Source organism: Rhodovulum sp. DZ06, assembly GCF_050586345.1.
Classification (GTDB): domain Bacteria; phylum Pseudomonadota; class Alphaproteobacteria; order Rhodobacterales; family Rhodobacteraceae; genus JBOCEF01.
Genome location: NZ_JBOCEF010000009.1, coordinates 53,060 through 108,287, shown reverse-complemented (window position 1 = coordinate 108,287; position 55,228 = coordinate 53,060). Strand labels below are relative to the sequence as shown.

Sequence of the window (55,228 nt, the reverse complement as noted above, 5' to 3'; positions counted from 1 at the left end):
GGCGCTGGCGGCGCGGACGGGGGCCTTCTGGCTGCGGATCGACAGCATCGAGGACGCGCTGCGGAGCTGTTCGCTGAAGCTGACCCGGATCGAGGACGCGGGCTATGCCGCGGCGATGGCGGCGGCGCGCGACAACCTCTCCCTCGGGCGCATCGTCATCGCCGACATGGTCAACCCGTGGGAGCTGACCCGCGACGCCTGGCGCGGCGTCGCCGCCGAGGCCGGGGCGCGGGCGCTGGACGTGGAGATCCTCTGCTCGGATGAGGCCGAGCATCGCCGCCGGGTCGAGACCCGCCGCGCGGCGACAGGCGGGGGCCCGGACTGGCACGCCGTGCTGGCGCGGGACTATCGCCCCCATGCCCGCCCCGTGCTGCGGATCGACGCCGCCGCGCTGACGCCGCACCAGGCCGCCGCGCGGATCGCGGCGGCCCTTACGCCCCCATCTTCTTCCACGCCTTGAACTTCCAACGGTTCGGCAGCGCGTTCAGCGCCCGCAGGAACCAGGCGAAGCGGCGGGGGAACACGATCTCGAAGCCCGGGCGCTCCAGCCCCGCGACGATCCGGTCCGCGGCCTCCCCGGGCTGCATCAGGAACGGCATCTCGAAGTCGTTGACCTTCGTCGCCTCGGTCTCCACGAAGCCGGGGTTCACGACCGAGATCCGCACCCCGAGCTCCACCAGGTCCAGCGCCAGCGATTCCGCCATCGCGATCAGCCCCGCCTTGGTGGCCGAGTAGGCGCAGGCCTCGGGCAGCCCGCCATAGCCCGCCACCGAGGCGGTCAGCGCGACGTGCCCCTTGCCGCGCGCGATCATCGCCTTGAGCACGGGGTCGAGCCCGTTGGCAACGCCGCCGAGGTTCACGTCGAACATCAGCCGCGCTACCGCCGCGTCGAACTCCTGCGCCTTCATCGGCTTGTAGACCCCGGCGTTGAGCAGCACGAGCGCCAGCGGGGCCTCGGCCTCGATCTGCTCCACGATCTCGGCCATCCGGGCGCGGTCGGTCACGTCGCCCGGGCGGGGGATGATCCTGCCGGGACGCTCGGCGGCGAGCGCCTCCAGCGCCTCGGGGTCGCGGGCGGTGACATGGACGGTCCAGCCGCGATCCACCAGCCGCAGGGTCACGGCCCGGCCGATCCCGGCCGAGCCGCCGGTGATCCAGGCGTGGCCGTCCGCGGGGCGGGCGATCTGGTCGAACACGGACATGAAACCTCCTTGGTTCGGCGCCGCGATGGGGCGGCGCGCGCTGCGGTCGGCCCCACGAGGTGGGGCGATGGCGCGCGAATTCGAGACGGGCGGGCAGGGTGGGGGGCGTGCGGGCCGCGGCGCGCCCCCCACCCCCCCCGCGTCGGGGCGTCAGGTTTCGCCCAGCCGCGGCAGCTCTCCCGCCAGGACGCGCGGCGCGATGGCGGCCTGCTCGCCGCCCGCCTCGAAGGCGCTGCCGACCCACTCGTCCCCGGCGTAGTACAGCTCCAGCTCCAGCTCGCCGGTCACCAGCCAGCGCTCGGCGGCGATCGGCCCGCGCGGGCCGTCCACCTGGACCGCGCCGGTGGTGGCGCAGGCGACCTTCAGCGGGACGCCCGTCTGGGTGCTGATCCAGGTGCGCCGCCGGGTGAAGTCCTTGGACCAGTAGCTGGTGGGGACGCAGAACCGGTCGAGCGTCCCCTCGAACCCGCTGCCGTCGACCCGCAACCGCTCGCCCTCGGCCCGCGCGCGCACGAAGCCCGCCTCGCCGTCATCGTCGCTGGAGGCGTCGAGCGCGACCAGCCGCCCGCCCTGCCACAGCTCGGTCGAGGACAGGGTGTAGCGATAGGCGGCGATGCCGAGGAAGCGCACGGCGATGTCGATCTCGGTCCGCGCCTCGATCCCCTCCGGGGTCCGGCGCACGGACAGCCGCTGGGCGCCGACCTCGTCGCTGCCGCGCAGGATCGCGAAGCGGCGGTCGGACGCGGCGAGGGCGGCGGGCGGCGTCAGCGCGACGCAGCAGGTCCCCGCCAGGAAGGCGCGACGGTCGAGGATCATGGGATCGGCTCCGGCAACGGTCTGTCTGCGGGGAATACGCAGGGCCGGGCCGGGCGGATCATCGGGTCTCGCAAAACCGTGAAGGCGGCGTCAATCACACGTAAGACGTGCGGCCCGCCCGCGTCATTCCGCCAGGAGGTTGAGCGCGCGCGAGAACGGGCCGGTGAAGCGCAGCTTGCCGGTGTTGACCACGAAGCAGATGCACTGCCCCTCGTCCAGGATCCGCGGGCGGTGGTCGACCTCGGGGGTCGCCAGCGCGACGTCGCCGCGCCGGTAGACCTGGCCTCGTTCCTCGAGCGCGCCGGACAGGACCAGCGTCGCCTCCACCCCTTCATGGGTGTGCGAGAAGATCGGCGCCCCGGGGCGGGCGCGCAGCATCGACACTTCCTCTCCCTCGAACCCGTCGAACACGGCCTCCGAGAGGCCGGGCAGGCGGAACGACCAGGGCGCCGTGGTCTCGTCCACCCCCAGCGCCTCGCGCAGGCAGGCGGGCATGACGCTGTCGGCCGCCGCGCGGCGGCCCGGCGGGGGCAGGATGTCGTCGGGGGCCGCGGCGGCGGGAAGCTGCGCCGCGCCGTCGAGCATGGCCAGCGCCGCGTCCAGCGACGGCGGGGCGACGGTGAGCGGCGCCGCGTCTTCGAGCAGCGCGCCGCACACGCTTTCATAGGCCGCGACGCGGGCGCGTGCGGCGGGCGAGAAGGTCAGCTGGGCGGCCGCGAGCAGCGCCATGCCCGGGGGCAGGGCGCCGGAGGCGTATCCGGCCAGGATCTCGTCGTGCAGAACCGCGTGGTTCATGCGCGTCTCGTCGCTCCTCTCTCTTCTCCGGCGGCGCGCCGGGGCGCGCGCCGGATCCCGCCGGGGCGGGGCTTCGCGGGGCCGGGACGGGGCGCGGATGCGCCCGGATCCCCGGCGCCGGACGCGCTGCGCGCCCGGCGCCCCCATCCGCCTCCGCTTCGGGATGCGGCGGGGGGCAAGCTGCGCCTCGCTCCGACTTCTCGGCTGTGATACGCCGCGCGGACCTTCCCGGATCACCCGCGGGGAGTCGCTTTTCGACTTTTCGTGCGAAAAGCGATCCTGCGGGCGGGCCGCGCCAGTCCCATGGATTTCGTCATGCCACAGCCGCCTTTCTTCTTCTACGGGTCTTTGCAAGCGCCGGAACTGCTTTCCATTGTGGCCGGACGTCCCGCCGAGACGCTGGAGCTGACCCCCGCCACCCTGGACGGCTTCGCCGCGGTGCACGTGCTGGACGAGGCGTTCCCCTGCCTGGTGGAGCGCGAGGGCGCCGCCGCGCAGGGCGCGATCATGGCCGCGCGCGACGAGGCCGAGGCCGCCCGGCTGGTGTTCTTCGAGGACGAGGAGGAGTTCGAGCTGCGCCCCGTCGCCGTGCGCACCGCCGATGGCGCGGTGGAGGCGCAGGCCTTCTTCCCGCGCGCCAGGCTCGCCCCCGGCCCGGACTGGTCCTACGAGGACTGGCGCAACACCGACCGGCCGCTGATGCTTGAATGCGCGGCCGAGATCATGGCGCTCTACGAGCAGGGCGTGGACTGGTCCGACCTGTCGATGTGGCCCGGCATCAAGAACCGCGCCCGCGCCCGGGTGCGCGCGGGGCGCGAGAACGCCGCCCGCGCCGAGGGCGCGCCCCCCGTCGGCGCCGAAGCGGTGATGGAGAACCCGCCCAGGCGGGCGGTGACCGAGACGCTCACCCGCCCCTATGCCTCCTATTTCGGGATCGAGGCGATGGAGGTGCGGCACGAGACCTTCGGGGGCGGGTTGTCCGCCCCCCTGACGCGCGCCGCCTTCGTCTCCGGCGACGCCGTCACCGTGCTGCCCTACGACCCGGCGCGCGACGAGGTGCTGCTGATCGCCCAGTGGCGCGCCGGGCCGCACGCGCGCGGCGACGCCCATCCCTGGCCCCTGGAAGTGATCGCCGGGCGGCTCGACGCGGACGAATCCGCCGAGGCCGCGGCGCGGCGCGAGGCGCTGGAGGAGGCGGGGCTGGAGCTGGACGCGGTGGAGCCCGTCGGCGGCTACTACCCCTCGCCCGGCGTGATGGCCGAGCATATCACCTCCTACATCGCCGTCGCCGACCTGTCGGAGGCCGGGGGCGTGCACGGGCTCGAGGAAGAGGGCGAGGACATCGCCGCGATCCGCCTCGGCTTCGACGAGGCGATGGCGCTGCTGGACCGGGGCGCGGTGAACTCGGCCACTGCGATGATCTCGCTGCTGCAGCTGGCGCGTCGGCGCGAGGCGCTGCGGGAGGCGGCGGGCTGAGGCCCCTCTCCGCCCTGCGCGCCTGGCCCCCGGGGCGTCCGCCTGGTGAACGTGCGTCCTCGGGCGGCGGCCTGCTTGGTTCAACGCCGGAGAAATGGTCTTTGCGCCGCCGCACCGGCGGGAAAAACGCCCGCGACTCCCGCCGCGCGCGAAGCAGCGTCCCGCATCCGGCGGGGCCGCGATTGCCTCCGGGGCGCGGGGCGCCTATGACTCCATGCGACGGGGCCGCCGCGGCCCCCTCGCGCCAGGAAGGAGACCCGGGATGGCCGTGTACAAGGACCTCGCCGACGCGGTCGGCAAAACGCCGCTCATCAAGCTGCGCAAGGCGTCCGAGCTGACGGGCTGCGAGATCCTGGGCAAGGCGGAGTTCATGAACCCCGGCCAGTCCGTGAAGGACCGCGCCGCGCTGTGGATCATCCGCGACGCCGAGGCGAAGGGCCTGCTGCGGCCCGGCGGCACCATCGTCGAGGGCACCGCGGGCAATACCGGCATCGGCCTGGCGCTGGTGGGCGCGTCGCTCGGCTACAAGACCGTGATCGTGATCCCCGAGACCCAGAGCCAGGAGAAGAAGGACATGCTTCGCCTGGCCGGGGCGGAGCTGGTGGAGGTCCCCGCGGCCCCCTACCGCAACCCCAACAACTACGTGCGCTACTCGGGCCGCCTCGCGGCCGAGCTGGCGAAGACCGAACCGAACGGCGCCATCTGGGCGAACCAGTTCGACAACACCGCCAACCGCCAGGCCCATATCGACGCCACCGCGCCCGAGATCTGGGAGCAGACGAACGGCAAGGTCGACGGCTTCATCTGCGCCGTCGGCTCGGGCGGCACGCTGGCGGGCGTGGCCGCGGGGCTGCGCGCGAAGAACCCGAACATCGCCATCGGCCTCGCCGATCCGATGGGCGCCGCGCTCTACTCCTACTACACCACCGGGGAATTCGCCTCCGAGGGCGGCTCGATCACCGAGGGCATCGGCCAGGGCCGCATCACCGCCAACCTCGAGGGGCTGACCGTCGATCACCCGTTCCAGATCCCGGACGAGGAGGCGCTGCCGATCGTCTTCGACCTGCTGCAGGAAGAGGGGCTCTGCCTCGGCGGGTCCTCGGGCGTGAACGTGGCGGGCGCGATCCGGCTGGCGAAGGAACTTGGCCCGGGCAAGACCATCGTCACGGTGCTGTGCGATTACGGCAACCGCTACGCCTCCAAGCTCTTCAACCCCGCCTTCCTGCGCGAAAAGGGCCTGCCGACGCCCGACTGGCTGGAAGAGGCGGCGAAGCGCGCGGACATCCCGAAGGTGTTCGAGGAGGCCTGAGCGGCCCGCGCCCGGGGCGCGATGAATTGAGAAACGGGGGCGCGGCCTGCGAAGGCCGCGCCCCTTTTGCGTGCAGGGGCTGCGGCGGGCGCCCGCAGCACGGGTTTCCGGCGCGATCCGGGGTTTGACCCGGGCGCGAAACGCTTCATCCTTGGCACGGACACTTTGTTTGCAGGAACGAGCGACACAATGAGAATTCTTCGCGCATCGTCGACGGCGGCCCTGGCCCTCGTCGCGGCGCTGGGCGTCTGCGCCCCGTCCCTTATCGCCCCGTCGACCGGGGCCCTGGCCCAGACGGCCGAGACCGCGGCCCCGGCCCCCGCCGCGCCGGTGCGCGGCATCGCCACCGGGCAGGGCGGCGTCTCGGAGCTGCCCGCCGCCGCGCCGCTGGAGGCCATCGGCGCCGCGGTCGAGGAAGCCGCCCAGGCCGCCGCCGCCGAGGCCGCGTCGCCGACCGAGATCGTCGCGCCCGACGCCGACGCCGCCGCGGAAACCGACGCCGGGGCCGCTGCGTCCGACGCCGCCGCCACGCCCGCCGACGCCGCCCCGGCCGACGCGGCGACCGCCGAGGCCCCCTCGGGCGGCCAGGCCGGCACCCAGGAGGCCCGCGCCGCCGCCGCCGAGGAAGCCGCCGCCGAGGCTGAGGCCGCCGCGCAGGCCGCCGCCCCCACCGGTCCGCCAACCGAGGCCGAGCTGGCCGAGGTGCTCAGCATCGCCGCCGCCTCCAACCCGGCCCTGTCCGAGGAGCGCACCGCCGAGGTCCGCGCCCGGATCAAGGAGTGGGAGGCGAGCGCCGCCCGCGCCGCCGACGCGGTGAACGAGGGCCGCGCCTCGACCCCCGCCATGGAGCTTCTGCGCGAGCGGCTGACCGAGGACCGCGCCGCCGCGACCGAGCTCGCCCGCCAGGCCCGCGTCGCGGGCGACCCGCTGCGCGCCCAGCTCGAGGCCCTCGGCCCGGCGCCCGAAAACGGCGAGGAGCCGCGGGAGACCGCCGCCGAGCGCCAGACGCTCGAGACGCTGATCGCGCAGCTTGATTCGCGCGCGCGGCAGGGCGACCTCGCCGCCGCCCGCGCCGACGCCCTGATCAGCCAGATCGACGGGCTGATCCGAGACCGCTTCGCCGAACAGCTCGCCACCCGCGGGCCGACCCCGTTCAACCCCGCCGCCTGGACCGGCGCGCTCGAGGGGCCGCTCGACTTCGCGCACCACGTCGCGGGCGAGCTGACCGAGGCGCTGAACGATCCCGTCCGGCAGAAGGAGCGCGAGGCGCGCGTGCCGCTGTTCATCGCCGCGGTGCTGCTGGCGCTGGGCATCGGCGTCTTCGCCCGCCGCCGCGTGGTCGCGGCGCTGGAGCGCGCGGCCCCCGAGGATGCGGGCCGCGGCCGTCTCGTGGCCGTCGGCGCGCTGATCGCCGTCACCCGGCTGATCGCCCCCGCCGCGGCGCTGGCGCTGTGCTACTTCGGCCTGATCTATGGCGATTTCCTCGGCCGCCGGGGGATCGAGCTTCTGAACTACACCGCCATGGGCCTCGGCGTGCTGATCGCCGGGCACGCCATCGGGCGGGCCTATTACTCGCCCTCCGCCCCGCGCTTCCGTCACTCGGTGCTCGGCGACGCCGAGGCGAGCCGCGGCGCGATCTGCGCGCTGGGCCTCGGGACCGCCTATGCCGCCGACCAGATCCTGGTCGGCGCGGGCGAGGCCTTCGGCTACAGCCAGGAGGTGCTCGCGGTCCTGAACCTGTGCGTGCTGCTGTTCGGCGCGGTGTTCATGTGGGGCCTCGCGGGCCTCGTGGCGCCCAAGGGCGACGCGGCCAAGGCCGAGGCGGACAAGCCCGGCGAGGACGACATCGCCGCCTACCAGCGCCCGGCGGACGAGGACGAGGCCCCCGCGCTGGGCCGGCGCCTGCTGAAGCTCGGGTCCTTCTTCATGCGCGCCGTGGCGCTGGGGTCGGTCGCGGCCTCGCTGGCCGGGTACTTCGCCGCCTCGCGCTACGCCTTCTTCCCGACGGTGATGACCGTGGGGCTGCTGGCGGCGGGCGTGCTTCTGTTCACCATGATCCGCGACGGCGTCGAGGGCTATCTCTCGGACGGCGACGAGGGCGAGGCGGGCGGGGCCGAGGGCGCCCCCGCGGCGGGCGGCCTGCGGCTGATCCCGATCTTCGCGGGCTTCGTCATCATCCTCGCGCTGCTGCCGGAGCTGGCGCTGATCTGGGGCGCGCGGCCCGCGGATCTCGGGGAAGCCTGGGGGGTGATCTCGGGCGGGATCCAGATGGGCGAGTCCCGGATCGCGCCGGTGGACTTCCTGACCTTCGCGCTGGTGTTCCTGGCGGTCTACACGATCATGCGGCTGCTGCAGTCGGTGCTGCGCCGCTCGGTGCTGCCGAACACGCGGCTCGATTCCGGCGCGCGCAACGCGATCGCCAGCTTCGCGGGCTACGCCGGCTTCGCCATCGCCGCGCTCTCGGCGATCTCGGCCGCGGGGCTTGACCTCAGCTCGCTCGCCATCGTCGCCGGCGCCCTGTCGGTCGGCATCGGTTTCGGCCTGCAGAACGTGGTCAACAACTTCGTCTCGGGGATCATCCTGCTGGTCGAACGGCCCATCAAGGTCGGCGACTGGATCGTGGTGAACGGCACCCACGGCACGGTGAAGAAGATCTCGGTCCGCGCGACCGAGATCGAGACCTTCGACCGCGCCGCCTACATCGTGCCGAACGGCGACCTGATCTCCTCTCCGGTCATGAACATGACCCATGGCAACAATGTCGGCCGCCTGATGGTGCCCGTCGGCGTCGCCTATGGCGCGGACGTGGAGAAGGTGCGCGACATCCTCGAGGAGGTGTCGACCACGCATTCGGCGGTGCTGCGCTACCCGGCCCCTCAGATCCTGTTCCTGGAGTTCGGCGCCGACAGCCTGAACTTCGAGATCCGCTGCATCCTGCGCGACATCGGCCAGGTCCTGGCGGTGAAGTCGCACATGCATTTCGAGATCGAGCGCCGTTTCCGCGAGGCGGGGATCGAGATTCCCTTCGCGCAGCGCGACCTGCACGTGCGCAACCCCGAGGCGCTCGGCTCGGCCATCGGCAAGGGCGTGGTCGACGCGATGGAGACCGCGTTCTCGGCCGGCGCCGCGCCGGTCTCGGGCGGCGGGACGCAGGGCGGCGGCGGCGCGCCGCTGAGCCCGGCCCGCCCCGCCGCCCCGAAGCCGCCCGAGACCGATCCGCGCCCGGTCGGGGAGCGCGGCCCGGACCAGGACGGCGACGCCGACGGCGACGGCGAAGCGGGAGAGGCGCGATGACCGGGGAGACGACCGCGATGGCGACGCAGCCCCTGTTCCGCGAGGACGCCTACCTGAAGGAGGCCGCGGCGGTGGTGACCGCGCTGACGCCCGAGGGGGGGATCGTGCTCGACCGCTCGATCTTCTACCCGGCGGGCGGCGGCCAGCCCGGCGACCGCGGGCGGCTCGACTGGGAGGGCGGCGGCTGCGACGTCGCCACCACCGTGAAGGGCGGCGAGGTGGACGGCAACGTGCTGGTCCCGGCCGAGGGCTCGGCCCTGCCCGAGGTGGGGACGGCGGTGCGCCAGTCGCTGGACTGGGCGTTCCGCTGGGGCTGCATGAGGATCCACACCGGCCTGCACCTTCTGTCGGTGGCGATCCCGCTGCCCGTGACGGGCGGCCAGATCGGCCCGGAGAAGGGGCGGCTCGACTTCGACATGCCGGACGCCCCGGACAAGGAGGCGGTGCAGGCGGCGCTCGATGCGCTGGTCGCCGGGGACCACGTGGTGAGCGAGGAGTGGATCACGGACGAGGAGCTCGACGCCAATCCGGGGCTGGTGAAGACCATGTCGGTGCAGCCGCCGCGCGGCTCGGGGCGGATCCGGCTGGTGCGGATCGGGTCGGGGGACGCGACGGTGGACCTCCAGCCCTGCGGCGGCACCCATGTGCGCCGGACCGGGGAGATCGGCGCGCTGCGGGTCGGCAAGGTCGAGAAGAAGGGCAAGCAGAACCGGCGGGTGGCGATTCACCTCGGCTGAGGTCGGCGCCCGCCCGGGGCCCCTTCGGGGGCCCCGCGCCCTGCGCCTTCGCGCGCCGCTCCGGGCGTGGCGCGAGGTGGTCCGTGACGGGGAAACGAAAAAGGCCGACCCCGCGGGGTCGGCCTTTTCTTCTGCGGCTCTCGTCTCCCCCTCCGGGGGCGGCGGATCCATTCCTGGGAGGGGAATGGTGGGCGCGGCTGGGATTGAACCAGCGACCCCTTCGATGTCAACGAAGTGCTCTCCCACTGAGCTACGCGCCCGCCGGTGCAGCGGTGGATATAGGGGGCGGCGACCGGCGTCAAGCGCCCTTGCGCAGGTTTTTTCGCGCCGCCCCGAAGTTTTTTCCGCCGCCCGCGAACCCGCTTCCGGCACGGGTTTCCAGGGGCGTCCGAACGGCGTCAGAGACCGCCCAGGAACGCCTCGGTCAGCGCCGTGTTGGGGCGCGAAAACCCCTCGATCACGTCGAAATGGTTGCGCCCCGGCGCCTCGGCGAAGGCGGTGAGGGCGCCGAGCCCGCGCCACGCATTGGCCAGCAGCGCCGACTGGCGGCGGAACTCCGGCAGCTCGTCGCCGCCGACCCAGGCCAGCAGGCGGGTGTTCGGGGCGGGGCGCAGCAGCGCGGGCGATTCCGCGGCGGCCTCTGCCTCGGACAGGCGCAGCTCGGGGCCCACCCCCGCGGCCAGCAGCGGGCGCAGGTCATGCACCCCCGAGACGGTCACGCAGCGCGCGATCCGCTCGGCCACCCCCGGCGGGTGGCGCTGGTCGGCGCAGACCATGCGGGCGGCGAGGTGCCCGCCCGCGGAATGGCCCGCCAGCGCGATGCAGCCCTCGGGGACCGTGACCGCGGCGGCGGCGACGAAGCGGGCGGCGGCGCGGGTGATGGCGCTGACCGGCGTTCCGGGCGCGAGGGGATAGGAGGGCAGGGCGGCGGCCCAGCCGCGCGCCACGGCCCCGGCGGCGAGATGCGAGAACAGCGTGCGGTCGAACCGCATCCACCAGCCGCCATGGATGAACAGCGCCAGCCCCCGCGGCGCGCCCTCGGGCAGGAACAAATCGAACTTCTCGCGCGCGCCGTCGCCGTAGGGGCGGTCGAGCCGCGCGCGCCCGGCGGCGGCCATCTCGGCGCGGAAGGCGGGGGCGTCGCGCTCCCACTCCGCCAGGATGCCGTCGAATTCGGGCACCGCGCCGCGGTTGTCATAGGCCGCGTCCCAGTCGCCGACGCCCAGAAGGCGCCCGTCGAAGGACCCGGCCCCCGGAACGCAGGCCGCCGCCGACCCGGTTCGGGGCGCGGCGGCGGCGTGGATATGCGTTACGTTGGTCATCTCTCGCCGGTCTCCCGCGTGGCTGCGCCGGGTCCTGCGGACCGGGGGCGGCGTGCAGGATCCGGCTGTCGGAACCGGGCGCGTCCGGCGCGCCCGGTCCTCCGACTGTATCCCGGGTCGAAACCCGGAACCTTGCGCCAGATCAGATGTTGTCTTCGATCCACGATTTCAGCGCCGACTTCGGACGGGCGCCCGACAGGTTGGCGCTGACCTGGCCGTCCTTGAACAGCAGCAGCGTGGGGATGCCGCGGATGCCGTAGCGGGCGGCGGCGTTGGGGTTGTCGTCGACGTTGAGCTTGACGATCTTCACCTTGCCCGAGAGCTCTTCCGAGATTTCCTCGAGCGACGGGCCGATCTGTTTGCAGGGGCCGCACCACTCGGCCCAGAAATCCACGACGACGGGGGCGTCGGCGGAGATCACGTTTTCTTCGAAGCTGGAATCGGTGACGGGGGACGTGGCCATCTCGGCTCTCCTGTTCAGGGTGTCGGGGCCGCCGCGCGGGCCCCTGGGGGCGGGCGCGGCGGCTTGTTCCATGGGCGCCGCCTTGCAGCGGCCGGGCCGGTGCAGCCCGTTCGGGGCAAAAGTATGGACGGCAGGTATTGGGGTCAAGGTCGCCGGAAAGCGGCGCCCATTGTTGCAGGCCGCGACGGACAGGGTTTCGCGAAGCCGCGGCGGCGGCGAACGCATGGCCGCCGCCGCCGCCCCTGCACGGGCCTTCAGGCGCCCCTTTCCGCCCTGAGCCGGTCCAGCGCCGCCGCCAGCGCGGCGGAATCGGCGCGGTCGAGCCGCGGGGCTTCGGTCCACAGCACGTGCGCCTCGAGCGCCCGGCCCGGCAGCAGTTCCTCCAGCGCCAGCCCATAGGCGGCGAGCTGGCGCAGGTAGGGCTCGGGCATCGGCGCATCTTCCGCGGGCGGCCGCCCGGTCTTCCAGTCGAGCAGCAGGATCCGGTCCGCCGTCACCGCCAGCCGGTCGATCCGCCCGACCAGCCGCCCCAGCCCCGGAAGCTGCGCCGACAGCCCCGCCTCGGCCAGCGAGTCCGGCCCGAGGAAAGGCGCCAGTTCGGGCAGGGCGAGGGCGCGCAGGGCTTCCCCGGCGCAGCCGCTCCGCAGGTCCTCGGGCACGCCCTGCCCGTCGCTGCGTAGGATCGCCGCGGCGCGGGCCGGGCGGTCCTCGGGCGGGGTCTCGGCCAGCCGCTCGACCAGCGTGTGCACCAGCAGGCCGCGGGCCAGGGCCACTTGCCGCTCATGCCCGCCCGGGCCATGCGCGTCGTCCCCGCCGAGCGCCGAGGCGGCGAGGCGCGGGGCCGGCTCGGGCGGCTGCTCGGGGCGCGCCCGGTCGGCGGCGATCTGCGCCGCGGGCAGGGGCGGGGCGAGCGCATCGGGGCGCGGCGCGGGCGCCGCATCGGCCACCGAGACCGGCGCCCAGCCGGGGGCGTAGCGCAGCACCGCGCCCGGCGCGGCCTCCTGCGACAGGGCCTGCGGAGGGGCCTCCTGCTCGGCCCCGAGCCGCTCCATCGCCGCGCGGGCCATGCCCCACCAGCTGTCGTCCAGCGCCTTGCCGTCCTTCCCGGGATCGCCGCCGCCGGCGATCAGCAGCCGGTTCTCGGCCCGGGTCAGCGCGACATAGAGGAGCCGGTCCCGCTCCTGCCGGTCGCGGTCCTCCAGCGCCTCCAGCGCCGCCTGCATCGCCGAGGGGCGGCGGTCCTTCTTCACGCTCCAGGCCGCGACGCGCCCGCCGCCGGGGGCCTCGAGGCCGATCACGTCCGGGGCGGCGCGGGCCTTGCGCGGGCCGGTGTCGGGCAGGATCACGAAGGGCGCCTCGAGGCCCTTGGCCCCGTGCACCGTCATCACCCGCACCTCGTCGGCGCCGCCGCCCTGCTCGCGCTTGACCTCCAGATCGTCCGAGGCGGTCAGCCAGGCGAGGAACCCCGCGAGGGTCGGCGTCTCGGCCCGCTCATAGGCCAGCGCCTGGGTCAGCAGCTCGTCGATGGCCTCCTCGCTCTCGACCCCGAGGCGGGCGAGCAGCGCCGCCCGGCCGCCATGGTCCACCAGCGCGCGGGACAGGATCTCGTGCGGGCGCTGGTAATCGGCCGAGGCGATGGCCTCCTCGATCATCGCCAGCGCGTCCGGCGCCGCTTCGGGCGTCCCGCGCAGGGCGTCGAACAGGCGGGCGGGGCGGGCATGGGCCAGCGCGAACAGGCCGTCCTCGGTCAGCCCGCCGAGGGGCGAGCGCAGCAGGGCGGCGAGCGACAGGTCGTCGCCCGGGTCCTGCGCCACCTTCAGCAGCGCCAGCAGGTCCTTGGTCGCCAGCTCGTTGGCGAGGACCATGCGGTCGGCGCCGGCCACGTCCACGCCGCGGCCCTTCAGCCCGCGGATCAGCCCCGGCGCCAGCCCGGCGCGCGAGCGCACGAGGATCATCACGTCGCGCGGCCGCATCGCCCGCCAGCCGCCGTTCTTGCGGTCGGGGATCGGCGCGCCTTCCTGGAGAAGGGCCGCGACATGCTCGGACACCGCCTCGGCCAGCCGCGCCTTCGGGGCGCGCGGGGCGGGGGCGTCCACGGGGTCGTCCCAGGGCGGCTCCTCGGCCTCGGGCTCCTTCTCGAGGAACGGCCAGAGCTCCACCAGCCCCGGGGCTGCGTGGTGGAAGGCGATGTGGTTTGGGTCCCGCCCCTCGGCGGACAGCCCGTCGGCGCGGCCGCGGAACACCTCGTCGGTCAGGGTCAGGATCGCGGGGGCGGAGCGGAAGGAATGCGCCAGCTCGCCCTTGTGCAGCGGGCGCGGGGCGCTTTCGAGCCGCGCGGCGAAGCGGGCGCGGCGGGCGCCGAATTCCTCGGGCGCGGCGCCCTGGAAGGAATAGATCGACTGCTTCTCATCCCCCACCACGAAGAGGGTGCGCGGCTGGGCGCCGTCCCGCGCGCCCTCGCCCGCCGTCAGCTCATCGGCGATGGCGGTGATGACGTCCCATTGCTCGGGCGCCGTGTCCTGCGCCTCGTCGATCAGGATGTGATCCACCCCGCCGTCGAGCTTGAACAGCGCCCAGGCGGCGGCCTCGGAGGTCGAGAGCAGCGCCCGCGCCCGGCCCACCAGGTCGGCGAAATCGAGCGCGGCGCGGGCCTCCTTCTCGGTCTCGTAGGCCGCAAGGAAGGCCGAGGCATAGGCCGAGAGGTCGCGCGCCTTGGCCAGGGTTTCGATGGCCCGCACCCGTTCATTCGCCGCCGCGGCGCTTTCGGCGGCGTCGAGATACATGTCGACGAGGACCGCATCCTCCTCGGCCTGCTTCTTGCCCAGCAGCCAGGCGGGGCCGTAGGGCTCCGCCCCGTCGGCCTTCAGCAGCGCCTTCGCCGCCGCCGCCACCGCGTCGCGGGGGCGCATCTCGTTGAACGCCGTCACCGCCTCGTGCAGCAGGGGGATCTTGTCGCGCGCGCGCTTGCCCAGGGCGGCGAAGCGTTCGGCCAGGTTCGCCATCCCGTCCGGGTCCAGCGCCGCGGCGGCCTCGTCCCAGAGCTGGTCCTCGGGCGCGTCGGGCAGATCGAACAGCGCCGCCGCATCGCCCGCCCCCTCGAACAGCGCCCGGTCCGACAGGATCGCGCCGTCGAGCTTGTCGAGCGTGTATTCCCCCGTCCGCCGCGCCGCCGCGTCGAAGGCGCCGTCCTCGCCCGCCTCGGCCGCCGCGGCCATCCGCTCGCGGATCGTGGCGCGCACCTGGGCGGCGGCGCGGTCGTCCAGCACCTCGAAGCGCGGGCTGATCCCGGCCTCGAGCGGGAAGCGCCGCAGCAGCTTTTCGCAGAAGGCGTGGATGGTCTGGATCTTCAGCCCCCCCGGCGTCTCCAGCGCCGAGGCGAACAGGCGCCGCGCCGCGTCCAGCACCGGGGCCGAGAGGTCGAGCGCGGTCTCCGAGCGCGACTGCAATTCCTTCGCCAGCTTCGCGTCATCCATCATCGCCCACTGGCCGAGCAGGGCGAACAGCCGCTCCTGCATCTCGGCGGCGGCGGCGCGGGTATAGGTCAGGCACAGGATCTTCTCGGGGCGGGCGCCCGCGAGCAGCAGCCGCGCCACCCGGTCGGTCAGCACCCGGGTCTTGCCCGAGCCCGCGTTGGCCGAGACCCAGGCCGAACCGACAGGGTCGGCGGCCTGCGCCTGCGCGCGGCTGGCGTCGGACATCTGCGGCATGGCGGCGGCCCCTTCGGGAGTCGTGTCGGTCATTCCTCGCCCTCCTGCCCGTCGGACCATTCCCCGAGGCGGGAGAGGTGGTCGTAATCGGACGCATAGCCCAGCCGCTTGGGCCGCAGCCGGGCGGGGTAGGGGGCGGCGCCCGAGTCGTAATGGGCGACCAGGGTCTTCAGCCGGTCCCATTCGCTCTCGAGCTGTTCGGGGTCCGAGGCCGCGCGGACCGCGGCGCCGCCCTTCTCGGGGTCGCCGGTCAGGCCCAGGTACACCGCCTCGGCGACCTCGCCCGGCCCCGCGGCCTTGAAGCCCCCCGCCCGCGCGATGGAAGCCGACAGCGTGAGCTGCTTGGCGAAGGCGGTCTGTTCGCTGGGCGAGGGGGGCTTGCCGGACTTGTAGTCATAAAGCCCCAGCCGCCCGTCGGCGCGCAGGTCGATCCGGTCGGCCCGCGCGGTCAGGGTGAAGGGGCCGTGCGGCGCGTGCAGGCGCCGCGCGCCGCGGGTCTCGGCGATGATCCGCGGGACGCCGTCGCGGCGGCGGCCGGCTTCCTCGGCGGCGAACCAGTCGGCGGTGCGCGCGAGGCGCATGGACCAGATCCGGGCGAGGGCGGCGTTGGGCGCGGTCTCGGGCAGAATGTCGTCGGCGGCGGACAGGAGGGCGGCGCGCAGGGCGGGGGCGTCGTCCCCGATCCCCGCGGCCAGCGCCGCGAACCGCTCCATCACCTTGTGCAGCGCGTCGCCCATGTCCCGCGCGTCCGGCGCGCGGCCGATCGGCTCCAGCGCCCGCAGGTTCAGCACGTAGCGCGCATAGACGGCGTAGGGATCGCGGATCAGCGTCTCGATGGCGGTCACCGGAAGCTCCCGCGGGCGGGCCTCGGCGGCGGGGGCCGGGGCGGGGCGGGGCTCGGCCGGGACCGGCGCGGCCCAGTCCAGCGCCCGCGCCCGGGCCAGCGCCGCATCGCCGCGGGCGCGCATGGCCTTCAGGGCGTCTTCGTCGACGCCGAGCAGCAGGTTCTCCAGCCGGATCAGCCAGCGCGAGGCGACGGCGGGCGAGCCCTCGGTCTTGCGCGCCCGGGTCATCACCGCGCGCGGGGCGTTGACGGCCAGCAGGAAGTCATGCGCGGCCAGCCCGATCCGCGTCTCGCGCTTGGGCAGGCCCAGCGCGTCGCGCGCGTCGCGGGTCAGCCAGGGATCGGCCTCGGGCGGGGCGGGCCAGACGCCCTCGTTCAGCCCGCCGAGGATGGCGAGGTCGGGGCGCACGGCGCGGGCCTCGAGCGTGCCGAGGATCATGATCCGGTCATGCGCCCGCTGCGCCTCGGCCCGCGCATTGCGCTCGGCGGCGAGGCCGGACCAGAGCGCGGCATAGGCGGCCATGGGGCGGCTGGGGGCGCCCGCGGTCTCGTCATGGGCGGGGGCGGCGGCGGCAAGCGCCTCCATGAAGGCGCGCGCGTCGGCGCCCGCCGCCTTGCGCCAGATCGGAAGGAGGTCCGCGTCTTCCTCGGCGGGGCGGTCCTCGGGGGCGTCGCCCTTCTCCAGCAGCGCGGGACCGTCGCCGAGCGGCCCGTCCGCGGCGGTTCCGGGCAGGGCGCCGGAGAGGGTCTCGGCCGCGCCCATGTGCAGGGCTGCGGCGGCGCCGAGGCCGGGGGGCGGGGCCGACAGGGGCGCCAGCGCCCCGCGCACGGCGTCCAGCCAGGTGCAGGCGGCGACGTGCTGGGCGCGGATGGCGGCGATGCGGTCGGCCTTGGCCTCCTCGGTCCAGCCGCGGCGGGCGGCGAGCTTCTCGGCCTTGCGCTCGGCCTCCGCCTCCATCGCGGGGGCGAGGCGGTCCCAGTCGACCTCGGCCCCGCCGCCGCGCAGGGCGGCGCGTTCCAGCAGGCGCAGCGCGCGCAGGTGGCCCGGCCGCCGGTCCCCGTCCCCGCCGACCAGCGGGTGGCGCAGGATGGCGAAGAGGCGCGGGGCCGTCATCGGCCGGCCCATGCCGTCGGCGATCAGCCCCAGCAGCAGACCCGGCGGGGTCAGCGTCAGCGGCATCCCCGCGCTGTCATCGGGCAGCACGCCCCAGCGGCGCAGCTCGGCCGTCACCCGGCGCGCAAGGTTGCGGTCGGGGGTGATGAGGGCGGCGGTCTTGTCCCCGCGCGCCGCCTCGGCCAGCAGCAGGGCGACGGTGGCGGCCTCCTCGCGCTCGTTGGCGGCTTCGACCAGCGCGAGGTCTTCTGTGGCGGGGATCGCCTCGGGGCGCAGGACCGGCGCCGCCTCGCGCCAGCGGTCGGTGACCGGGGCGGGGCGCATGGCCTCGGACACCAGGCGCAGGCGGGCGGCGCAGGGGGCGGCGGCGCCCTCCACCCAGGGGCGCACCGCGCCCGGGGCGACGCCGATGCGGGCCAGAAGGGCGTGGAGCGCGGCCTGCGGGTGCTCGGGCGGGCGCGTCGCGGGATCGGCCAGCGCGGCGGCGACGTCCGCGGGGCAGTCGGGGTCGAAGCCCGGCAGCACCACGGCCCCCATCGGCGCATGGGCGATGGCCGAGAGCGCGGCGGCGGTGGCGGGGGTGGAGCCGGTGGAGCCCGCCCCGACCAGCAGCCCCGCCGGGGGCATGGCCTGCAGCGCCGCGTGCAGCGCCTCGGCCCCCGCAAGGCGGCGGGCCTGCGGGTCCATCGCGCCTTCATCCTCAAGCCAGGCGGGCCAGTGGGCGGTCAGCACCTCGAGGAACCGGCGCGTCTGCGCCCAGTGGGCGGCGTGGTCGCCCATCTCGAGCGCGGCGAGGTCCTCGGCGCTGCGGGCCGAGCCCTGCAGGTCGTCCAGCAGCCGCGCGAGCGAGGTCGCCAGCGCGGGCGCGGCGGAGAGGGGGCCGAAATCCGGCGCGGCCTCGAGCAGCGCCTCGACCAGCCGGAGGAGCGCGAGGCGGCGGCGCAGCGGGTCGGCGCCGGGGGGCAGGTCGGGCGGGCAGGCGGTCTCGCCGATATTGGCGATCAGCTCGAACCGCGGCAGCCAGGTGGCGGAGGCGCGCGCCTCGAACGCCGCCTCGATGGCGCGGGCGGTGCGGCGGGCGTTGGCCACCACCGTGGCGCGGGGCAGGGCGAGGGGGCCGAGCGCCTCGGCCCGCGCGGCCAGCCCCTCGGCGAAGGCGGCGGGGAAATCCGCGCCGGGGGGGAGGTAGAAGACGGAGGGGCCTGCGCCGAACGGGTCGTCGAGAGGATCGCTCATGCCTCGTCCTCCCGGACCAGCCGGTCTGCTTCCTGCAGCCCCTCGGGCGTGCCGACATCCACCCAGCCGCCCGCGTGGACGCAGGCGAAGAGGCGCCCGCGGCCCAGCGCCCGGTCCCAGATGGCGTTGGCCGAGAAGCGTTCTTCCTCAAATTCCGCGATCAGGGCGGGAGAGAGGATCTGCGCGCCGGTATAGACGTAAGGGGCCTCTGGCCGGTCCCCGCGCCGCTCGGGGCGCATGTCGGCGGTCAGGAAGAAGTCGCCTGCGCGGGTGTAGGCGCGGGCGTTCTCCTTCGCCACCATCAGCAGCAGCGCGTCCATGCGGGTCTCGTCCCACGCTTCGGCCAGCACCGGCAGCGGCGCGGGCCCGGTCCAGAGCGCGTCGGAATTCATCACATAGACCGGCGCATCCCCCAGCAGCGGCAGCGCGCGGACAAGGCCGCCGCCGGTCTCCAAGAGCGCGTCGGTCTCGTCCGAGATGGTGACGGCGGGGGCCTTGCGCCCCGAAAGATGCGCGCGGATCTGCTCGGCGAAGTAATGCACGTTGACCACCGCCCGCGCGGCGCCGCCCTCGGCCGCCCGGTCGAGCGCGTGGTCGAGGAGCGGCCGCCCCGCCACCGGCAGCATCGGCTTGGGGCGGTCCGCCGTCAGCTCCCGCATCCGGGTCCCGAGGCCGGCGGCGAGGATCATCGCGGTGGAGGGCGCGTTCATGCCGGGACCCCGGTTCCGGCCCTGGCCTTGAGGGCTTCGCGCGCCTCGGCGTCCGGGGGCGGCAGGTGACGCATGACGAAGGCCCTCAGATCGGCCAGCGCGGGGTGCGAGAGGTCGCGGCCGAGGTGCCCCCAGACCCGCGGGATCAGGTCCACGTATTTCGGCTTGCCGTCGCGCAGGCAGAGGCGGGCGAAGATGCCGACGATCTTCAGGTTGCGCTGGGCGGCGAGCAGGGCGCATTGCGTGCCGAACGCCTCGCGCGCCGCCGCATCCATGCCGCGCGCGGCGCAGTACCGGTCGGTCATGGCGTCTCGCAGCGCCGCCGACGTGTCCCGCCGCGCGTCTTCGAGCAGGGACACGAGGTCATAGGCCGGGCGCCCCACCAGCATGTCCTGGTGGTCGATCAACCCGACGCGGGCATGGCCGGTGCGTTCGGGCAGCCAGATCAGGTTCTCGGCATGGTAGTCGCGCAGCACCAGCTGGTCCTCGCCCTCCGCCGCCGGGGCGAAGGCGGCGCGGCAGAGGGCCTCGTATTCCGCGGCCAGGTCGGTGGACAAGGCGGGCAGCCGCCAGTCCACCGCCAGCCGCGCCTCGCGCAGCAGAACGGACATGTCATAGGGGGCGAATGTCGCGCGGTCCTCGGGCGTCGGCGCACCGCTTTCATGCAGGTGGGCGAGCGCGTCGACGGCGGCCGCGTAGAGCGGCGTCTCGGCGGCGGGATCCGCCGCGCACACCCGGGCGAAAAGCGCGTCGCCGAGGTCCTCGACCAGCAGGAACCCCGCGCCCTCGTCCGCCGCCAGCACTTCGGGCGCGTTCAGCAAGCGGGCGCGCAGCGCGGCGGTGGAGGCGATATAGGGCCGCACGTCCTCGCCCGCGCCCGGATCGGCGTCCATCAGCACCGCGCGCCGGGCCCCGTCCGACAGGCGCAGATACTTGCGGGCCGAGGCGTCGCCCGCCAGCGGCGCGGCCTGTTCGGGCGCCCAGCCATGGGCCTCCAGCAGCGCGTCGCGGGCGGCGAGACGGTCGGCAGGGGAAAGGGTCATCTTGCGTCCTTCAATGGCGTCGGCGGCGGTCATGCGAGGGGCCCCGCGGCGGCCATCGCGGCCAGCGCCGCGTCCCAGCCGCCGCCATGGGCGCGGACCTCCAGCAGGCGGCCCTCGGCGCCGCCGGGGGCCCAGTCCAGCGACAGCTCCAGCCGCCGCGCCGGGGTGCAGGCGCCGAGCCGGTCGGGCCATTCCACGAAGCAGATCGCGTCCTCGAACGCGTCCTCGAGGCCCAGCTCGATCACCCCGTCCTCGCCGCCCAGCCGGTGCAGGTCGGCATGCCAGGTCTCGCCCCGCGGCGGGTCATAGACCTGCACCAGGGTGAAGGAGGGGGAGGGGATGTCCTCGTCCCCCCGCCCGTCCTCGTCCAGCAGCGCGCGGATGGCGGCGCGGGCGAGGGCGGATTTCCCGGCCCCGAGATCGCCCGAGAGCAGCACGGCGTCCCCCGGCGCCAGGGTGGCGGCGAGGGCGGCGCCGAGCCGGTCGGTCGCCTCGGCGTCGGGCAGGAGCAGGCGCAGGGTCGGCGGGGTCGGCGCGGGGGGCGGGGAGGAGGCGGTCATGGGGGCGGCGTTCGGTCCGTGGCGGGCGGCGGGAGATGCGCGCGCGGGCGCCCCATGGTGGTAGCGGCTCCGGGCCCGCGGCGGAAGGGGGCGGAGACGCGATGCGGTGCGGGTCGGCGGAGGAGGGGCGGCGCCGCCGTGCGTCCCGGGGGGCAGGGCCTGCGCGGGAAGGAGGCGCCGGGGCGCGGCCCTGCAAGGGGGCGGCGGATTGCGCCCGGGCGGCGGCGCAGGTGAAGGGCGCGGGCCGGGCCGCCCGTCCGCCGGATCCGACGGGGAGGGGGCGCCGGTGCGGCCTGCCCGCCTCGCGCCGCGTCCGCCCCGGGCCCGCCCCGGGGGGACGGCCCGCGCCTCAGTCCTCGGCGCCCTCCGCGGCCTCGGCGCCGCGGGCGGCGGGGGCGCGCAGCGGCAACGCGCAGATCACCTCGACCCGCCGCCCCTCGGGGCCGACGATCTCCTCCTGCCGCATCCGGCCGCCATGCAGCTCGGCCAGGCGGCGGGCGAGGGCGTGGGCCAGCCCGCGCCGCGACCGCTCCGCCGGCTCGGGGGTCGAACTCCAGAGCTCCACCGCCGCCGTGCCGTCCATCGCCTCGCCCGCGCGCACGCCGCCCAGCACCACCCCGCCGCGCGGGGTCCGGTGCAGCGCGTCGGCCACGAGGTTGGTCAGGATCTGGCGCAGCCGCGCCTCGTCCCCCGGCATCCGGTCGACGCCCGGCGCGATGTCGAGCGCCAGCGCCACGCCGCGCTCGGCCGCCGTCTCCTCCATCCGCTCGCGCACGAAATCGAGCGCGGCGACCAGGTCCACGTCCCCGTCATGCAGCGCCAGCGCGCCGGTCTGGGCGTTGGCGAGGTCGGACATCCCCTCGATCGCGTCGTGCAGCTCCTGCGCGCGGTTCAGGATGGCGGCCGCGCGCTCGCCCGCCTGGCCGGGCAGGGCGGCGTCGCGCAGGGCCTGGGCATGACCGCCGATGGCGTTGAGCGGCGTGCGGATGCGGCGCGAGGTCTGCTCGACCAGCGCGGTGCGCATCTCGTCCGCCGCCTCAAGGGCCTTGTTGCGTTCCTCGAGCGCGGCGGCGGCCTGCTCGGCGCCGGTGACGTCCGAGAAGGCGGTCAGGATGGCGCCGTCGGGCAGGGTGGCGATGCGGGCGCGCAGCACCCGCCCGTCGACCAGGTGGACCCGCTCGGACCAGGCGGTGCGGCGCGCGCCCTCGGCGGCGAAGGCGGCGAGGCGGGTCCAGATGTCGCCCTCCGGTTCGGTGCGCGGCACGATCACCGGCTCGTCCCGCCGGGGGGCGTCGGAGGCGGGGGCCGGGGCGGGGCCGGCGGTCTGCGGCTGGGTCCGGGGGCGCCCCGGCGGCGCGCGGCGCGCGGCGGCGCCCGCAGGCGGCGGGGGCGCGGCCTCGGCGGTCAGCGGGCGGCAGCGCCGGATCACCGCGCCCAGGGTCGCGGGCGCGCCCTGGCCGCCGGGCAGGAAGCCCCAGATCCGGGCGAAGGCGGGGTTGGCGAACTGCGCGCCGCCATCGGGCCCGAAGGCGGCCACCCCCTCTTCCAGCCGGTCGATCACGGCGCGGCGGATCTCCATCTCGGTGGCGAAGCGGCGCTCGAGCTGGGCGGTCTCGGACACGTCCTCGAACAGGAAGGCGAGCGAGCCCTGCGGGTGCGGGCGGGCCAGCACGCGGATGGTGACGTCGCCGGGCAGGTGCCACAGCTCGGCGTAATCCGCCGCGTCGGGGCTGTTGAAAAGCTCGGTCAGCTCGGCCCGCCAGGCGGTGAAATCGGCGCGGTCCGGCATCATCCGGTTCTCGCGCAGGCGCATCAGCACGTCGTCGAGCCGCGGGCGCCCGGCCAGCCAGGCGGGGTCGAGGCGCATCAGCTCGGCGAAGGCGGGGTTGAACAGCCCGAGGCGGCGCGAGTGGTCGAAGATCGCGAGGCCGATGCGCAGGTGGGCGAAGGTCTCGGTCAGCGTCTCGACGAAGCGGCGCAGGGCGCTTTCGGCGATGACGGTCGATCCGGCGTCGATGGCGAAGCCGATGCGCCCGCCATCGGCGGCGGCGATGCGCGACACCTCGTGCCAGCGGCGCTGTCCGCCCCCGGCCTGGAACAGCGCGACGCGGCCCTCGGGGCGCGGCTCGGACAGCGACAGCACGTGCGGCGCGCCGTCGTCATGGGCCGGGGGCGCGGCCTCCTCGGCCGCCACGGGCATCCCGAGGCGCGAGAGCGCGGCCCCGTAGGTCAGCGGCCGGGGCGGCCCGTCCTCGGGGCTGTCGGTGAAGGCGCGGTAGCTGGCATTGGCCCAGATCAACGTGCCCGCGGCGTCGCGCCGCCAGATCATCACCGGGGCGTTGTCCAGCGCCTCGAGCGCGGCGTCGAGCGCGCGGGACCGGGTGCGGGAATCCTCGGCCTCCTCCTGCAGCGACAGCAGCGCCGGGTCGGCGGGGATCAGCGACACCCAGGCCTCGCCCCCCTCGGGGCCGCCATGGGCGGACCAGAACGACCCGTCCGCCCCGCGCAGGAACAGCGAGAACGGGTCCCCGCCCCGCTCCAGCGCCGTCAGCGCGTCTTCGAGCGCGGCGCTGTCGGCGGGGAAGGCGCGGGCGAAGGCGGCGGCGGGGCAGGCCGGGTCGCGGGGCAGGTCATAGGCGGCCAGCGCGTCGGCGGCGGCGTCGGATGCGGGCGCCAGCGCGGGGCCCGGCGTCATCCGGAACAGGGCCGCCGCGCCGGGGCCGGCCGGTTGGGGCGCGCGCCCGGTTCCCCCGGCGTCGCCCGGGGCGCGGTCCGCGGCGGCGGCGCCGGGGCGCAGCGCCCCGCGCAGCAGGCGCAGGGCGGCGAGCGCGAGGGCGGCCCCGGCCGCGGCGGCCATCGCCATGGCCGGCGAGACCCCCGAGGGGGCGAGCGCGAGCGAGGCGATGAGCTGCGGGGCGTCCGACATGCTGTCTCCTCGGTTGAAGGACGGCGCCTCGGCCCGGGCTGGGTCGAGGCCTATCAACCTTGACGATAGCTTAATTAGCCGGTCCGAAAGTCGTCAATGGAGAGTGAACGCCGCGTCGCTAAATAATGAAGCGCATATTATGAAACGTCATTTTCATCCGCGCGCGCCGGGGGCGCCCCGGCGGCGCGCCCGGCGCGAAGGCTCAGATGTTGCTCAGCGAGAAGCGTTCGTTCTCCCGCAGGTTGTCCCGCTTGAGGTCCGAGGGCGGGGCCAGCGCGTCGCGGGGCCAGATCGCCTCGACCACCGCGCCGGTGGGGCGGGCGAACTCCCCCGCCTCGGGGGCGGCGGCGACGGCGCGGCCGGGGCCCGAGCCGTTGGCGAAGCTGACCCGGGCGCCGGTCCGCTCCAGCAGGGTCTTGGCGATGAACAGGCCGAGGCCCATCCCCTCGTAGCCCTTGCGCCCCTCGGGCTTCTGCGCGGGCGCGGCGGTCTTGCCGTCGCGGCGGCGCACGTAGGGATCGCCGAGCCGCCCGAGGATGTCGGCGCGATAGCCCGGCCCGTCATCGCCGACGGCGATCCGCAGCGCGCTGTCGGTCCAGCTGACATCGACCCAGACGGTGGTGGCGGCGAAGTCGACGGCGTTCTGCACCATGTTGCGCATCCCGTGGATCACCTCGGGCTGACGGACCACCACGGGCTGCTGGTCGCCGACCTCGGCCGCCGGGCGGCCCGCAAGGCGGATCACGATGCGCTTGCCGCGGTCCATGTGCGGCTCGGCGGCCTCTTCCACCAGCGCGGCCACGGGGGCGGTCTTGACGTGGCTGTCATCCTTCCCGCCGCGCGACAGCTCGCGCAGGATGTCCCGGCACCGCTCGGCCTGGGAGACGATCAGCTCCAGGTCCTCGCGCAGCTCGGGGCGGTCGGCGAGGTCATGGGTCAGCTCCTTGCTCACCAGCTTGATGGTGGCCAGCGGCGTGCCGAGCTCATGCGCCGCCGCCGCCGCCAGCCCGCCGATGGCGGTCAGCCGCTGCTCGCGGTTCAGCGCGTCCTGGGTGGCCGAGAGGGCCTGGGACATGGAGAAGATCTCGGCCGTCACCCGGCGCGCGTAACCGGCGAGGAACACGATCCCGATCAGCAGCGCCGCCCAGGTGCCCATGGTGATGAGCGGGGGCGGGGACACGACTTCGCCGTCGGCGAAGGTCAGGGGCACGTAGAAGAAGGCGAGCAGGGTGAATTCGACCATCGCGAAGACGCCGAGCAGCAGGGTGGAGCGCAGGGTGAGGGCGGTGGCCGAGATGATGACCGGCGCCAGCGCCAGCACCGCGAAGGGGTTGGTCAGCCCGCCGGTGAGGAACAGCAGCACCCCCAGCTGCGCGAGGTCGAACAGCAGCGTCAGCATGGTGTCGTTTTCCGACAGCCGCTTGTTCTCGGGGTGCACCGCATGGGCGACGACGTTGACGCAGACCGAGGTGGCGATGGCGCCGAAGCACAGGCCCACGGGCAGGTCGAGCCGCAGGATGTAATGGGCGGCGAGCACGGTCAGGGCCTGACCCCAGGCCGCGAGCCAGCGCAGGGTGACGAGGGTGCGCAGGCGCACCCAGTCGCCGCGGGCGGCGCCCATCAGCAGGGCGGAGGAGGTGTTCATGGGCGCGGCTCGCGTCGTGGCCTCGGGATGATGGCGTCATGGGTAGCACCCGGGCCGTTTGCGGGGAAGCGGGCCGGGGCGCGCAGGGGCGCGCAGGGGGGGGGCGGTCTGGGACGCGGCCCGGGCGCGAAGGCGGCGGAGATCGCGCCGGGGGGCGGCTGCGTTCGGGGGCGCAGGGCCCCGCTCTCGCGGCCGCGCCGCGCAGGCGGGCGGGACGCTGCGCGGCGGGCGGCGGGCCCGCGCGGCGGCGCGGCGGGGCGCAGGTCGGCGCCCGCAGGCCGTCCGCCCGCCGGGGCCGCGTGCCCGGGTTCTCCGCCCTGGCCGTCCGCGCGGGCCGTCCGCCTTGGCCGTCCGCCTTGGCCGCGCGCCGGGGCCGCGCGCCGGGGCCGTCCGACCTGGCCGCGCGCCGGGGCCGCGCGCCGGGGCCGTCCGACCTGGCCGTCCGCCTGGGGTCATCCGCCTGGGGCCATCCGCCCATCCCGCCCCGCTCACGCCCCCGCGATCCCGCCGCGGCGCGGCGTCGCCCCCCGCTCGCCTTTCGCGGCCCCGGGGCGTATCTCCTCCCCCGCGCAGCCTGTCCCTTGCAAGGAGGCCCCCATGGCCCGCACCGCCGCCATCATCGCCCTCGCCGCCGTCTCCGCCGGGCTCGGCGCCGCGGGCTGGTTCGCCCTCGCCCCCTCCGATGGCGAAGACCGCTTCGCCGAGTGCCGCGAGGTGAAGCTCGCCGCGGCCTCCGCCATCGGCGGGCCCTTCACGCTGACCTCCGAGACCGGCGCGCGGATGACCTCGGCCGAGCTGTTCGACCGCCCGACGCTCCTCTATTTCGGCTACACCTATTGCCCCGACGTCTGCCCGGTCGACACCGCGCGCAACGCCGAGGCGGTGGAGATCCTGGAGGAGCGCGGGGTGGAGCTGCGCCCCGCCTTCATCACCATCGACCCGCAGCGCGACGATGCGAAGATGGTCGGCGACTTCACCGCCAACCTGCACCCGAAGATGATCGGCCTGACGGGGACCGAGGAGGAGATCGCCAAGGTCGCGAAGGACTGGCGCGTCTACCGCGCGAAGGCGGGCGACGACCCCGAGGATTACCTGATGGACCACTCCACCTTCACCTATCTCGTCGCCCCGGGCGGGGACCTGCTGGAGGTGTTCCGGCGCGAACACTCGGCCGAGCAGATCGCCGACCGCGCCGCCTGCTTCATCGACAAGCTCTGAGTCCCCCCGCGGGGCGCCCCGGCGTCCCGTGCGAAACCCTTGAGCGCGCAGGGTTTCCACCGCGAAGCCCGGCCCGGCGGCCCCCGATGCGCTCTTTGCTTTTGACTCGAACGCGATAGGCTTTATTGTCGCGCGCACCGAACGGCCCAGGGGGAGACGAACAGATGAGCGAAGCCGCGCTTCGGGATATCGGCGAGGACAAGTCGCTGCTGGTCCTTGACGACGATGAACCGTTCCGCAGGCGCCTCGCCCGCGCCATGGAACGGCGCGGCTTCGAGGTCGAGGCGGCCGAGAGCGTGGCCGAGGGTCTCGCCATCGTGCGCCGCAAGCCGCCCTTCTACGCGGTGGTCGACCTGCGGCTCGAGGACGGCAACGGGCTCGACGTCGTGGAAGCGCTGCGCGAGGCCCGGCCCGAGAGCCGCATCGTGGTGCTGACCGGCTACGGCGCCATCGCCACCGCGGTGGCCGCGGTGAAGATCGGCGCGACCGATTACCTGTCGAAGCCCGCCGATGCGGACGACGTGGAAGCGGCGCTGCTGGCCAATGGCGACCAGAAGCCGCCGCCCCCGGAGAACCCGATGTCCGCCGACCGCGTGCGGTGGGAGCATATCCAGCGGGTGTTCGAGCTGTGCGACCGCAACGTCTCCGAGACCGCGCGCCGGCTGAACATGCACCGCCGGACCCTGCAGCGGATCCTGGCGAAGCGCTCGCCCCGCTGAGACGCCTCCGCGTGGCCCCGCGCCCCGCATCAGACGACATTTCGCGCGCGCCGGTCGACCGAACGGCGCGCGCTTGGCTTGCGGACGCCGCCGAATCGTGGCTGGCCGGGCGCATCACCAATGACGAACTCTACGTCGCGGACGTGCCGCGCAGCGCCGATCCCGCCGTCGCGGCCGTGCGCGGCGCGCTCTGGCTGACCTGGGACGATATGCGCGAACACCGCTGCAACTGCGATCCCGACACGCGCGCGGACATCGCCCGCTGGATCCTGTTCCTGCGCTCGGACCGGCCCTATGCGTGGCCGAGGGACCGGGTTCCGGGCGCGGACCCCGCCGGGCGGATCAGCCGCTTCGCCCGACTGCGCCGGGCGCTGTTTCTCGAGGACTGGCCGCTGACCGCCGACGAGGCCGCGGCGATCCTCGGGGGCCGGGATTACGCCGCCTGGCCCTTCACCAGCGCCGCCGAGGCGCGAAGGGCCGCCGAAGGGGCCGCCGAAACCGCTTCCCAGCAGCCGGATTCCGGCGCATGACTGGGCTTTGACCCTGCCCATGCCCGCCATGCCGCTCGACAACATCCTCGCCCTCGTGCTCGCCACCATCGCCCTCGCGGTGCTGCCGGGGCCGAACGTGGCGCTGACCGTGTCGCGCGCGGTGCGGTTCGGCTTCGTGGCGGGGCTGGCGACGGTGCTGGGGGTGATGGGCGGCGTCGCGGTGCAGATCGCCGCCGCGGCCTGGGGGCTGGCGGCGCTGGTCTCGGTCTATTCCGGGGCGCTGGTGGCGGTGAAATGGGCCGGGGCGGCCTGGCTGCTGTTCCTCGGCATCCGGGCCCTGCGCGCGGGGATCCGCGCGGCGAAGGCGCCGGAGGCCGCCCCGGCGCGCCCGGTCCCCTTCCTGCGCGCCGCCGCGGGGGCGATGGCGCTGGCGCTGGCCAACCCCAAGACGCTGCTTTTCGCGGCGGCCTTCCTGCCCCAGTTCGTCTCCTCGCCCGAGGCGGCGGCGACCGAGCTGCCGGTGCTGGCGGCCATCCATATCGCGGTGCTGGCCTCGGTCGATGTCGGCTGGGCCGCGCTGGGAAGCTTCGGCGGCGCGCGGCTGCGGCTCTCGGGAGCGACGGCCTGGGTGGACCGGATCTCGGGCGGGGCGATGATCCTCGCCGCCTTCGGCCTGGCCGCCGGCCGCGCGACGCGCTGAGCGCCCGGCCCCGCAAGGAACTGCGCCGCCGGTCGGGGCCCCGGCCGGCGGCGTTGCGTTTCTCCCGGGTACTTCTGTGCAGGCGCGGACGTGCAGGCGCGGCTGTGGAGGAGCTTCCGTCCGGGCGCGGCCGTGCAGGCGCGGCGTCACCCCTTGCGGCGCAGCAGCCCCAGCGCGCCGAGGCCCAGCAGCATCAGCGGCGCGGCGGCGGGCAGGGGCACGTCGGCGGCGGCCGACGCCTCGCGCACCAGCACGACGCCGACATTCCCGGCCCAGCCGACCGGTTCGTAATCGCGGTCATAGACGAAGGAGGTCGGGCCGCAATCGCCCTGCGAGACGCAGAAATAGGAATGCGCCCCGTCGATCCCCGCCGGGTCCGCGAAGGCCCCGAGGGCGTAGTAATTCGTACCCGGCGTCGGGGTGGTGTTGCCCAGCGCGTCGATGAAGGCGGCGGCCTGAACGGAGGTCGGGAAGATCTCCTGCACCGCGCCGGGGCTCTGGGCATAGGCGAAGCCGAAGGCGTCCATCAGCTCGGCCACCTGCGCCGCGTCGGCCAGCGTGAAGCCGGCCCCGCCATGGGCGGCGAGCGACGCCGCCACCCCGATCCCCTGCGTCAGGGTCAGGTCGAGGAACTCCATCGCCGTGCCGCCGATCTCCACGACCGTGAGGTCGCCGGGCGACAGGTAGGCCGCCTCGCCCAGCAGCGTCGCGGCGGGGGCGAGGCCGGGGAACAGCAGGCAGGCGGCGGCGAAGGCGGCGGTGCGGGCGGGTCGAATGAACATGGGGCGCTCCCGTCGGGCTGAAATGCGTTGCACGAATGCGTTGCACGAATCTGCAACCCGATCCTGCCATGGGTGTCCAAAACCTGACGTGAACCCCCGGTCCTGCACCCTGCGCCGCCCCCGCGCGGGCGGGCATGAAAACGCCGCCGGTCGGGGCCCGACCGGCGGCGTTCCGTTTCTCGGGCGCCCAGGCGCGGCGGATCACGCCTTGCGGCGCATCAGCCCCATCGCGCCGAGGCCGAGCAGCAGCAGCGGCGCCGCGGCGGGCAGGGGCACGTCGCTCGCCGTGCCGCCGGTCTCGCCCGCGGTCTCGGAGCCGAAGGTGATGTTGTCGAAGGCGATCTGGTCGACGGTGCCGCCGAAATCCACCGATTTCGCGACGCCGGTGAAGCTGACGCCCACGGAGACGAACGGGCTGAAGCTGCCGTTCGGGTCGCCGCCATCCGAGGCGGTGACCGGCAGGGTCAGCGTGGTCAGCACGTTGCCGGTGGCGCCGAGGTCGTCATAGACCACGACCGAGCCGGGATTGTTGACCGCCGAGTAGTAGAACGAGAACCCGGTGTCGAAGCCCGCGGCCACGTCCATCACCGCGGTGCCGGTCAGAAAGAACAGCACCGTGTCCGGCGTCGGCTCGCCGCCGAAATTGCCGGTTCCGCCCGCGTCGGAATCGATGATCGCGAGGGCGTTGGAGGAGAAGGACACGCCGAAATCGTCGCCGCCGGTGGAGCCGTCGCCGCCGGTCCCGCCATTGTAGAACTCGCCGACCGACTCGTTGTTGGCGAGCCCCTCGAAGTCGAGGGTGAAGATCGCGGCCTGGGCCGCGGACGCACTGAAGACCAGGCCGGCGGCGAGCGCGCCGGCTTTGAGGAAGATGCTCATGGAGTCCCCCGGAGGAATAGGTTCAGATTAAAATTACGCGGGCCGGACGCGCGAGGGCGCCCGGCGTCCATTCGGAAGTTCACGCGGCTTTAAGGTATGCACGAATCCGCCGGTTTTTCAAACTTTACGACACCGTTGAATCGTGGCGGACCCCCTTATCCCCGCCGCCGCCGCCATTGACACCCGCCCCCCGCGCGCGTATCTCCCCCTCCAATTCCCGGAGAGTCCCCGACCCTCCGGTCTTCGCCATGGCGAAGATCGCCCCCGGTCAGCGCGTCGCGCCCGCCGGGGCCGCAGTGCTTTGACCCGCGCGCCCGCGCCGCCCGACAGCAAAGGAGGGCCGACATGTTCGAGAGCCTTTCCGACCGCCTCTCCGGCGTCTTTGAAAAGCTGACCAAGGCCGGCGCCCTCTCCGAGGACGACGTCAAATCCGCCCTGCGCGAGGTCCGCGTGGCGCTGCTCGAGGCCGACGTCTCGCTCCCGGTGGCGCGCGATTTCGTCAAGCGCGTGCAGGACAAGGCCACCGGCCAGGCCGTGACCCGCTCGGTCACCCCCGGCCAGCAGGTGGTCAAGATCGTCCATGACGAGCTGGTCGCGACCCTCGCGGGCGACGGCTCGGAGATCGGCAAGCTGCGCGTCGACAGCCCGCCCGCGCCGATCCTGATGGCGGGCCTTCAGGGCTCGGGCAAGACGACGACGACCGCCAAGCTGGCCAAGCGGCTGAAGGAAAAGGACCGCAAGAAGGTCCTGATGGCCTCGCTCGACGTGCGCCGCCCGGCGGCGATGGAGCAGCTCGCGGTGCTCGGCCGCCAGATCGGCGTCGACACGCTGCCGATCATCCCCGGCCAGGACCCGGTGGCCATCGCCAAGCGCGCCAAGCAGCAGGCGACGCTGGGCGGCTACGACGTCTACATGCTCGACACCGCCGGCCGCCTTCACATCGATGAAGAGCTGATGGCCGAGGTCGAGGCCGTCCGCGACGTGGCCAACCCGCACGAGATCCTTCTCGTGGTCGACGGCCTGACCGGCCAGGACGCGGTGAACGTCGCCAAGGAATTCGACAGCCGCCTCGCCGTCACCGGCGTGGTGCTGACCCGCATGGACGGCGACGGCCGCGGCGGCGCGGCCCTGTCGATGCGCGCGGTCACCGGCAAGCCGATCAAGTTCGTGGGTCTCGGCGAGAAGATGGACGCGCTGGAGGAATTCCACGCGGACCGGATCGCGGGCCGGATCCTCGGGATGGGCGACATCGTCGCGCTCGTGGAAAAGGCGCAGGAGACGATCGAGGCCGAAGAGGCCGAGCGCATGATGAAGCGGTTCCGCAAGGGCCGTTTCGACATGAACGACCTGCAGTCCCAGCTTGAGCAGATGCTGAAGATGGGCGGCATGGGCGGGCTGATGTCCATGATGCCGGGCATGGGCAAGATGGCCCGGCAGATGGAAGAAGCCGGGATGGACGACAAGGTGATCAAGCGCCAGATCGCGATCATCCAGTCCATGACGAAGGAAGAGCGCAAGAACCCCGACCTGATGAAGGCCAGCCGCAAGAAGCGCGTCGCCGCGGGCTGCGGCATGGACGTGGCCGACGTCAACAAGCTTCTGAAGATGCACCGCCAGATGGCGGACATGATGAAGAAGATGGGCAAGATGGGGACCAAGGGCCTGATGCGCGGCGGCCTGGGCGCCCTGTTCGGCAAAGGTGGAATGGGCGGCGGCGGCATGCCGGGCGGGATGCCCCCGGGCATGGACGCGGCGGCGATGCAGGAGGCGGCCAAGGCCGCCAAGGCCGCTGGCGCCGGCAAGGGCGGCCTGCCCGGCGGGCTTCCCGGTGGATTGGGCGGCATGCCCGGCGGCGGGCTTCCGGGCCTCGGCGGGGGGCTGCCCGGCGGCCTCTCCGGCCTTGGCAAGAAGAAGTGAGCGCGCCCGTGACCGACAAGGCCGTGACCGACAACAGCGCGACCGAGACGCCCGTGACCGACGAGCAGCGCGCCCGCGAGATCCTCGCCGAGCTGCGCGACGACATCGACAATCTCGACGCCGTGCTGGTCTACACCCTGGCGCAGCGTTTCAAGGCCACCCAGGCGGTGGGCAAGCTGAAGGCCGCCCACGACCTGCCGCCCTCGGACCCGGCGCGCGAGGAGCGCCAGATCGCCCGCCTGCACCGGCTGTGCGAGGACAGCGGCCTCGACCCCGAATTCGCGAAGAAATTCCTGAACTTCATCATCCAGGAAGTCATTCGCCACCACGAACGCCTGCAGGCCTGACGGCCGCGCAGACCAGCCCCCGGCCCCCGGGGGCGACCCGAAGACCGAACGTACATCCGCCGGGGATCCGCTCCGCGTACCGGCACAAGAAAAAAGCCAAGGCAAAGGAACCAGATCCATGGCCATCAAGATTCGTCTCGCCCGCGGCGGCTCCAAGAAGCGCCCCTTCTACCGCATCGTCGCCGCCGACAGCCGCAAGCCGCGCGACGGCCGCTTCATCGAGAAGCTGGGCACCTACAATCCGCTCCTGCCCAAGGATTCCGAAGAGCGCGTGCAGCTCGACTTCGACAAGGTCCAGGCCTGGCTTGAGAAGGGCGCCCAGCCCACCGACCGCGTCGCGCGCTTCCTGGAAGCCGCCGGCAAGCTCGAGAAGAAAGAGCGCGCCAACCTGAAGAAGGGCGAGCCGGGCGACGCCGCCAAGCAGCGCGCCCAGGAGAAGGCCGACAAGGCCGCCGCCGCCGCCGAGGCCGCCGCGGCCGGCGACGAGGCTGCGTCCGAGGAAGCCGCCGCCGAGTGATCGGCGCGGGTGCGTGCGGCCCCCTCGGGGGACCCGCGCGACGTCGGGGCCCGGCGCGCCCATCGTGGCGGCGCGCCGCCCCGGCGACCCTTTTCCGCCCCTTCGGGGGCGGCGCAGGCTCTTCCCCGATCCGGGGAGGGGCCTTTGCTTTTCACAGGGGGCGGGCAGGCGGAGGCCGACCGCCCCGGCGCCCTGACGAGGTGACCCCATGAGCGAGCAGGACGAGGGCCGGATCTGCGTCGGCGCCATCGCGGGCGCGTTCGGCGTGCGCGGCGAAGTGCGGCTGAAATCCTTCTGCGCCGACCCGCGGGACATCGCCGCCTACTCCCCCCTGACGGATGAGGGCGGGACCCGCAGCTTCGAGGTCACGCTGACCCGACCGATGAAGGGCGGCTTCGGCGCCCGCCTCTCGGGCGTGCCGACGCGCGAGGACGCCGAGGCGCTGAAGGGCGTGCGTCTGTACGCGCGCCGCGACCAGCTGCCCAGCCTGCCGGATGACGAGTTCTACCACGCCGATCTCGTGGGCCTCTCGGTGCTCGACGCCGGCGGCGCGCCGCTCGGCAAGGTGCTGGCGGTGCATGATTTCGGCGCCGGAGACCTGCTCGAGGTCCGCGCCCCCGGCCGCAGCCAGACGGTGATGCTGCCCTTCACGAAAGAGGCGGTCCCGACCGTCGACCTCGCCGCCGGGCGGATCATCGCCGACCCGCCCGCGGGCCTGTTCGATGACGGCAAGGACGAGGACGGCGACGCCGCCGAGGGGGACGAGGCGTGAGCGGGTCCGGGGACGACGACGCGCACGAAGGCAAGCCGGGGCAAGACAAGCCGGGCCAAGACAAGCCGGGGCAGGGCGCCCCTGCCGCCGGGCCCGCCCCGAAGGGCGAGCGGATGCGCTTCGGCGTCTACGAGGGCGACGCGACCCTCGAAGGCGTCGAGGAAACCCCCGGCGCCCCGGGCCAGGGCCTCCAGCGCGCCTCGGATGATGGCGAACACCTGCGCCGCAAGACCCCGACGCGCGCCCTCGGGATGAAGCGCGTGGTGGTCTCGGCCACGCCCCGCGCCCTCGACGAGGCGCCGCGGGCCGCGGGCTTCACAGCCCGCGTGCTGACCATCTTCCCCGACATGTTCCCCGGCCCCCTCGGCGGCTCGCTGACCGGGACGGCGATGAAGAACGGGCTGTGGTCGCTCGAGCCCATCGACATCCGCGGCTTCGCCCGGGACAGGCACCGCTCGGTCGACGGCCCGCCCGCGGGCGGCGGCCCGGGTCTGGTGATGAAGCCCGAGGTGCTCGACCGCGCGCTGCGCTTCGCCGGGCGCGGGACGCCGCAGGACCGGGCGAAATGGCCGGTCCTCTACCTCTCGCCCCGCGGCAAGCGCTTCGACCAGGCCATGGCCCGCCGCCTTGCCGGGGCCGAGGGGCTGACGCTTCTGTGCGGCCGGTTCGAGGGCGTGGACGAGCGCGTGCTCGAGGCGCACGCGGTCGAGGAGGTCTCCCTGGGGGATTTCGTGCTTACGGGCGGAGAAATCGCCGCTATGGCCTTGCTGGATGCGACCGTGCGCCTTATACCGCGCGTGCTCGGCAACCCCGAGTCGCTTGAGGACGAGTCGCATTCGTCCGGCCTTCTCGAGCATCCGCAATACACCAAGCCCGCGGTCTGGGACGGGCGCGCGATACCGGAGGTGCTTCTCTCCGGCCATCACGCCCGCATCGCCGAATGGCGGCGAAGCCAGGCCGAGGGTTTGACCAAGGAACGACGTCCCGATCTCTGGCGGGCGCATGTCGCGAAACAGGGCGGCATCGCGGACCCGGTCGAAGCCGCAGAGCCCTCGGACGCGCAGATCACCGCCGGACAAGGCGGGAACAAGGACGACTGATATGAACATCATCCAGCAGCTCGAAGCCGAGCAGGTCGCGGCCCTGGGCAAGGACATCCCGGACTTCGCCCCCGGCGACACCGTGCGCGTCGGCTACAAGGTGACCGAGGGCTCGCGCTCGCGCGTCCAGAACTTCGAAGGCGTCTGCATCGCCCGCCAGGGCGGCTCGGGCATCGCCGCCTCCTTCACCGTGCGCAAGATCTCGTTCGGCGAAGGCGTGGAGCGCGTGTTCCCGCTGCACTCGCCGAACATCGACGCCATCACCGTGGTGCGCCGCGGCAAGGTGCGCCGCGCGAAGCTGTACTACCTGCGCACGCGCCGCGGCAAATCGGCCCGTATCGCCGAGAAGACCAACTACAAGCCGAAGAAGACCGCCTGAGGCGGCCGCGCCCGGCAACCGGGCGCCGCGCTGGAACAGCGCGAGGGACGGTGAGATGGACGGCCTCCGGGGGGAACTCCGGGGGCCGTTTTCGTGTGCGCTAGAGCTCGCGCATCTCGGGGATCGCGTGGAAGGGGGAGACCGGCGCCGCCCCGGGGATCAGCGTCGCCACGTGGCGCAGCCCGCGCCCGGAGCGCAGCGAGACCACCTGGCCCGTCCACGCCCCGTCCGCGGCGGGAACGGACGTGCCGCGCGCCACGTCCTCGGCCGCGCCGAAGAAGATCCGGCCGACGGTCATGTTCAGCCGGAAGGGCGGCGTCGCCTCCACCACCAGCTTGTACTCCCCGGGCTTGAGGAACGGCGCCTCCGCCTCCGCCAGCCGCAGGGCGCAGGAATACCGCCCGTCGGCGCCGGTCGAGAACAGGAAGAAGCGCCCTGCATTCATCCCCGCCACCGCCACCGGCTGGTCCCCGAACAGCTCCGGCAGCGGCCCGCAGGCGATGGCGAGGCAGGCCGTGTCGGTCCCCACCCCCTTGGCCCGCGGCGCCGCGATCAGCGGCAGCTCCGACAGGCCCGCCAGCTCCATCCGCCGTTTCGCCAGTTTCGTGATCGAGGCGTTGGGGTTGTACACCCCGCGGCTGGCGGCATGGGCGGCGCGCAGGGCGGCGATGGCGGCGTCGAGCGGCCCGGCCTCGAGCGTCCCTGCCGCCCGCACCGCGTCCTGCCCCAGCCCGATGGCCCGGCGGCGGAGCTTCATGCGCGCGCGCGGGTCCTCCTCGGCCGCGATGGCGGCGGCGAGGGCGGTCAGTTCGTCGGCGATGGGCGCAGCGGGGGGGCGCAGAGGGGGGCGCAGCGGGGGACGTGGTCATGGGCGGCGGCTCCGGGCGTTGCACGGCGTGCAGCGTGGCGCGTCCAACGTGCAGCGTGGCGCGCGGGCCGGTCAATGCGGCGCCGGGAGCGGCGCGCGCGTCCCGGCGCCGCTGTTTTGATCCCCGCGACGGGCCGCGGCGTGCGATGCCTTGGGGCGACCCCTCGTTTCCCATCGCAACGACCGAGCTTCCGCCATGCGCCCCCTCCTCGCCGCCGCCCTCGCCGCCCTCCTGGCGCCTGCCGCCCCCGCCGCCGCGCAGGCCTGCGCCCCGAGCGAAGCCGCCTGCGCGGTCGCGGGCGGCGCCTATCACATCCGCCTGCCGGGCGGGCCCGGCCCGCACCCGGCGGTGCTGTTCCTGCACGGGCATGGCGGGAACGGCGCGCGGGCCATCGCCAACGAGTCCCGCCTGGGCGCCTTCCTCGCCGCCGGTTACGCGGTGATCGGCCCGGACGGAGACCGCTGGCGCGGTCCCGGCTCTCCGCGCGGGTGGAACGCCATGGCGGCGCCGGGGCGGCGGGACGACGTGGCCTTCCTGCGCGCCGTGGCGCGGGACGCGGCGGCGCGCTTCGGGCTCGACCCCGCGCGGATCGCCGCCGCGGGCTTCTCCGCGGGCGGGATGATGACCTGGCGGCTGGCCTGCGACGCGCCCGCGGCCTTCACCGGCTTCGCCCCGGTCGCGGGGGTGTTCTGGAAGCCGGTCCCGACGACCTGCGCCGGTCCGGCGCCGATCTTCCACACCCACGGGACGACGGACCGGGTGGTGCCCATCGCGGGCCGCGCGGTCGGCGGCGGGCGGCTGGTCCAGGGGGACGCGGACGAGGTCCTCTCCGCCGCCGCCGCCCGCATGGCTTGCGCCGCCCCGGCGCCCACCGCGCGGCTGGGGGAGATCCCCGGCGGCTGGCAGGCGCAGGAATGGCCCGGCTGCGACGGCGGCGCCCTCGTGTCCGTCCGCTGGGGCGGGGGGCATGACGTGCCGCCGGGCTGGGCGCAGGCGGCGCTCGCCTTCCTCGATTCGCTCGCCGCCCCGCGCTGAGGCGCGCGCCCGGCGGCCCCCGACCCGCCCCAACCCCCGCCCCGCGCGGCGAAATCCGCCGCGCCCGCCGTCGCGCCTTCCATCTTGCCCCGGACCGCGGGCGGGCTTAGGTTCCGCGCGATGACGCGGTATCTGACCATTTCCGATCGCGACCGCCTGCCGTGGCGCTTCCACGGGCGGGTCGCGTCGCTGTGCGCCTCGGGCTGAGCCCCGCGCGCGCCCCGTTTTCCGGGCGCGCCCGCTCCGCCACGCACCCATCGGTACGCAACAGAACACCCCCCTGAAAGGGAGAGCCCGAGATGACCGGCAAGACGCTCTACGACAAGATCTGGGACGCCCACCTCGTTGACGAGGCCGAGGACGGCACCTGCCTGCTCTATATCGACCGCCACCTGGTCCACGAAGTGACCTCGCCGCAGGCCTTCGAAGGCCTGCGCATGACCGGCCGCACCGTGCGCCGTCCCGACGCCACCATCGCGGTGCCGGATCACAACGTGCCCACGACGCTCGAGCGCCTGGAAGGCCGCATCGACAACGAGGAATCGCGCATCCAGGTCGAGGCCCTGCGCGAGAACGCCAAGTCGACCGGCATCCACTATTACGACGTGAACGACGTGCGCCAGGGCATCGTCCACATCGTGGGTCCCGAGCAGGGCTGGACCCTGCCGGGCATGACCGTGGTCTGCGGCGATTCCCACACCGCCACCCACGGCGCCTTCGGCGCGCTGGCCCACGGCATCGGCACCTCCGAGGTCGAGCACGTGCTGGCCACCCAGACGCTGATCCAGAAGAAGTCCAAGAACATGCTGGTGAAGGTCGAGGGCGAGCTGGCCCCGGGCGTCACCGCCAAGGACATCACCCTGACCATCATCGGCAAGACCGGCACCGCCGGCGGCACCGGCTATGTCATCGAATACGCAGGCAGCGCCATCCGCGGGCTGTCGATGGAAGGCCGCATGACCGTCTGCAACATGGCCATCGAGGGCGGCGCCCGCGCCGGCCTGATCGCGCCGGACGAGAAGACCTTCGCCTACTGCCAGGGCCGCCCGCACGCGCCGAAGGGCGCGGCGTGGGAGCAGGCGCTGGCCTACTGGAAGACCCTCTTCTCGGACGACGACGCCGTCTATGATAAGGTCATCGAGATCGACGCCGCCGAGATCGCGCCCGTCGTCACCTGGGGCACCTCGCCCGAGGACGTGCTGCCGATCACCGCGACCGTGCCGAACCCCGAGGACTTCAAGGGCGGCAAGGTCGACGCGGCGCGCCGTTCGATCGAGTACATGGGCCTGACCGCCGGTCAGAAGCTGTCGGACATCGCCATCGACACCGTGTTCATCGGCTCCTGCACCAATGGCCGCATCGAGGATCTGCGCGAGGTCGCGAAGATCGTCGAGGGCAAGAAGGTGAAAGAGGGGATGCGGGCCATGGTCGTGCCGGGCTCGGGCCTCGTGCGCGCGCAGGCCGAGGAAGAGGGCATCGCCGACATCCTCAAGGCCGCCGGGTTCGAATGGCGCCTGCCGGGCTGCTCGATGTGCCTCGCGATGAACCCCGACCAGCTGAAGCCGGGCGAGCGGGCCGCCTCGACCTCGAACCGCAACTTCGAAGGCCGCCAGGGCCGCGGCGGGCGCACCCACCTGGTGTCCCCGGGCATGGCCGCCGCCGCCGCGCTGACCGGCAAGCTGACGGATGTGCGCGAGCTGATGTGATCGCGCGGGGGGCCGTCGCCCCCCCCCATCCATGCGAACGCCCCCGCGGAGGGATCCGCGGGGGCGTCTTGCGTTTCGGGGCTGCGTCTCCGGACTCTCTTTTTGGGCTGGCTCTTCGGGCTGGCTCAGCTGCAATCGTAGAACGGCTCGGGCGGCGGCAGCTCCAGCCGCGGCCAGGCCGGGCAGACGGCCGAGAGGGCGCGGGCATAGGGCTCCCGCGCCTCGCCCACGATCCCGGCGATGACCGGCACGGCGGCCTGCGCCGCGGCCTCGTCCGGGTAGATGGCGACGGTGCGGTAGCGCCGCCCGATCTTCAGGATGGCGCTGTTCTCGATCCCCTCGGCGCGCAGGCGGGCCAGTTCCACCTGCTGGCCGGACAGGACCGGCTCGGACCCGGCATAAACGATCCACTGGGCGTAGTAGGGCGCGGGGGCGGGCGCTGGCTCATCGCGCGCGCCGCCGCCGCCGCCGCCCTCGCCCGGCTCCGGGGCGACGACGATCGGCGCGGGCGGCGGCGGCGCCAGCTGCGCCTCGAGCGCCGCCACCCGGTTCTGCAGGTCCTGCAGCGTGGCGCTCGTCGCCTCGATGTCGCCGGACAATTCGCCGGTCTTGATCTCCAGCCCCGCGAACTTGAAGGCGCCGGTGAATGGAAGCTGCGAGAAGAACCGCTCATGCGCCGCCGTCACCCGCTGGGCGGTGTATTCGGGGGCGAAGATCACGCCGATGACCAGAAGCGTCCCGAGCAGGGCGGCGAGCGAGAGCGCCGCCTGCTGCAGCGTTTCGAAGAAGGACTTCATCGCGGCGGCTCCGGGTTCGGGCGAATTGGGGCGCATCTGCGCGCGGGGCCAGTCTGCGCGCCGCGCGTCTTCGCTGTCAAACCGCGTCCCCATGCGCGCCCCCGCCGCAGGTTCACGTTGAGAATCACCGTCTTTTGGAGTAGAGGGAAGAGGCTATTCTATCTATCGGCCCACTGCTCCGCCTCACGGCTCTCAGTTGATCGATCCGGACTGAAGACGCCGACACCGCCGCATCCTGCGGGCGGATATCAGAGGAGACACGGACATGGCCACCGGCACCGTGAAATGGTTCAACGACACCAAAGGCTTCGGCTTCATCGCCCCCGATGAGGGCGGCAAGGACGTTTTCGTCCACATCTCGGCCGTCCAGCGCTCGGGCCTGCAGGGCCTGGCCGAGGACCAGAAGGTGTCCTTCGACCTCGAGACCGGCCGTGACGGCCGTCAGTCCGCCTGCAACCTGTCCCTGGCCTGAGCCCGGACAGGCCGCGCGCCCCTCGGGTCCGCGCAGGCTGAGCTGAACTGAAAACGCCCCCGCGCTGCGAAGCGCGGGGGCGTTTTCGTTGGCGCCGAGGCCCGCCGCCGCCTCGCCCCCGCCGCAAATCCCCGGTCCACTATGCCCCCCGGCGGCGCCCCAGGTCGCCGCATGGCAGGAGGAACCCTCATGGCCGCCGCAGGCACGATCTTCTGGACCGAGCTCAACACCCGCGACCCGGAGGCGGCCCGCGCCTTCTACGCCGGGCTGCTGGGCTGGCGCTTCGATGAAAGCCCCGACGGCATGGGGGGGACCTACCTCACGGCCATGTGCGGCGACGCGCCGGTGGCGGGGATCTACGACATGCGCCCGGATCCCGCCCTCGACGGCGCGCCCGCCCACTGGTTCACCTATGTCGCGGTCGATGATCTGGACGCCGCCGTCGCCACCACGCTGCGCACGGGCGGCGAGCTGCGCCGCCCGCCCTTCGACGTGCCTGGCGTCGGGCGCTTCGCCGTCATCGTCGATCCGTCCGGCGGCGGGCTCGGCCTGGTTCAGCCCGCAGAGGGGGCGGAGGGGTGATCGCGCCCCGTCACACCCGCTCCACCACCAGCTTCACCGGCGCTTCGGTCCGCAGCGTGATCCGCCCCAGCGGGTCCGGCGCCGGGCCCGCGGGGCGCAGGCGGAACCGCTTCAGCCCCTCGCGCAGGACCTGGGCGCCCTCCATCTTCGCCAGCGCCAGCCCGACGCAGATCCGCTGGCCCGCGCCGAAGGGGATGTAGGCGAACGGATCGCGCCCCTTGCGGCCCTCGGGCAGGAAGCGGGTCGGGTCGAATTTCTCCGGCTCCGGCCAGTACTTGGGGTTCCGGTGCATCATGAAGATCGCCACCTGCACCCGGTCGCCGGGCACGAGGTCCACGTCCTCGAACGTGCTGTTCGCGCAGGCCTGGCGGCCGACGATGAACGCCGGGGGATAGAGGCGCAGCATCTCGTCATAGGCCGCGGCGATCAGCGGCGAGGGGGCGTCGTCCTCGGCCCGGACCGCCTCCCGCAGCTCCTCCTGGACCGCATCCTCGCGCGCCAGGCGGTCGAGGCCCCAGGCCAGCGACAGCGCCGTCGTCTCGTGCCCCGCGGCGAACAGGGTCATCACCTCGTTGCGCACCGCCTCGCGGTCGAGGCGGGCGCCCGTCTCCTCGTCCTGCGCGTGGACGAGGATGTCGAGGAGGTCCGGCGTCTCGGGCATCTCGCCGCCCTCGGCGATGCGCGCGTCGATCAGGCGGTAGAGATGCGTGTTCAGGGCCGCGATCACCTCGTCCGCGCGGCGGCGGGACTTGCGCGGCATCCATTCGGGCAGGCCGAGCATGTCGATCAGCGACGGAGAGCCCGATTCCATGATCGCCTCCTCCATCAGCTCGGCGATCTCCTGCTCCGCATCGCCGAGATCGGAGGAGAAGAACGCCTCCATCGCGATGCGCATGGTCAGGCCGGTGACGGCGCGCGACAGGTCCACCTCGGCCGGGCCGTCCGCGGCGGCGCGGTCCCAGTCGGCGAGCATCAGCTCCACGTGTTTCGCGACGACGCCCTCGAGGCGCTTCAGGGCGCGGGCGTTGAAGGCGGGCGAGATCAGGCGGCGGCGGGTGCGGGATTCCTCGCCCTCCATGATCAGCGAGGATTTGCCGAGGAAGCGCCCGAAGATGGCGTCGTACATGCGCCCCTTCTGGAACGCCTCGGCCCCGTCCCTGAGGACATGGCGCGCGAAGGCGGGGTCGTTGATGGTGACCACCTTGCCCGAGGCGATCTTGGCGACGTTCCAGCGCACGTCATAGAGCGAGGGGTGGAACAGCTCGAGCAGGTTGCGCCGGGCGGCGAAGGTGGTGCGCAGCATGTGGATGACGCGCAGGGCCTTGGATTTCTCCAGCCGCTCGGCCGATGGGAAGGTCCTGCGCGAGGTGTAGAGGTGATGGGCGGGCGCGGGCTTTTCGGCGAGGTTCTGCATCGGGCTGCATCCTGGCTGGTCGAACTCTGTGCTTAAGTGAACATCGTTCTTGCAAGCGGCCTGCGCAACCCGTCCACGGGGTGGAAGGTTTCAAAAAGTCTCGAATGGGCGGCGGCGGGGCGGCAGGGGGGAGGCGGCAAGTCGCCGGGGGGCGCGACGAAAAACGCCCTCCCCGGGGCGGCCGGGGAGGGCGTTTGGTCGGGGCGGCGCGGCGCGTCAGTCCAGCGGCGCGGGGCCCTGTTCCTGCAGGCGCCCGCCGATGCGCACCGGGACGATGCGGGTGGCCTTGCCCTTGTTGGCGGGCGAGTCGTCGGTCTCGATATAGACGCCCGAGACGGTGGCCGGGCCCTGCGCCGGTTCGAACCGGCCCTTGGCCATGCCGGTCAGGAAGCGGCGCATCGGCTCTTCCGCCTGCATGCCGATGACGCTGTCATAGTCGCCGCACATGCCCGCATCGGTGAGGTAGCCGGTCCCCTTGGGCAGGATCATCGCGTCCGAGGTGGGGACGTGGGTGTGGGTGCCGACGACGAGCGACACGCGCCCGTCGAGGAACTTGCCCATGGCCATCTTCTCGGACGTGGCTTCGGCGTGCATGTCGACGATCACGGCGTCGGCGGCGCCGCCCATGGGGGCGGTCTTCAGCGCCTGGTCGAGGGCGCTGAACGGGTCGTCATAGGGGCGGGACATGAAGGTGCGCCCCAGCGCCTGGGCGACGAGGACCTTGCGCCCGCGGGTCGCCTCGAACAGGCGCGCGCCGCCGCCGGGGGCGGCCTTCGAGAAGTTGAGGGGGCGGATGATCCGCGGCTCGGAGCCGATATGCTGGAGCATCTCGCGCTGGTCGAAGGCGTGGTCGCCGAGGGTGATCACGTCGGCGCCGGCGGCGAAGATCTCCTCGCCGATGCGGGCGGTCATGCCCATGCCGGAGGCCGAGTTCTCGGCGTTGACGACGATGAAATCGAGGGCCCATGCCGCGCGCATGCGGGGCAGGGCGTCGATGACCGCGGTGCGGCCCGCGCGACCCATGACGTCGCCAAGGAACAGGAGTTTCATGGGGGAAAGCTGTTAGCGCCGCGCGGGGGCGAGGGCAAGGGGAGGCGCACCGGCGGCGCGGGGAGGGGGCCGCCCTGCGGGCGCCGGCGCCCCGCCCGCCCCGCCTCCTGCCGGAGGCTTCCCCTCTGTCGCCGCCCTCCGCCCGCCCTCCCCCCCCTCCGGCCCCCGGCCCCGGCGCGCGCCCCGTCTCCTCCGAATGGGCGCCCCTTGCGCCCCGGGGCCGCGGCGTCTGGCGCCTTGCCTGCGGGGGCGGGGGGCGGCATGCTGACCGTCCGAGCGCGCCTTCGCGCCGGATGCATTTTCCGGCGCCGCAGAGCCGCGCCGCCATGACGAGGATCCGCGTGATCGCAGAGCTCGCCGCTTTCTTCGCAGCCAACGGGCCCGCCCTGATCTGCCTCGCCGTCGTGGCGGGCATGTTCGCGCTGTTCGTGGCCGAGGCCTACCCGACCGAGGTCGTCGCCCTTGGCGGCGTCGCCGCGCTGCTCGCGCTCGGCGCGCTGTCGCCCGACGACATGATGGCGGCCTTCTCCTCGCCCGCGCCGATCACCATCGGGGCGATGTTCGTGCTGTCCGGGGCGCTGGTGCGCACCGGCGCGCTCGAGGCGTTCACACGCTATGCCGCCGCCATGGCGACCCAGCGCCCGGCGCGCACGCTGGCGGCCTTCGCGGCCTTCACCATCCTCGCCTCGGCCTTCATGAACAACACGCCGGTGGTGGTGGTGCTGATCCCCGTCGCCGCGCGGCTGGCGGGCGCGCTGCGCTCCACCGCCAGCCAGCTGCTGATCCCGCTGAGCTACGCCGCCATCCTCGGGGGCACCTGCACGCTGATCGGCACCTCGACCAACCTGCTGGTGGACGGCGTCGCGCGCACCCACGGGATGGAGCCGTTCAGCCTGTTCGAGGTCACCCCGCTCGGGATCGTGCTGGCCGCCTTCGGCCTCGTGTACCTGCGCTTCGCCGCCCCGCGGCTTCTGCCGGCGCGCGAGTCGATGACCGACTTCCTGACCGACCGCAAGAAGCTGAGCTTCTTCACCGAGGTCGCGGTGCCGCCCGAGAGCCCGGTCATCGGCCAGGAGGTGCTGAAGGTCGACCTGTTCAAGCGCGACCGGATGCGGGTGATCGACGTGCTGCGCGGGGATGAATCGCTGCGCCGCGACCTGCGCTCGGTGGTTCTCGCCGCGGGCGACCGGGTGGTGCTGCGCACCGGGGTGAACGAGCTTCTCGGCCTGCGCGACAGCCGGGCGCTGGCGATGGTCGACAAGCTGTCGGAGCGCAAGACGGTGACCGTCGAGGCGCTGATCGGCCCGGGCTGCCGCCTGATCGGCCGCACGCTGGGCCAGCTGCGCCTGCGCCGCCGCTACGGCGTCTATCCGCTGGCCGTCCACCGGCGCGGGCAGAACGCGGGGCGGCAGCTCGACGACGTGTTCGTGCGGGTCGGCGATACGCTGCTGCTCGAAGGCGACCCCGAGGACATCAAGCGCCTCGCCGAAGACGTGGGCCTCGTCGACATCGCCCAGCCGACCGAGCGTCCCTATCGGCGCGACCGCGCCTGGATCGTGCTCGCGACGCTCTTCGGGGTGGTGGCGCTGTCGGCGGTCGGGCTGGTGCCGATCGCGGGGGCGGCGGTGATGGGCGTCGCGGTGGTGCTCTTCACCCGCTGCATCGACGCGGACGAGGCGGCCGAGGTGGTCGAGGGCCGCCTGCTGGCGCTGATCTTCGCCATGCTCGCCATCGGCGCGGCCCTGCAGGCGACGGGGGCGGTGGCGCTGATCGCCGAGGGGCTGGCCCCCTACCTCGCCGCCGCGCCGCTGCCCATCGCGATCTGGTGCGTCTACCTGATGACCTCGGTGCTGACGGAGCTGGTGTCGAACAACGCGGTGGCGGTGGTGATGACCCCGGTGGCCATCGCCCTGGCCGAGGCGCTGGGCGTCGACGCCAGGCCCTTCGTGGTGGCGGTGATGATCGCCGCATCTGCCAGTTTCGCGACGCCCATCGGGTACCAGACCAACACGTTGGTCTATGCGCCGGGGGGCTACAAGTTCACCGATTTCGTGAAGATCGGCCTGCCGCTGAACCTGTCCATCGGCATCATCGCCAGCCTGCTGATCCCGTTCCTCTGGCCGATGTGACCCGGCGGGGGCGGGCGGCGCGCCCCCCCCCGCCCTCTTCTGCGCGACGTTGCGCCGCCTTTCTCGGGCCGCGCGGCGCGGCCTAGCTTCGCCCCCGCGCCCGGCCATTCAAGCGGGCGCGCTTTCCCCCCCCGCATCCCGGCCGCATTTCCCGGCGCCTGGCAGGAGGCCACGACATGACGCATCCGGCGCACCGGATCGCCCAGCCCCTGTTCTCGGCCGTCGCCTCGCCGCTGCTGGGACGCCCGAAGCTGATCTGCCTGCTCGGCATCATGCGCTCGGGCTCGACCCTGCTGACCGAGCTTCTGCTGAACAACCCGCAGATCGTGGGCTTCGGCGAGTCGCACGTGAATTACGGCGGCCCGGACCCGATCGGGCGGCTGCGCTACGGCGCGCTGCGGCTGACCGGGCGGCTCGACTGGGGCGACAGGTTCCTGCTCGACAAGGTGCTGCACCACCGGCACCTGACCGACCCGGCGCTGGCGATGGCGCGGGCCGATTTCCGCCCGCTCTACATCCTGCGCGCCCCGGCCGGGAACATCCGCAGCCTCGCGAAGATGTTCGCCGACAAGGCCCCGGGGGTGGAGACGGACATCCCCGCCCTGCTGCTGGAACGCTACGCCCAGCTTTCGGCCATCGCGGACGCGCTGCCCGGGGAGGTGCCCGTGGCCGCGATCTCCTATGACCGGCTGGTGGCGGATGCGGACGGCACGCTGGCCGCGCTGACCGACCATTTCGGCCTGAAGACCCCGCTCTCGAGCGATTACGCGGTCTCGAGCCGCACCGGCCGCTGGGGCGTGGGCGACGGCAGCGACAACATCAAGTCGGGCAGGATCCAGGCCCCCGCGAAGGCCGAGGCGACGCCCGCCCCCGCGGAGGTCGAGGACGCCTATGCCGCCCTGTGCGAGAAGCTGGGCGCCCGCGCGGGCGTCGCCGCGCTGTGATGGCGACGCTGATCCAGGCCGTGTTCCTCGGCGCCTGCCTCGTGCTGCTCGGGGCGCTCCTCGTCTGGGGGATCCTGGTGCGCCGCCTGGCCTCGGCCATCGAGACGCGCCACCCCGAGGAGCACGAGATCCTGCGCCAGCGGTCGCGCAAGGGCGGGCGGCGGCTGGCGGTGACGTCGGAGCTTCAGAAGTCGCTCGCGGGCGGGCTGCCGCTGCCGGACGCGATCCTGGCCGACCCGGTCTGCGCGCCGATGATCGCGCGCGAGGGGCGGCTGCGGCTGGTGATGCTGTTCTCGGCCGGGGCGGCGGCGGCGGCCTTCATGGCGCTCTGACGCGGCGGGGCCGCGCGCGCCCGCTTGCCTCGGGGCGCCCCGAGGGCCTATAACCGCGCGCGATTCCAGACCTTCACCAACCTTCGGGGGACGACATGGCCGGCCATTCCAAGTGGGCGAACATCCAGCACCGCAAGGGACGCCAGGATGCGGCCCGTTCCAAGCTCTTCTCGAAGCTCGCGAAAGAGATCACCGTGGCCGCCAAGATGGGCGACCCGGACCCTGACAAGAACCCGCGCCTGCGCCTCGCGGTGAAGGAGGCGAAGGCCAACTCGGTCCCCAAGGACGTGATCACCCGCGCGATCAACAAGTCCCAGGCGGGCGAGGGCGATGATTACGTCGAGATCCGCTACGAGGGCTACGGCCCCGGCGGCGTGGCGGTGATCGTCGAGGCGCTGACCGACAACCGCAACCGCACCGCCTCCAACGTCCGCTCGATCTTCGGCAAGAACGGCGGCAACCTCGGGGAAACCGGGTCGGTGTCCTTCATGTTCGACCGCAAGGGGCAGATCCTGTACCCGGCGGCCGCGGGCGACGACGACGCGGTGATGGAAGCGGCCATCGAGGCGGGCGCCGAGGACGTGGAGTCCTCGGAAGAGGGCCACGTGATCTGGACCGAGGCCACCGACCTGGCCGAGGTCTCGAACGGTCTCGAAGAGGCGCTGGGCGAGGCGGAGTCCACCAAGCTGGTGTGGAAGCCGCAGACCGACACGCCGGTGGACCTCGACGCCGCGCGCACGCTGTTCAAGCTGATCGCGGCGCTGGAAGATGATGACGACGTGCAAAGTGTCACGGCCAATTTCGACGTGACGGACGAGATCATGGCCGAACTCGACGCCTGATTTCGGCGCCGCACGGACCAGGACGAAAAACCCCCGGGGCAGGCGCCCCGGGGGTTTTTCGTTGCGCCGGGCGGGGGCGGCTCACTCCGCCAGCGCCCGCCGGGCGATGGCGTCGAACAGCGCGTCCAGCTCTCGCCCCACCGCGTCCAGTTCCGCGCCCCCGTCATAGGGCGCGAACACCGCCGAGGGCGCCTTCCAGCTCAGCCGTGCGCCCTGCGCCCGTTCGGTCACGTAGAAGCGGATCGGCGCCTCGATCATCGCCGCTTCCGAGGCCGCCAGCGCGCGCACGGCGAAGTCGTTGCGGAACACGCCGACCACGCGGTTGCCGGGGATGGTGATGCCGCGCGCGGCGGCGGCGCCGGTGGGGCCGGCCTCGGTCACCAGGCCCATCCCCTCGGCCCGCACCGCGGCCTTCAGGTCGGCCAGCAGCGCGGCGTATCCCTTGGCGCTGTCATGGCTGCGCCACCCCGCGGGCTGCGCCTGGGCGGAGAGGGGGAGGAGCAGGGCGGCGGCGAGGATCAGGCGGCGCATGGCGAGGTCTCCGGGGCAGGGGGGCGCGCCGCGCAGCATGGCGCCGCCCCGCGCTCCGCACATCTCACAAGCCGAAGCGCCGGGCGTGAGGCGCCCCCGCCGCGCAACGTCGCCCCTGCCGCGCCCGCGCCGCCCCCGCCGCACGCGCCCGCGTCCGCCCGGCGCGGCGCGCGCCGCCGAGCGGGGGCCCTGCGCCCCCCGAGGCGGGGCGCTCTCCCCCTCACGCATCTTGCGGAACTGCGTTCCATCGGCCACGCTCCGCCCCCACGCCGCATTCACGACCCGAGAGTTTCCATGACCGCATCGCCGCCGTTCGCCCGCGTCCTCATCGCCAACCGGGGCGAGATCGCCTGCCGCATCGCCCGCACCTGCGCGGAGCTCGGGGTCGAGACGGTCGCCATCCACCCCGCCGACGATGCGGGCAGCCTGCACGTGCTGCGCGCGGACAAGGCGGTGGAGATCCCCGGAACCGGCGCCCGCGCCTATCTCGACGCCGCGCAGGTCATCGCCGCCGCCAGGGCCGAGGGCTGCGCCGCGATCCATCCCGGCTACGGGTTCCTCGCCGAGAACGCGCGCTTCGCCGCGGCGGTGGAGGACGCGGGCCTCGCCTTCATCGGCCCCTCCTCGGCCGCCCTCGCCCTCTTCGGCGACAAGGGCCGCGCCCGGGCGCTCGCCGCGCAGCTCGGCGTCCCCTGCCTGCCGGGCCTGCCCGGCGGCGCCTCGCCCGAAGAGATGACCCGCTTCTTCGCCGAGCTCCCGCCCGGCGCCGCCCTGATGATCAAGGCCGTCCACGGGGGCGGCGGCCGCGGGATGCGCGCCGTCACCGACCCCGCCGAAATCCCCCCCGCCGCCGCCGCCGCCGCGCGCGAGGCCGAGGCCGCCTTCGGGGACGGCGCCCTCTATGCCGAACGCATGATCGCGCGCGCCCGCCATATCGAAGTGCAGGTCCTCGGCGACGGGACCGGCGCCGCGATCCATCTCGGGGAGCGGGACTGCACCCTCCAGCGCCGCAACCAGAAGGTGCTGGAGATCGCCCCCGCCCCGAACCTGTCGGATGCCGACCGCGCGCGCCTTGCCGCCTGGGCGCTGGAGATGGCCCGGGTCGAAGCCTATCGCGGCCTCGCCACCTTCGAATTCCTCATGGACCTCGATGCCCCCGAGGACGCGCGCCTGTTCTTCATCGAGGCGAACCCGCGCATCCAGGTCGAGCACACGGTGACGGAAGAGGTCTACGGCCTCGACCTCGTGGCGCTGCAGATGCAGGTCTGCGCCGGGGCGACGCTGGAGGGTCTCGGCCTGGCGCAGGAGGCGCTCGTCCCCCGCGGCGCCGCGATCCAGGCGCGGGTGAACCTCGAGGAACTCGGCCCCGACGGCGCCCCGCGCCCCGCCTCGGGGACCCTTGCGGCCTATGAGGCGCCCACCGGCGCCGGCATCCGCACCGACGGGTTCGCCTGGGCCGGCTACACCGCCTCGACTCTCTACGACCCGCTGCTGGCCAAGGTGATCGCCCACGCGCCCGGCGGGCTCGCCCCTGCGCTGCGCCGCCTGTCGCGGGCGCTGGCCGAGTTCCGGGTGGAGGGCGTCGCCACCAACCTTCCCGCCCTGCGCGCGCTGGCCGCGCATCCGGCGCTGCCCGATTACGCCGTCACCACCGGCTTCATGGCCGCCGAGGCCGCCGCGCTGCACGACGCCGCCGCCTCCCTTTCGGCCCCCGCCTTCCCGGGCGCCGCGACGGCGGCGAAGACCCCGGCCGAGGACGCGGTCCCCGAGGGGCTGACCGCCCTGCGCGCGCCGATGCAGGCCACCGTCTCCGTCCTCTCGGCCGCCGAGGGGGACGCGGTGCAGGCGGGGCAGGAGGTCGCCGTCCTCGAGGCGATGAAGATGGAGCATGTCCTCTCCGCCCCCGTCTCCGGCATCGTGCGCGAGGTCCGCGCGGCCCCCGGCGCGACGCTGGCCGAGGGCGCGGCGGTGATCGTGATCGAACCCGCCGAGGCCGGGGAGGGCGCGCAGATGTCGGAAGAGGCGCTCGACCTCTCCCGCATCCGCCCGGAACTGGCAGAGCTGCGCGAGCGGCTCGCCGCGGGGCAGGACGAAAACCGCCCCGAGGCGGTTGCGAAGCGCCACGCCCGCGGACACCGGACGGCGCGCGAAAACCTTGGCTCGATCTGCGACGAGGGGAGCTTCCGCGAATACGGCGCCCTCGCCACCGCGGCGCAGGAGGGGCGGCGGACGCTGGCCGACCTGATCGCCAACACCTCGGGCGACGGTGTGGTGACCGGGGTGGGCGCCGTCAACGCGGACCTGTTCGGCGAGGACGCCGCCCGCTGCGCCTTCGCGGTCTATGACTACATGGTGCTCGCCGGCACCCAGGGGATGCGCAACCACGGCAAGCAGGACCGGCTGTTCCAGCTGGCGGGCAAGTGGAACCTGCCGGTGGTGCTGCTGGCCGAGGGCGGCGGCGGGCGGCCCGGGGATGTGGACCAGGCGCATCGCGCGGGGCTCGACTGCACCACCTTCGCGCAGTTCGCGCGCCTCTCGGGGCAGGCGCCGCTGGTGGGGGTCGTCTCGGGGCGCTGCTTCGCGGGGAACGCGGCGCTGCTGGGCTGCTGCGACGTGATCATCGCGGATGAGAGCGCCAATATCGGCATGGCGGGCCCCGCGATGATCGAGGGCGGCGGGCTTGGCGTCTACCGCCCCGAGGAGGTCGGGCCCATCGACGTGCAGTCCCCGAACGGCGTCGTCGATATCCGCGTGAAGGACGAGGCCGAGGCCTGCGCCGCCGCCAAGAAGTATCTGTCCTACTTCCAGGGCGCCCTGCCGGAGTGGGAGGAGGCCGACCAGCGCGCCCTGCGCTTCACGGTGCCCGAGAACCGCCTGCGCTCCCACGACGTGCGCGAGACGATAGAGGTGCTGGCCGACCGGGATTCGGTGCTGGAGCTGCGGGCGGAGTTCGGCCTTGGCATGATCACCGCGCTGGTTCGGATCGAGGGGCGGCCCTATGGGCTGATCGCCAACAACTCGCGCCATCTCGGCGGCGCCATCGACGGGCCCGCGGCGGACAAGGCGGCGCGGTTCATGCAGCTGTGCGACGCGTTCGGCCTGCCCATCGTCTCGCTCTGCGACACGCCGGGCTTCATGGTGGGGCCGGAGGCGGAGAAGACGGGCCTCGTCCGGCACGTCTGCCGGATGTTCGTCACCGCGGCGTCCCTCTCGGTGCCGGTGTTCGGCGTGGTGCTGCGCAAGGGCTATGGGCTTGGCGCGATGGCGATGGTGGGGGGCGGCTTCCACGAAAGTTTTTCGACCGTGTCCTGGCCGACGGGGGAGTTCGGCGGCATGGGGCTCGAGGGCGCGGTGCGGCTGGGCTTCAGGAAGGAACTCGCCGCGCAGCCGGACGACGCGGCGCGCGAGGCGCTGTTCCAGGACCTGCTGGGCAAGCTCTATGAGAACGGCAAGGCGGTGCAGCTGGGCCGGGTGCTGGAGATCGACGCGGTGATCGACCCGGCCGAGACCCGCGGTTGGATCGCCGGGGCGGACCGGGCGGCGGGGCGGCCCGCGGGGCCGGTGCGCGGGCGGCGGCCCTTCATCGACACCTGGTGAGGGGGGGGCGGGGGGGGGGGGGGGGGGAGGGCCCCCCCCCCCCCCCCCCCCCCCCCCCCCCCCCCCCCCCCCCCCCCTCCCGCAACGTGCGTCGCGCGCGGCTCGGGCGGCGCGCGGGATGGCGGCGGCGCGCGGCTGCCGGACCTCGCGGCCCTGCGGTCCGCATCGGCCCGCCCGCCCCGCGCCGGGGGCGCGTTCCCCCTGGCCTCGCCCCGGCCGCGCGCGGCTCAGGCGGCCGGGATCGCCCAGCCGACGGCGGCGAAGCCGCGCAGCATTTCCGTGACCGCGACGGCGGCGAGGATCATCCCCATGACGCGGGAGATCAGCGCCGAGCCTGCATCCCCGATCCTTCGGTGCAGCGGCGCGGCGGCGAGCAGGATCAGCAGCGCCGAGAGCATCACCGCCCCCAGCAGCCCCAGCCCCAGCAGCTTGCCGCCCCAGCCCGCGCCGACCTCCTCGGCCGTCAGGGTGGCGGTCAGCATCGCGCCGGGCGAGGCCAGCGACGGGATCGCCAGCGGGAACACCGCCGCCTCGGCCGGGCTTTGATGGGCGGCGAGGTCGCGTTCGTGCTTGGGGTCGGCGAAGATCAGCTCCAGCGCGAAGAGCAGCAGCACCAGCCCGCCCGCGATCTGGAAGGCGTGGAGCGGGATTTCGAGCGCGGCCAGCACGGTGCGGCCCAGCAGCATGAAGCCCGCGAGCACCGCGAAGGCGGTGAGCGCGGCGCGCAGGGCGAGGCGGCGGGCGGCGGCGGCGCCGAGCCCCGCGCTGACGGCGATCATGACCGGGAGCGTGCCGAGCGGGTCGACCACGACCCAGAGCGAGAGCGCGCGGCGCAGCATGTCTTCCAAGGGGAACTCTCCGGGCGGCGGGCGACGGTCGGCGGGCGAGGCGGGGGCGCATCCTGCGGCGCGCCGGGCGCGGCGTCCGGCGGCGGGGCCGGTCCCGGCGGGCGGCGGAGGGCGTGCGGGTGGCGCGTGCGGCGGGGACCCGGCAGGGCCGTGCAGGGCGGGCGTCCGCGGAGGGGGCGCGGGGCTGAGGGGGCGCGGGGCGCCGCTCAGCTCTGGCGCGATCGCCACCAGCGCAGCAGGTGATCCTTCGAGAACAGCTCCACCCCGCCGCATTGCGCGCAGATCAGCGGCACGCAGTCGGTGAAGCCCTCGGGCTGCATCTGCGGCAGGCGGTGATAGGTCAGGCCCACGATCACGTCCGGCTCGTCCGGGTGCGCGAGCTCCCAGCGCGGGGAGTCGCAGCGGCGGCAATGCAGGTCGGGCATCAGGCCCGAGATGATCGCGCCCCAACCGGGCATGTCGGCGGCGTGTTCGGGCGCGTGGCCGTAGCCGGAGGGGGGGAGGTGAGAGGCGGGCATGGGCGTCTCCGGGGCCTTGGACCGCGCGGCGCGCGGGGCGGCGGCGGTGGATCGTCGGGCCGCGCGCGGGGCGCGGCGATGTCTGGTCCCGCGCGGGGGCGGGGGCGTCGCGCCCTGATGGGCGCGCAGCGGTGCATCACGCCCGGCGGGGCGCGCGGGGAGCATCGCGCCCCGCGGGGCGCGCGGCGGTGCCTCACGCCCGGCGGGGCGCGCGGGGAGCGGGACGCCCCGGGGATGGACGCATCCGGGACGGGCCGCCCCGGGATGCGGGGGGGCGGTCGGCCGCGAGGCGGTCGGCGCCTTCCCTGCGCCGCGGCGCGGGGCGGGGCAAGGCGACCGGGTTACGCAGGGCCGCCGCGCGGCGGGGGCGTCTTTTTTACACCCGCGCCGCGCGCCGCGCCTTGATCCAGCGCAACGCGCCCCGGCGCCGTCCCGGCGCAACGCCTCCCGGCGCAACGCCTCCCGGCGCAACGCCTCCCGGCGCAAGGCGCCTCGTCGACGCCCGGGCGCAACCGGCCCGGCCGCCCTTCGCGTGCGCGCTCGCGCGCCGCGTGCGCGTGTTGCAGCGCAGCGAAACTTGCCGCGTCCCGCTGCAGAAATGTTCGAGTGCTAATTTATTTCGCACTGTTAACATTTTCTCTTCTGCGTGGCGTATCTTCCCCTTTTTCCCCAAGTTCGACAACCGGAGCGCAAGCATGGGATTTCTCGACTCGATATTCAGCGTCATCAACGACCTGACATGGGGCTGGGCGCTGGTGCCCTTCCTGGTCGTGCTCGGCGTGTTTTTCACCGTCGCCTCGGGCTTCATCCAGCTGCGCTTCTTCAAGCGCATGTTCAGCGTCCTGACGGGCGATGACGAGAGCAACGATCCGACCAAGATCAGCGCGCGCGAGGCGCTGTTCGTCTCGGTCGGCGGGCGCGTGGGCGGCGGCAACATCGCGGGCGTCGCGGTGGCGATCACCGCCGGCGGGCCCGGCGCGGTGTTCTGGATGTGGGCCATCGCCCTCGTGGGCATGTGCTCGGCGCTGATCGAGGCGACGCTGGCGCAGCTTTACAAGCGCACCGAGGAGAACGGCGACTATCGCGGCGGCCCGGCGCGGTCGATCATCCACGGGCTGGGCGAGAAATACCGCTGGCTCGCCATCACCTACGCGGTGTGCCTGATCGCGTCCTTCGCCATCGGGTTCAACGCTTTCCAGGGCAACACGGTGGCGGGCGCGGCGCTGGATTCGATGGAGATCCCGCGGCTCTGGACCGGGATCGCCCTCGCCATTCTGACCGGCGTGATCGTCTATGGCGGCATCCACCGCATCGCCAAGGCGGCGGACGTGATCATCCCGGTGATGGCCTTCATGTACATCGCGCTGGCGGTGGTGATCATCCTGATCAACATCACCTCGCTGCCGGGGGTGATCTACGACATCGTGGCCAACGCCTTCGGGTTCGAGCAGGCCGTCGGCGGCGGCATGGGCGCGGCCATCGCGCAGGGCCTGCGGCGCGGCCTCTTCTCGAACGAGGCGGGGCTGGGCTCGGCCCCCAACGTGGCGGCGACGGCTTACGTGAAGCACCCGGTGAGCCAGGGCATCACCCAGAGTTTCTCGGTCTTCATCGACACGATGCTGATCTGTTCGTGCACGGCCTTCATGATCCTGCTGGGCGACGTCTACGTGGCCGGGGCCGAGGGCGTGGACGGCGTGGCGCTGACGCAGCAGTCGCTGGTGGGGCATCTTGGGGAATGGGTGCAGTATTACCTGACCGTGGCCATCCTGCTCTTCAGCTTCTCGTCGATCATGTACAACTACTACCTGGGCGAGAACGCGCTGACCTTCATGACCGGCAACCCGATGGCGCTGCATGTCTTGCGGCTGGCGATCGTGGGGATCGTGTTCCTGGGGGCGACGGCGCCGGGGGCGACGGCGGTGTTCAGCTTCTCGGACCCGATGATGGGCATCCTGGCGGTGGTGAACCTGCTGGCGCTGATGATGCTGTTCCCGACGGCGCTGCGGGTGATCGACGATTTCCGCGGCCAACTGGCGGCGGGCGTGAAGAAGCCGGTCTTCGATCCGGCGGCGTTCCCGGATCTCGACACCGATCCGACGGCCTGGCCGGACGCGCCGAAGTAAGGCGGCGCGCGACGCGGAAAAGCGAAAGGCCCGGAGCGATGCTCCGGGCCTTTTCAATCGGTCTGGTCGGGGAACCAGCGGCGCGCAAAGCCCGTGACGTCTCCGGGATCGGGCGTGCGATGAATGGCGCGGTGACACAGGGCGCAGAGCGGCGCGAAGTCGTCGGCCCGCAGCGTGCGGCGTGCGCCATCCTCCATCGATGACCAGGGGACGAGGTGATGCGCTTCGATCCCGCTTCCCCAGACATCACGCCGGTCTTCGGCGACTTCATAGCCGCAGGCCGCGCAACGATGTCCGAGAGTGTCCAGAAGGCCCGCCGTCCGCGCCCTGCCTTCCCAATGCGCCGCCCAGGACCGTCGCCGCCTTTCCTCGAACGCGGCGCTCCCCGGCGATGGGGCCGCGGCCGCCTGCGCGTCCGA

General features: G+C 73.8%; 47 protein-coding genes and 1 tRNA gene (2 of these 48 cut by a window edge). 25 read left to right on the top strand and 23 right to left on the bottom strand.

Annotated features, from left to right (window positions below; genetic code table 11):
* Positions 1–460: the 3' portion of an AAA family ATPase gene (locus tag ACQ5SO_RS06535; RefSeq protein WP_430940778.1), read on the top strand. Its footprint begins 62 nt before the window's first position; the window shows 460 of its 522 coding nt (coding positions 63–522); its start codon lies off the left edge, out of view; its stop codon occupies positions 458–460.
* Here ACQ5SO_RS06535 and ACQ5SO_RS06530 read toward each other — a convergent pair.
* The 3 genes from ACQ5SO_RS06530 to ACQ5SO_RS06520 all read right to left on the bottom strand — a co-directional run bounded on the left by ACQ5SO_RS06530 (position 432) and on the right by ACQ5SO_RS06520 (position 2,813).
* On the bottom strand, positions 432–1,202 hold the full coding sequence (locus ACQ5SO_RS06530; RefSeq protein WP_430940777.1) for an SDR family NAD(P)-dependent oxidoreductase: 771 nt from the start codon (positions 1,200–1,202) through the stop codon (positions 432–434). The genes ACQ5SO_RS06535 and ACQ5SO_RS06530 overlap by 29 nt on opposite strands.
* 150 nt (positions 1,203–1,352) lie before the next feature.
* Positions 1,353–2,018, bottom strand: coding sequence for a DUF6134 family protein (locus ACQ5SO_RS06525; RefSeq protein WP_430940776.1), 666 nt, complete (start codon positions 2,016–2,018; stop codon positions 1,353–1,355).
* Between the two features lie 123 nt (positions 2,019–2,141).
* The gene (locus tag ACQ5SO_RS06520; protein ID WP_430940775.1) at positions 2,142–2,813 is read right to left on the bottom strand and encodes a ChrR family anti-sigma-E factor; all 672 of its coding nucleotides are present in this window, start codon (positions 2,811–2,813) and stop codon (positions 2,142–2,144) included.
* A 303-nt stretch (positions 2,814–3,116) separates the two neighbouring features.
* On the opposite strand from ACQ5SO_RS06520, the gene ACQ5SO_RS06515 reads away from it, so the two are divergent.
* The 4 genes from ACQ5SO_RS06515 (at position 3,117) to ACQ5SO_RS06500 (ending at position 9,629) form a co-directional block, all read left to right on the top strand.
* The gene (locus ACQ5SO_RS06515; protein ID WP_430940774.1) at positions 3,117–4,289 is read left to right on the top strand and encodes an NUDIX domain-containing protein; all 1,173 of its coding nucleotides are present in this window, start codon (positions 3,117–3,119) and stop codon (positions 4,287–4,289) included.
* Between the two features lie 262 nt (positions 4,290–4,551).
* Positions 4,552–5,598: a cysteine synthase A gene (locus tag ACQ5SO_RS06510; protein WP_430940773.1), complete on the top strand. Its 1,047-nt coding sequence runs from the start codon at positions 4,552–4,554 to the stop codon at positions 5,596–5,598.
* 189 nt (positions 5,599–5,787) lie between these two features.
* The gene (locus tag ACQ5SO_RS06505) at positions 5,788–8,892 is read left to right on the top strand and encodes a DUF3772 domain-containing protein (RefSeq protein ID WP_430940772.1); all 3,105 of its coding nucleotides are present in this window, start codon (positions 5,788–5,790) and stop codon (positions 8,890–8,892) included.
* Positions 8,889–9,629, top strand: a complete 741-nt coding sequence (locus ACQ5SO_RS06500; RefSeq protein WP_430940771.1) for an alanyl-tRNA editing protein — start codon at positions 8,889–8,891, stop codon at positions 9,627–9,629. Before ACQ5SO_RS06505 ends, ACQ5SO_RS06500 begins: the two co-directional genes overlap by 4 nt.
* A gap of 185 nt (positions 9,630–9,814) precedes the next feature.
* Here ACQ5SO_RS06500 and ACQ5SO_RS06495 read toward each other — a convergent pair.
* The 10 genes from ACQ5SO_RS06495 to regB all read right to left on the bottom strand — a co-directional run bounded on the left by ACQ5SO_RS06495 (position 9,815) and on the right by regB (position 25,199).
* Positions 9,815–9,889, bottom strand: a tRNA-Val gene (locus ACQ5SO_RS06495).
* A 138-nt stretch (positions 9,890–10,027) separates the two neighbouring features.
* Positions 10,028–10,951 (bottom strand): alpha/beta hydrolase, encoded by a 924-nt coding sequence (locus ACQ5SO_RS06490; protein WP_430940770.1) that lies wholly within the window; start codon positions 10,949–10,951, stop codon positions 10,028–10,030.
* A 142-nt stretch (positions 10,952–11,093) separates the two neighbouring features.
* The gene (trxA, locus tag ACQ5SO_RS06485; protein WP_430940769.1) at positions 11,094–11,414 is read right to left on the bottom strand and encodes a thioredoxin; all 321 of its coding nucleotides are present in this window, start codon (positions 11,412–11,414) and stop codon (positions 11,094–11,096) included.
* Between the two features lie 254 nt (positions 11,415–11,668).
* A complete protein-coding gene (addA, locus tag ACQ5SO_RS06480; RefSeq protein WP_430940768.1) occupies positions 11,669–15,154 on the bottom strand; it encodes a double-strand break repair helicase AddA in 3,486 nt (1,161 codons plus the stop codon).
* The gene (gene addB / locus ACQ5SO_RS06475) at positions 15,151–18,315 is read right to left on the bottom strand and encodes a double-strand break repair protein AddB (RefSeq protein ID WP_430940767.1); all 3,165 of its coding nucleotides are present in this window, start codon (positions 18,313–18,315) and stop codon (positions 15,151–15,153) included. The genes addA and addB overlap by 4 nt, the downstream gene beginning before the upstream one ends.
* Entirely contained in the window at positions 18,312–19,025 is a 714-nt protein-coding gene (locus ACQ5SO_RS06470; RefSeq protein ID WP_430940766.1) for a nucleotidyltransferase family protein, read from the bottom strand. The genes addB and ACQ5SO_RS06470 overlap by 4 nt, the downstream gene beginning before the upstream one ends.
* Positions 19,022–20,068, bottom strand: coding sequence for an aminoglycoside phosphotransferase family protein (locus ACQ5SO_RS06465; RefSeq protein WP_430940765.1), 1,047 nt, complete (start codon positions 20,066–20,068; stop codon positions 19,022–19,024). Before ACQ5SO_RS06465 ends, ACQ5SO_RS06470 begins: the two co-directional genes overlap by 4 nt.
* A gap of 29 nt (positions 20,069–20,097) precedes the next feature.
* The gene (gene tsaE / locus ACQ5SO_RS06460; RefSeq protein ID WP_430940764.1) at positions 20,098–20,628 is read right to left on the bottom strand and encodes a tRNA (adenosine(37)-N6)-threonylcarbamoyltransferase complex ATPase subunit type 1 TsaE; all 531 of its coding nucleotides are present in this window, start codon (positions 20,626–20,628) and stop codon (positions 20,098–20,100) included.
* 349 nt (positions 20,629–20,977) lie between these two features.
* Positions 20,978–23,554: a PAS-domain containing protein gene (locus tag ACQ5SO_RS06455; protein WP_430940763.1), complete on the bottom strand. Its 2,577-nt coding sequence runs from the start codon at positions 23,552–23,554 to the stop codon at positions 20,978–20,980.
* A gap of 202 nt (positions 23,555–23,756) precedes the next feature.
* Positions 23,757–25,199, bottom strand: a complete 1,443-nt coding sequence (gene regB, locus ACQ5SO_RS06450; RefSeq protein ID WP_430940762.1) for a sensor histidine kinase RegB — start codon at positions 25,197–25,199, stop codon at positions 23,757–23,759.
* Between the two features lie 597 nt (positions 25,200–25,796).
* Between regB and ACQ5SO_RS06445 the strand changes: the two genes are divergently transcribed.
* From ACQ5SO_RS06445 to ACQ5SO_RS06430, 4 genes are all read left to right on the top strand, one after another.
* Entirely contained in the window at positions 25,797–26,417 is a 621-nt protein-coding gene (locus ACQ5SO_RS06445; protein ID WP_430940761.1) for an SCO family protein, read from the top strand.
* Positions 26,418–26,581: 164 nt separating this feature from the next.
* The gene (locus ACQ5SO_RS06440) at positions 26,582–27,136 is read left to right on the top strand and encodes an ActR/PrrA/RegA family redox response regulator transcription factor (protein ID WP_430940760.1); all 555 of its coding nucleotides are present in this window, start codon (positions 26,582–26,584) and stop codon (positions 27,134–27,136) included.
* Positions 27,137–27,147: 11 nt separating this feature from the next.
* Complete coding sequence (locus tag ACQ5SO_RS06435) at positions 27,148–27,666, top strand: hypothetical protein (RefSeq protein ID WP_430940759.1); 519 nt, start codon at positions 27,148–27,150, stop codon at positions 27,664–27,666.
* A 7-nt stretch (positions 27,667–27,673) separates the two neighbouring features.
* Complete coding sequence (locus tag ACQ5SO_RS06430) at positions 27,674–28,327, top strand: LysE family translocator (protein WP_430940758.1); 654 nt, start codon at positions 27,674–27,676, stop codon at positions 28,325–28,327.
* A gap of 146 nt (positions 28,328–28,473) precedes the next feature.
* Here ACQ5SO_RS06430 and ACQ5SO_RS06425 read toward each other — a convergent pair whose 3' ends face one another.
* Positions 28,474–29,109, bottom strand: a complete 636-nt coding sequence (locus ACQ5SO_RS06425) for a VPLPA-CTERM sorting domain-containing protein (protein ID WP_430940757.1) — start codon at positions 29,107–29,109, stop codon at positions 28,474–28,476.
* A 201-nt stretch (positions 29,110–29,310) separates the two neighbouring features.
* Positions 29,311–29,988 carry a VPLPA-CTERM sorting domain-containing protein gene (locus ACQ5SO_RS06420; protein WP_430940756.1) on the bottom strand — a complete coding sequence of 226 codons (678 nt, stop codon included), beginning with the start codon at positions 29,986–29,988 and terminating at the stop codon, positions 29,311–29,313.
* A 345-nt stretch (positions 29,989–30,333) separates the two neighbouring features.
* Between ACQ5SO_RS06420 and ffh the strand changes: the two genes are divergently transcribed.
* The 6 genes from ffh (at position 30,334) to rplS (ending at position 35,020) form a co-directional block, all read left to right on the top strand.
* Positions 30,334–31,905, top strand: a complete 1,572-nt coding sequence (gene ffh / locus ACQ5SO_RS06415; RefSeq protein WP_430940755.1) for a signal recognition particle protein — start codon at positions 30,334–30,336, stop codon at positions 31,903–31,905.
* A 53-nt stretch (positions 31,906–31,958) separates the two neighbouring features.
* Positions 31,959–32,252: a chorismate mutase gene (locus ACQ5SO_RS06410; protein WP_430940789.1), complete on the top strand. Its 294-nt coding sequence runs from the start codon at positions 31,959–31,961 to the stop codon at positions 32,250–32,252.
* Positions 32,253–32,370: 118 nt separating this feature from the next.
* The gene (gene rpsP / locus ACQ5SO_RS06405; protein WP_430940754.1) at positions 32,371–32,769 is read left to right on the top strand and encodes a 30S ribosomal protein S16; all 399 of its coding nucleotides are present in this window, start codon (positions 32,371–32,373) and stop codon (positions 32,767–32,769) included.
* Between the two features lie 208 nt (positions 32,770–32,977).
* Positions 32,978–33,541 (top strand): ribosome maturation factor RimM, encoded by a 564-nt coding sequence (gene rimM / locus ACQ5SO_RS06400; RefSeq protein WP_430940753.1) that lies wholly within the window; start codon positions 32,978–32,980, stop codon positions 33,539–33,541.
* A gap of 251 nt (positions 33,542–33,792) precedes the next feature.
* Positions 33,793–34,641 carry a tRNA (guanosine(37)-N1)-methyltransferase TrmD gene (trmD, locus tag ACQ5SO_RS06395; RefSeq protein ID WP_430940788.1) on the top strand — a complete coding sequence of 283 codons (849 nt, stop codon included), beginning with the start codon at positions 33,793–33,795 and terminating at the stop codon, positions 34,639–34,641.
* Position 34,642: 1 nt separating this feature from the next.
* Entirely contained in the window at positions 34,643–35,020 is a 378-nt protein-coding gene (gene rplS, locus ACQ5SO_RS06390) for a 50S ribosomal protein L19 (RefSeq protein WP_430940752.1), read from the top strand.
* Positions 35,021–35,120: 100 nt separating this feature from the next.
* Here the strand turns inward: rplS and ACQ5SO_RS06385 are convergent, their stop codons facing one another.
* Positions 35,121–35,777 (bottom strand): hypothetical protein, encoded by a 657-nt coding sequence (locus ACQ5SO_RS06385; RefSeq protein WP_430940751.1) that lies wholly within the window; start codon positions 35,775–35,777, stop codon positions 35,121–35,123.
* Between the two features lie 307 nt (positions 35,778–36,084).
* Here ACQ5SO_RS06385 and ACQ5SO_RS06380 point away from each other — a divergent pair, with 307 nt between their 5' ends.
* Together ACQ5SO_RS06380 and leuC are read left to right on the top strand one after the other, a co-directional pair.
* On the top strand, positions 36,085–36,924 hold the full coding sequence (locus ACQ5SO_RS06380; RefSeq protein WP_430940750.1) for an alpha/beta hydrolase family esterase: 840 nt from the start codon (positions 36,085–36,087) through the stop codon (positions 36,922–36,924).
* A 299-nt stretch (positions 36,925–37,223) separates the two neighbouring features.
* A complete protein-coding gene (gene leuC, locus ACQ5SO_RS06375; protein WP_430940749.1) occupies positions 37,224–38,630 on the top strand; it encodes a 3-isopropylmalate dehydratase large subunit in 1,407 nt (468 codons plus the stop codon).
* A gap of 125 nt (positions 38,631–38,755) precedes the next feature.
* Here the strand turns inward: leuC and ACQ5SO_RS06370 are convergent, their stop codons facing one another.
* Positions 38,756–39,427, bottom strand: a complete 672-nt coding sequence (locus tag ACQ5SO_RS06370; RefSeq protein WP_430940748.1) for a hypothetical protein — start codon at positions 39,425–39,427, stop codon at positions 38,756–38,758.
* A 265-nt stretch (positions 39,428–39,692) separates the two neighbouring features.
* On the opposite strand from ACQ5SO_RS06370, the gene ACQ5SO_RS06365 reads away from it, so the two are divergent.
* Together ACQ5SO_RS06365 and ACQ5SO_RS06360 are read left to right on the top strand one after the other, a co-directional pair.
* Entirely contained in the window at positions 39,693–39,899 is a 207-nt protein-coding gene (locus ACQ5SO_RS06365; protein WP_430940747.1) for a cold-shock protein, read from the top strand.
* Positions 39,900–40,088: 189 nt separating this feature from the next.
* Complete coding sequence (locus ACQ5SO_RS06360; RefSeq protein ID WP_430940746.1) at positions 40,089–40,481, top strand: VOC family protein; 393 nt, start codon at positions 40,089–40,091, stop codon at positions 40,479–40,481.
* Positions 40,482–40,491: 10 nt separating this feature from the next.
* Here the strand turns inward: ACQ5SO_RS06360 and ACQ5SO_RS06355 are convergent, their stop codons facing one another.
* On the bottom strand, positions 40,492–41,895 hold the full coding sequence (locus ACQ5SO_RS06355) for a cytochrome P450 (RefSeq protein WP_430940745.1): 1,404 nt from the start codon (positions 41,893–41,895) through the stop codon (positions 40,492–40,494).
* A gap of 216 nt (positions 41,896–42,111) precedes the next feature.
* On the bottom strand, positions 42,112–42,945 hold the full coding sequence (locus ACQ5SO_RS06350) for a TIGR00282 family metallophosphoesterase (RefSeq protein WP_430940744.1): 834 nt from the start codon (positions 42,943–42,945) through the stop codon (positions 42,112–42,114).
* Positions 42,946–43,271: 326 nt separating this feature from the next.
* Between ACQ5SO_RS06350 and ACQ5SO_RS06345 the strand changes: the two genes are divergently transcribed.
* The 4 genes from ACQ5SO_RS06345 to ACQ5SO_RS06330 all read left to right on the top strand — a co-directional run bounded on the left by ACQ5SO_RS06345 (position 43,272) and on the right by ACQ5SO_RS06330 (position 47,192).
* Complete coding sequence (locus ACQ5SO_RS06345; protein WP_430940743.1) at positions 43,272–45,074, top strand: SLC13 family permease; 1,803 nt, start codon at positions 43,272–43,274, stop codon at positions 45,072–45,074.
* A gap of 176 nt (positions 45,075–45,250) precedes the next feature.
* The gene (locus ACQ5SO_RS06340) at positions 45,251–46,018 is read left to right on the top strand and encodes a hypothetical protein (protein WP_430940742.1); all 768 of its coding nucleotides are present in this window, start codon (positions 45,251–45,253) and stop codon (positions 46,016–46,018) included.
* A complete protein-coding gene (locus ACQ5SO_RS06335; protein WP_430940741.1) occupies positions 46,018–46,350 on the top strand; it encodes a hypothetical protein in 333 nt (110 codons plus the stop codon). The genes ACQ5SO_RS06340 and ACQ5SO_RS06335 overlap by 1 nt, the downstream gene beginning before the upstream one ends.
* 95 nt (positions 46,351–46,445) lie before the next feature.
* On the top strand, positions 46,446–47,192 hold the full coding sequence (locus tag ACQ5SO_RS06330; protein WP_430940740.1) for a YebC/PmpR family DNA-binding transcriptional regulator: 747 nt from the start codon (positions 46,446–46,448) through the stop codon (positions 47,190–47,192).
* Between the two features lie 81 nt (positions 47,193–47,273).
* On the opposite strand, the gene ACQ5SO_RS06325 is transcribed toward ACQ5SO_RS06330, so the two are convergent.
* Entirely contained in the window at positions 47,274–47,723 is a 450-nt protein-coding gene (locus tag ACQ5SO_RS06325) for a DUF302 domain-containing protein (protein WP_430940739.1), read from the bottom strand.
* A gap of 294 nt (positions 47,724–48,017) precedes the next feature.
* Here ACQ5SO_RS06325 and ACQ5SO_RS06320 point away from each other — a divergent pair, with 294 nt between their 5' ends.
* On the top strand, positions 48,018–51,320 hold the full coding sequence (locus ACQ5SO_RS06320; RefSeq protein ID WP_430940738.1) for a carboxyl transferase domain-containing protein: 3,303 nt from the start codon (positions 48,018–48,020) through the stop codon (positions 51,318–51,320).
* 227 nt (positions 51,321–51,547) lie between these two features.
* On the opposite strand, the gene ACQ5SO_RS06315 is transcribed toward ACQ5SO_RS06320, so the two are convergent.
* Together ACQ5SO_RS06315 and ACQ5SO_RS06310 are read right to left on the bottom strand one after the other, a co-directional pair.
* The gene (locus ACQ5SO_RS06315) at positions 51,548–52,159 is read right to left on the bottom strand and encodes a MarC family protein (protein ID WP_430940787.1); all 612 of its coding nucleotides are present in this window, start codon (positions 52,157–52,159) and stop codon (positions 51,548–51,550) included.
* Between the two features lie 215 nt (positions 52,160–52,374).
* Complete coding sequence (locus ACQ5SO_RS06310; RefSeq protein ID WP_430940737.1) at positions 52,375–52,686, bottom strand: hypothetical protein; 312 nt, start codon at positions 52,684–52,686, stop codon at positions 52,375–52,377.
* A 695-nt stretch (positions 52,687–53,381) separates the two neighbouring features.
* On the opposite strand from ACQ5SO_RS06310, the gene ACQ5SO_RS06305 reads away from it, so the two are divergent.
* On the top strand, positions 53,382–54,809 hold the full coding sequence (locus ACQ5SO_RS06305) for an alanine/glycine:cation symporter family protein (RefSeq protein WP_430940736.1): 1,428 nt from the start codon (positions 53,382–53,384) through the stop codon (positions 54,807–54,809).
* Between the two features lie 53 nt (positions 54,810–54,862).
* On the opposite strand, the gene ACQ5SO_RS06300 is transcribed toward ACQ5SO_RS06305, so the two are convergent.
* A protein-coding gene (locus ACQ5SO_RS06300; RefSeq protein WP_430940735.1) for an HNH endonuclease crosses the window boundary here: on the bottom strand, positions 54,863–55,228 show its 3' end. It continues 546 nt past the right edge of the window; 366 of the gene's 912 nt are visible here — the last part of the coding sequence; its start codon lies beyond the right edge, outside the window; the stop codon is at positions 54,863–54,865.

What these genes read in the sequence shown, in the direction of transcription:
- ACQ5SO_RS06530 (WP_430940777.1), bottom strand. Translation starts at nt 1,202, where the DNA reads ATGTCCGTGTTCGACCAGATCGCCCGCCCCGCGGACGGCCACGCCTGG.
- ACQ5SO_RS06525 (WP_430940776.1), bottom strand. Translation starts at nt 2,018, where the DNA reads ATGATCCTCGACCGTCGCGCCTTCCTGGCGGGGACCTGCTGCGTCGCG.
- ACQ5SO_RS06520 (WP_430940775.1), bottom strand. Translation starts at nt 2,813, where the DNA reads ATGAACCACGCGGTTCTGCACGACGAGATCCTGGCCGGATACGCCTCC.
- ACQ5SO_RS06515 (WP_430940774.1), top strand. Translation starts at nt 3,117, where the DNA reads ATGGATTTCGTCATGCCACAGCCGCCTTTCTTCTTCTACGGGTCTTTG.
- ACQ5SO_RS06510 (WP_430940773.1), top strand. Translation starts at nt 4,552, where the DNA reads ATGGCCGTGTACAAGGACCTCGCCGACGCGGTCGGCAAAACGCCGCTC.
- ACQ5SO_RS06505 (WP_430940772.1), top strand. Translation starts at nt 5,788, where the DNA reads ATGAGAATTCTTCGCGCATCGTCGACGGCGGCCCTGGCCCTCGTCGCG.
- ACQ5SO_RS06500 (WP_430940771.1), top strand. Translation starts at nt 8,889, where the DNA reads ATGACCGGGGAGACGACCGCGATGGCGACGCAGCCCCTGTTCCGCGAG.
- ACQ5SO_RS06490 (WP_430940770.1), bottom strand. Translation starts at nt 10,951, where the DNA reads ATGACCAACGTAACGCATATCCACGCCGCCGCCGCGCCCCGAACCGGG.
- trxA (WP_430940769.1), bottom strand. Translation starts at nt 11,414, where the DNA reads ATGGCCACGTCCCCCGTCACCGATTCCAGCTTCGAAGAAAACGTGATC.
- addA (WP_430940768.1), bottom strand. Translation starts at nt 15,154, where the DNA reads ATGACCGACACGACTCCCGAAGGGGCCGCCGCCATGCCGCAGATGTCC.
- addB (WP_430940767.1), bottom strand. Translation starts at nt 18,315, where the DNA reads ATGAGCGATCCTCTCGACGACCCGTTCGGCGCAGGCCCCTCCGTCTTC.
- ACQ5SO_RS06470 (WP_430940766.1), bottom strand. Translation starts at nt 19,025, where the DNA reads ATGAACGCGCCCTCCACCGCGATGATCCTCGCCGCCGGCCTCGGGACC.
- ACQ5SO_RS06465 (WP_430940765.1), bottom strand. Translation starts at nt 20,068, where the DNA reads ATGACCCTTTCCCCTGCCGACCGTCTCGCCGCCCGCGACGCGCTGCTG.
- tsaE (WP_430940764.1), bottom strand. Translation starts at nt 20,628, where the DNA reads ATGACCGCCTCCTCCCCGCCCCCCGCGCCGACCCCGCCGACCCTGCGC.
- ACQ5SO_RS06455 (WP_430940763.1), bottom strand. Translation starts at nt 23,554, where the DNA reads ATGTCGGACGCCCCGCAGCTCATCGCCTCGCTCGCGCTCGCCCCCTCG.
- regB (WP_430940762.1), bottom strand. Translation starts at nt 25,199, where the DNA reads ATGAACACCTCCTCCGCCCTGCTGATGGGCGCCGCCCGCGGCGACTGG.
- ACQ5SO_RS06445 (WP_430940761.1), top strand. Translation starts at nt 25,797, where the DNA reads ATGGCCCGCACCGCCGCCATCATCGCCCTCGCCGCCGTCTCCGCCGGG.
- ACQ5SO_RS06440 (WP_430940760.1), top strand. Translation starts at nt 26,582, where the DNA reads ATGAGCGAAGCCGCGCTTCGGGATATCGGCGAGGACAAGTCGCTGCTG.
- ACQ5SO_RS06425 (WP_430940757.1), bottom strand. Translation starts at nt 29,109, where the DNA reads ATGTTCATTCGACCCGCCCGCACCGCCGCCTTCGCCGCCGCCTGCCTG.
- ACQ5SO_RS06420 (WP_430940756.1), bottom strand. Translation starts at nt 29,988, where the DNA reads ATGAGCATCTTCCTCAAAGCCGGCGCGCTCGCCGCCGGCCTGGTCTTC.
- ffh (WP_430940755.1), top strand. Translation starts at nt 30,334, where the DNA reads ATGTTCGAGAGCCTTTCCGACCGCCTCTCCGGCGTCTTTGAAAAGCTG.
- rpsP (WP_430940754.1), top strand. Translation starts at nt 32,371, where the DNA reads ATGGCCATCAAGATTCGTCTCGCCCGCGGCGGCTCCAAGAAGCGCCCC.
- rimM (WP_430940753.1), top strand. Translation starts at nt 32,978, where the DNA reads ATGAGCGAGCAGGACGAGGGCCGGATCTGCGTCGGCGCCATCGCGGGC.
- trmD (WP_430940788.1), top strand. Translation starts at nt 33,793, where the DNA reads ATGAAGCGCGTGGTGGTCTCGGCCACGCCCCGCGCCCTCGACGAGGCG.
- rplS (WP_430940752.1), top strand. Translation starts at nt 34,643, where the DNA reads ATGAACATCATCCAGCAGCTCGAAGCCGAGCAGGTCGCGGCCCTGGGC.
- ACQ5SO_RS06385 (WP_430940751.1), bottom strand. Translation starts at nt 35,777, where the DNA reads ATGAAGCTCCGCCGCCGGGCCATCGGGCTGGGGCAGGACGCGGTGCGG.
- ACQ5SO_RS06380 (WP_430940750.1), top strand. Translation starts at nt 36,085, where the DNA reads ATGCGCCCCCTCCTCGCCGCCGCCCTCGCCGCCCTCCTGGCGCCTGCC.
- leuC (WP_430940749.1), top strand. Translation starts at nt 37,224, where the DNA reads ATGACCGGCAAGACGCTCTACGACAAGATCTGGGACGCCCACCTCGTT.
- ACQ5SO_RS06370 (WP_430940748.1), bottom strand. Translation starts at nt 39,427, where the DNA reads ATGAAGTCCTTCTTCGAAACGCTGCAGCAGGCGGCGCTCTCGCTCGCC.
- ACQ5SO_RS06365 (WP_430940747.1), top strand. Translation starts at nt 39,693, where the DNA reads ATGGCCACCGGCACCGTGAAATGGTTCAACGACACCAAAGGCTTCGGC.
- ACQ5SO_RS06360 (WP_430940746.1), top strand. Translation starts at nt 40,089, where the DNA reads ATGGCCGCCGCAGGCACGATCTTCTGGACCGAGCTCAACACCCGCGAC.
- ACQ5SO_RS06355 (WP_430940745.1), bottom strand. Translation starts at nt 41,895, where the DNA reads ATGCAGAACCTCGCCGAAAAGCCCGCGCCCGCCCATCACCTCTACACC.
- ACQ5SO_RS06350 (WP_430940744.1), bottom strand. Translation starts at nt 42,945, where the DNA reads ATGAAACTCCTGTTCCTTGGCGACGTCATGGGTCGCGCGGGCCGCACC.
- ACQ5SO_RS06345 (WP_430940743.1), top strand. Translation starts at nt 43,272, where the DNA reads ATGACGAGGATCCGCGTGATCGCAGAGCTCGCCGCTTTCTTCGCAGCC.
- ACQ5SO_RS06340 (WP_430940742.1), top strand. Translation starts at nt 45,251, where the DNA reads ATGACGCATCCGGCGCACCGGATCGCCCAGCCCCTGTTCTCGGCCGTC.
- ACQ5SO_RS06335 (WP_430940741.1), top strand. Translation starts at nt 46,018, where the DNA reads ATGGCGACGCTGATCCAGGCCGTGTTCCTCGGCGCCTGCCTCGTGCTG.
- ACQ5SO_RS06330 (WP_430940740.1), top strand. Translation starts at nt 46,446, where the DNA reads ATGGCCGGCCATTCCAAGTGGGCGAACATCCAGCACCGCAAGGGACGC.
- ACQ5SO_RS06325 (WP_430940739.1), bottom strand. Translation starts at nt 47,723, where the DNA reads ATGCGCCGCCTGATCCTCGCCGCCGCCCTGCTCCTCCCCCTCTCCGCC.
- ACQ5SO_RS06320 (WP_430940738.1), top strand. Translation starts at nt 48,018, where the DNA reads ATGACCGCATCGCCGCCGTTCGCCCGCGTCCTCATCGCCAACCGGGGC.
- ACQ5SO_RS06315 (WP_430940787.1), bottom strand. Translation starts at nt 52,159, where the DNA reads ATGCTGCGCCGCGCGCTCTCGCTCTGGGTCGTGGTCGACCCGCTCGGC.
- ACQ5SO_RS06310 (WP_430940737.1), bottom strand. Translation starts at nt 52,686, where the DNA reads ATGCCCGCCTCTCACCTCCCCCCCTCCGGCTACGGCCACGCGCCCGAA.
- ACQ5SO_RS06305 (WP_430940736.1), top strand. Translation starts at nt 53,382, where the DNA reads ATGGGATTTCTCGACTCGATATTCAGCGTCATCAACGACCTGACATGG.